This is a genomic window from Microbacterium sp. MEC084, assembly GCF_004514465.2.
Lineage (GTDB): Bacteria > Actinomycetota > Actinomycetes > Actinomycetales > Microbacteriaceae > Microbacterium.
Window position 1 is genome coordinate 283,802 of sequence record NZ_MYFP02000002.1, and the last position, 42,725, is coordinate 326,526.

Here is a 42,725-nt window from a genome sequence, read left to right on the forward strand (position 1 = left end):
CTGGGGCCGGATGTACGCCGGCACGAAGCCCGGGAAGTCGAAGGCCCGCTCGCTGCCGCCGAGCTTCGCCTCGGCGCGCAGCGAGTTGCCGTAGTCGAACACCGCGGCGCCCGCCTCGAGGAACCCGACCATGGCGTCGACGTGCTTGGCCATGGAGCGGCGCGAGCGCTCGGTGAAGCCCTCGGGATCGCGCGCCGCCTCGGTCTTCCAGTCCTCGAACGCGACGTCCTCGGGCAGGTAGGCGAGCGGGTCGTGGGCGCTGGTCTGGTCCGTGACCACGTCGACCGCCACGCCGCGGGCCAGCAGCTCGGGGAACACCGTCGCCGCGTTGCCGACCACGCCGACCGACAGCGCCTCTCCCTCGGTCTTGGCGGCGAGCACGCGCTCGAGCGCGTCGTCGAGCGACGTCGTGTACTCGTCCAGGTAGCCGTGCTCCACGCGGCGCGCCAGCCGGGACTCGTCCACGTCCACGATCAGCACGGCGCCGCCGTTCATCGTGACCGCGAGGGGTTGGGCGCCGCCCATGCCGCCCGCGCCGCCCGTCAGGGTCAGGGTGCCGGCCAGCGACTCCCGTCCGAGCGAGCGGGCGACCGCGGCGAACGTCTCGTACGTGCCCTGCAGGATGCCCTGCGTGCCGATGTAGATCCACGACCCGGCCGTCATCTGGCCGTACATCGTGAGCCCGAGCGCCTCGAGGCGGCGGAACTCAGGCCACGTGGCCCAGTCCCCGACCAGGTTGGAGTTCGCGATCAGGACGCGCGGCGCCCACTCGTGCGTGCGGAACACGCCGACCGGCTTCCCCGACTGCACGAGGAGGGTCTCGTCGGCCTCGAGCGTCTCGAGGGTGCGCACGATCGCGTCGTACGCCTCCCACGAGCGCGCGGCCCGTCCGGTGCCGCCGTACACCACGAGGTCCTCGGGGTGCTCGGCGACCTCGGGGTCGAGGTTGTTCATCAGCATGCGGAGCGCGGCCTCCGTCTGCCAGGTCTTGGCGGTGAGAGTGCTGCCGTGCGCGGCGCGGATCCGACGGGCCATGTGTGTTCCTTCGAGTGTTGCGGGTGGGTCGTTGAGGGCGGGCGAGGCTCAGAGCGAGACGGAGTCCAGCCACTCGCGCGCGATGTCGGTGAGGCTCGTGCCGTCGGCGGCCTTGCCGTTCATCTCGATGAGCGCCTCGGTGGTGAGCTCCGCGGAGACGGCGTCGAGGGTCTCGCGGATCGTGTCGGTCGACTTGGCGGACGACACCACGGGCACCACGTTCTCGGCGGCGAACAGCGACTTGTCGTCCTCGAGCGCGACCAGGTCGTTCTCGGTGAGGGCCGGGTCGGTGCTGAACACGTCCGCGACCTGGATCTGGCCGTTCAGCAGCGCGGTCATGGTGAGCGGGCCGCCCGCGTCCAGGCTCTGGAACTCCTTGAACTCCAGGCCGTACACGTCGCGGAGCCCGACGACGCCGTTGACGCGCGTCGCCCACTCGGCGGGTCCGCCCAGGATGAGCTCGGACGCGTGCGGGGCGAGGTCGGAGATCGTGGTGAGGTCGTACGTCTCGGCGGTCTCGCGCGTCACGGCCAGGATGTCCTTGTCCTGCGCCTCGGAGATCTCGTAGCGCTCGACTCCCTCGGGCAGCACCTCGTCGAGCTCGACCACGACGTCCTCGGAGGTGCTCGCGGTCGACTCGGGGTCGAGGTACTTCAGCAGCGCCCCGGAGTACTCGGGGATCAGGTCGATCGAGCCGTCCTGCAGCGCGGCCATGTAGACCTCGCGGCTGCCGATGTTGAACTGCTCGCGCACCTCGACGCCGGCGCCCTGCAGGGCGAGCGAGTAGATCGTGGCGATGAGCTGGCTCTCGGTGAAGTCGGCCGAGCCGATGACGACGGACTCGCCGGAGGAGCCGGCCGCGCCGCCGTTCGACAGGGCCTGCTCACCGGTGGCGCAGCCGGTGAGGGCGAGGGCTCCGGCCAGTGCGGCGGCGGAGAGGAGGGTGAATCGCGTGGTGCGCATGGGGGATGCCTTTCGGGTGGGTGGGGTGGGGTGGGGGTGGGGTGGCTACCGGGCGGCCGGCAGCGTGCGGAGGACCGAGGTCGCCGTGTCGGTGGGGCGCGGGCGACGACGGCGCTGCGGCGAGCGCCGCAGACCGGGAGAGACGACCGTGCGGCCCAGGAGCGCGAACAGCAGCTCGAGCGCCAGGGCGAGCACGGCCACGACGAGCGCGCCGCCGGCCATCTGGGCGAAGTCGGCCTGCGCGCGTCCGTCGATGATGAAGCGTCCGAGGCCCTGCAGGCCGAGGTAGGCGGCGACCGTCGCGGTCGACACCACCTGGAGGGTGGCGCCCCGCAGGCCGGACAGCAGCAGGGGCAGCGCGCACGGCATCTGCACCCGCCACAGGATCTGCGACCGGGTGTAGCCCATGCCGAGCGCCGCGTCCACGGCCGCGGGGTCGGCGCTCTGGATGCCGGTGTACGTGCCCGTCAGGATGGGCGGCACGGCCAGCAGCACGAGCACCACGATCGTCGGGACCACGAACACGAGCCGGCCGGCGATCACGGGGGCCAGGACCAGGAAGAGCAGCACGAGCAGGCCCAGCGTGGGCAGCGCGCGCAGGGCGTTGGCCGATCCGGCCACGAAGGTCTCGCCGCGGCCCGTGAACCCGATCAGGATGCCGAGCGGGATCGCGATCGCGCACGCGATGCCGAGCGAGATGGCGGTGTACAGCAGGTGGTAGCCGACCTGCGCCGGGATGCCGGTCGCGCCGGTCCAGTTCGCCGGATCCGCGAGCCAGTCGAGGAGCGTCATGCGGGCACCTCCGTGCGGCGCCAGGGGGTCGCGATGCGGCCCGTGCGGATGAGCAGCTGGTCCAGCGCGATGGCCAGCAGGACGCAGAGCAGGATTCCCGTCAGCAGCGGCACCATGAGCCGCAGCTGGAAGCCCTGGGTGAACAGGGTGCCGAGCTGCGGGATCCCGATCAGGGCCGCCATCGTGACGATGCTCACGTTCGAGACGACGGCGACGCGCAGCCCCGCGATGATCACCGGCACGGCGACGGGCAGCTCGACCAGCAGCAGTCGTTGCCAGGCGCGGTACCCCATCGCCTCGGCGGCGGCCACGGTCTCGTGCGGCACGGATCCGAGCCCGTCCACGACCACCCGCACCAGGAGCGCGAGCGTGTAGACGGTGAGGGCGATCACGACGTTGAGCGGATCCAGGATCCGGGTCCCGAGGATCGACGGCAGCAGGATGAACAGCGCCAGCGACGGGATCGTGTAGAGCAGGCCGGCGGTCCCGACGATCAGGGCGCCGCCGCGACCGGAGCGGTGCGCCCACCATCCGAGCGGGATCGAGATGATCAGGCCGATCAGCGTCGGCAGCACCGTGAGCCAGACGTGGTTGAGGAACAGGGTCCCGATCTGGCCGAGGTTCGACCAGATCCAGTCGACGGTCATGCGGCCCGCCTGGCGTTGGCGTCCACGACGTCCGCCGCGCTCAGCGACCCGACGAGCACGCCGGCGTCGTCCACGATCCCGACGCGGCCGGCCGGCGAGGCCAGAGCGCCGTCGAGCAGGTCGCGCAGGGACGCGGTGCGGGGCAGGAACCGCGAGGCCGTGTGGAGCGCGGACGGCTCGGCGGTCGGCGCGGTGCGCGCGTCCGTCCATCCGAGAGGCCGGCCGGCGTCGTCGACCACCACGGTCCAGCCGTCCTCGCCCCGCAGCGGCTCGCCGATGCGCGCCGTCCGCTCGGTCGCGAGGGTCGCGCCGGCCGGGAGGCCCGCGAAGCCCAGCGCACGGTAGCCGCGGGCGCCGCCGATGAAGTCCGCGACGAAGTCGTCGACCGGCGAGGTGAGCAGCTCCATCGGCGTGCCGATCTGGGCGAGCACGCCGCCCGTGCGGAGCACCGCCACGTGGTCGCCCAGCTTGAGAGCCTCGTCGATGTCGTGCGTGACCATCACGATCGTCTTGCCGATCTCCTGCTGCAGCCGCAGGAACTCGTCCTGCAGCTGCGCGCGGACGATCGGGTCGACGGCGCTGAACGGCTCGTCCATGAGCAGGTACGGCGGGTCGGTCGCGAGCGCGCGCGCCACGCCGACGCGCTGCTGCTGCCCGCCCGACAGCTGCCAGGGGTAGCGGTGCGCGAAGCGCTCGTCGAGGCCGACGAGCTCGAGCAGCTCGAGCGCGCGGGCGCGCGTCGAGCGCCGGTCGCCCCCGAGCAGCCGCGGCAGAGCCGCCACGTTGTCGACCACCGTGCGGTGCGGGAACAGGCCCGCGTGCTGGATGACGTACCCGATCTTGCGGCGGAGGGCCACGCGGTCGGTGCTCAGCACGTCGATGTCGTCGAGCGTGATGGATCCGCTGGTCGCGTCGATCAGCCGGTTGATCATGCGCAGCGACGTGGTCTTGCCGCAGCCGGACGGGCCGACCAGCGCCAGGAGGGTGCCCGCGGGCACCTCGAAGCTGAGGTCGTCGACCGCGCGGGTGCCGTCGTCGTAGACCTTCGAGACGTTCTCGAACCGGATCACGGGTGCTCCTTCGGGGGGACGGTGCCGTCGGTGAGGCCGGCGGAGATGCGCCGGGCGGCGGCGGAGAGGAGGCGGCCGAACTGCCGGGTCGCGCGCTCGTCGATGCGGTAGGTCGGCACGAGGATGCTGAGCGAGGCGACCACGCGCCGGCCGGCCATGACGGGGGCGGCGAGCGCGGTCACATCCCGCTCGATGCCCCGCTCCACGACCACGAAGCCGGTCTCGGGCGTCTCGCCGCTGAGGACCAGGCCCGCGGCAGAGCCCTGCATCGGGATCGTGCGGCCCACCCAGTTCGCGTGGCGGATCGAGTGCGAGCCCTCGACGATGCTGATGTAGAGCACGGACTGGCCGTGGCCCTCGACGCTCAGGTAGATCGACTCGCCGGTGGCCTCGGCGAGGCCCACCATCTCCTGGTGGCACAGGTCGATGAGCGACTCGTTGCTGAGCGCCTGCGCGCCGAGCTGCACGAGCCGCGACCCGGGGCGGTAGCTGCCCTCGTCGTCGCGGCGCACGAAGCCGGTCGCCTCGAGCGTGCGCAGCAGCCGCAGCGCGGTGCTCGGCGAGAGATCCACGGCGCGCGCCGAGTTGGCGAGCGACGCGCTGCCCTCCTCGCAGACATGGGCGAGCAGCGACAGCGCGCGCTCGACGGTGCGGGTCGACTGTTCGCGGGTCGACTGTTCAGTCACGGCAGTCCTCCTGTTCGGCGACGTCGACGATAGGAACCCACTGTTTCCGGCGCCGTTGCCGAGTATTTCCACTTCGTAAAATACGCATGCCACTGGTTGAAACGCAAGACCCTCTGCGGGAAGCTGTGTGCATGAGCACTCCGAGCCCCGCCCCGCACGCGCTTCCGCCCGTCCGGATCTCCGCCTCGGCGCCGGTCTCGCTCGGCGAGATCGTCGCGATCGCCGACGGGGCGACCGTGACCCTCGCCCCGGAGGTCGCCGAGGCGCTGGTGCACGGCCAGGAGGCCGCCGAGCGCATCAGCGCGGCCCGGCCGACCTACGGCCGGTCGACCGGGGTCGGCGCCAATCGCACGACCGCCGTGACCGAGGCGGAGGCGCACGGGCGGATGCTCGTGCGCAGCCACGCGACCGATGCCGGGGATCCGCTGCCGCGCCGCGTGGTGCGGGCGACGGCGGCCACCCGGCTCGTCCAGCTCAGGCGCGCGCGATCCGGCATCGACCCCGCCGTCGCGCACGCGCTGCAGCGCATGCTCAACGCGGACGCGCTCCCCGAGGTGGGCAGCGCGGGGTCCATCGGCACGGGCGATCTCGCCGCCCTGTCGGCGATCGCGCTGGCCCTCGCCGGCGAGCGGCCGACGACGCCGCCCCTCGAGGGCGAGCCGATCGCGTGGGGCGCGGACAGCGCCCTGCCCTTCCTCAGCAGCAATGCACTCACGGTCGGGCGGAGCGCACTCGCGGCGGCCGAGCTGCGGCGGCTCGACCGCGCCGGTCGCGTGCTCTACGCCGTGGCCCTGGTCGCGTTCGAGGGCAGCGCCGAGGCGTTCTCCGTCCCCGCGGCGAGCGCGATCGCGGCCCCCGGCGCCGACGTCGTCGCCGGCGAGATCCGCGCGCTGCTCGAGGGGCATGCCGCCGCGCCCGCGCGCATCCAGGACCCCTACGGGCTGCGCGTCTATCCGGTGATCCAGGCCCTCGTGGTCACGGCGCTCGAGCGGCTCGAGTCGCAGCTCTCCCGGCTCGCGAACGCCGCGCAGGAGAACCCCGTCTTCGACGCCGCGGCCGGAACGGTCACGCACCACGGCGGGTTCTACCAGGCCCAGCTCGCGGCCGACCTCGACGCGATGAACCTGGCGATCGCGCAGTCCGCCGCCAGTTCGCACGCCCGGCTGCGGCTCGCGAACGAGCCCGCCTACACGGGCCTGCGCCCCTTCCTGGCCGAGGGACCCGACGGCGCCTCGGGCCTGATGATGCTGGAGTACACCGCCGCCGGGGCGCTGGCCGAGATCCGTGCGTCCGCCGCGCCCGCCTCGCTCGGCACCGTCGTCCTGTCGCGCGGCGCCGAGGAGGACGCGAGCTTCGCGAGCCAGGGCGCCGTGCAGCTCGAGCGGGCGATCGCCGCCCACCGGACAGTGCTCGCGTGCGAGGCGCTCGCGCTCGGTCGTCTGCTGCGCCAGCGGGAGGTGGCCGCACCGCCGCGGCTGCACGACGCCGCCGACCGCCTGCGCGCGCTGCAGCCCTCGCACGAGGACCAGGACCTCCGCCCGCCGCTGACCGCCGCGGCCGCCCTGCTCGACGAGCTCGGGGACGTGATCGCCGCTGGGTGAGTCCGGGGTCGTCCGGCTCGACGACGTCGAACCCGAGCCCTGGCGCAACGGGCGCGGCACGACGCGCGTGCTCGCCAACGGCGACGGCTGGCGCCTGAGCGCCGCGGAGATCGCCGAGGATGCTCCGTTCTCGGCCTTCCCGGGCCTCGACCGCATCCTCGCGGTGACGGGCGATCGCCCCGTGCGCCTCTCGATCGGGGGCGCGCCGGGGACGGTCGGACCCGGTGCGCACGTGCGGTTCCCGGGCGAGGCAGCCGTGCGCGCGGTCGGGGTCATCCGGCCGGTCACGGTGCTCAACCTCATGCTCGACCGGGACCGCGCGCGCTGCGGATTCGACCTGCCGGCCGCGGCGATGACCACCGCGCCCGATGGGCTGTGGCTGCTGCTCGTGCTCTCGTGCACCGCCCGACTGGGGCGCACCCCGCTGCCGCCCGGCTCCGCGGTGATCGGCCGCGACCACTGCGCGCGCGTGGAGCCCGGCGGCGCCCGCGTCGCGTTCGCCCGCATCTCCTCCACGTGATCCCATGTCTCAGTTCGGCGCGGAATCCGGCGTGCATTCCGCGCCGAACTGAGACACGGTCGACGGCCGAGCGCCCCGCGGGCGTGCACGCTTGCGCATCTCCCTAGCGCGGGGCGCGCCGCCGGGTCTAGCGTCGGTCGCGCCGGCACTACCCCGCCTTCGCCGACGAGGCCATCGAACAGGAGAAGCTCCGATGAAGAAGCTCATCAACACCCCGGCCACCGTCCTCAGCGACGCCCTGCGCGGGATCGCGGCCGCGCATCCCGACGTGACGGTGGACTTCGACAACCGGCTGATCATCAGCAAGGCGTCCCGCGAGGGCCAGGTCGCGCTCGTCTCCGGGGGCGGATCCGGGCACGAGCCGATGCACGGCGGATTCGTCGGGCACGGGATGCTCGCGGCCGCGTGCGCCGGTGAGATCTTCACCTCGCCGACCCCCGACCAGATGCTCGCCGCCGCGACGGCCGTCGACTCGGGCGCGGGCGTGCTGTTCATCGTGAAGAACTACACCGGCGACGTCCTGAACTTCGAGATGGCGGCCGAGCTGGCCGGCGAGGAGGGCATCCAGGTCGAGACCGTGCTGGTGGCCGACGACGTGTCGGTCGAGGACTCCACCTGGACGGCCGGACGCCGCGGCGTCGGCACCACGGTGATCGTCGAGAAGGTCGCCGGAGCGGCCGCGGCGGAGGGCCGCCCGCTCGCCGACGTCAAGGCGATCGCCGCGAAGGTCAGCGCGAACGGCCGCTCGATGGGCATCGCCCTCACGAGCTGCACCGTGCCGGCCAACGGCAAGCCGAGCTTCGACCTGCCCGAGGACGAGATGGAGGTGGGCGTCGGCATCCACGGCGAGCCCGGCCGCCGGCGCGAGAAGCTCGCGTCCGCCCACGACATCGCCGAGGAGATCGTCGGCGCGATCGCGGCCGACTTCGACTTCACGGGCGCTCCGGTCATCGCCCTGCTCTCCGGTCTGGGCGGCACTCCCCTGATCGAGCTGTACGGGATGTACGGCGAGATCGCGCAGGCGCTCGAGTCGCGCGGCATCACGGTGGCGCGCACGCTCGTGGGCGACTACATCACGAGCCTCGACATGGCCGGATGCTCGCTCACGCTCGTGAGCGCGGACGACGAGATCCTCCGTCTCTGGGATGCGCCGGTCGAGACCGCCGGCCTGCGGTGGGGACGCTGACATGACGGATGCCGTCACGCTCGCCACGGTGGACGCCTGGCTCCGGCGCTTCGCGGCCGAGACCGCCGAGCAGGCCGCGTGGCTCACCGAGCTGGACTCGGCGATCGGCGACGCCGACCACGGCACGAACCTGGCACGCGGCATGGCCGCCGTGGTCGAGAAGCTCGACGCGGCGCCGCCCGCGGACATCCCGGCGCTGCTGAAGGCGGTCGGGATGACGCTCATCTCCAAGGTCGGCGGGGCCAGCGGATCGCTGTACGGCTCGTTCTTCCTCGAGGCTGGCAAGGCCGCGGCCGGAGCCGACGACCTGGACGGCCGCGCCCTGGAGGCCGCGCTGCGGGCGGGCGTGGGCAGCATCGTCGCGCGAGGCAAGGCGGAGCCGGGCGACAAGACCATGCTCGACGCGCTGCTGCCGGCGGTCGACGCCCTCCAGGCCGCGCTGACGTCAGGATCGGCGCTGGGAGACGCCGTGTCCGCGGCATCGGACGCCGCGGCGGCGGGGCGCGACGCGACCGAGCCCCTCGTGGCCCGCAAGGGCCGCGCGTCGTACCTCGGCGAGCGCAGCGCGGGTCACCTCGACCCGGGTGCGGCCTCCTCCGCGATCCTCGTCAAGACGCTGGCCGACACGGTGACGGCCGCGTGATCGGCCTCGTGATCGTCTCGCACAGCGAGCCGCTCGCCCGGGCGACCGTGGACCTGGCGATGCAGATGGTGCACGGCGATCCGCCGCCGGTGCGGCTCGCGGCGGGCGCGGCCGACGGGTTCGGCACGGATGCCGTCGCGATCGCCGACGCCATCGACGCGCTCGCCGACGCGGACGGCGTCGTGGTGCTGACCGACCTCGGCTCGGCCGTGATCAGCGCGGAGTTCGCCCTGGACCTGCGCTCCAGCGGGCATCCCGTGCGGATCAGCGACGGCCCCCTCGTGGAGGGGACGACGGCCGCGCTCGTGCGGGCGGCCGGCGGCGGCACGCTCGACGAGGTCGCCGCGGAGGCGGACGGCGCGCTGGGCGCCAAGCGGCGCGGCGACGCCGAGCCCGCCGGCTCCGAGCCGGACGACGACGACGGCGGCGACCGGGCGTCCGCCGAGGTGACGATCCGCAACCGCCTCGGCCTGCACTCGCGCCCGGCGGGCACCTTCGCGCGCGCCGCCGCGGGCTTCGCCTCCGACATCCGGGTCACCGACCTCACGGCCGGGAGGGGCCCCGCGAACGCCGCCAGCCTCGTCGCGCTCCTCGCCCTCGGCGCCACCGGCGACCACGTCGTGCGGATCGAGGCGACGGGCCCCGACGCCCGCGAGGCGGTGCAGACCCTGGAGGACCTGATCGAGGGGGGATTCGGGGAGATGCCCGAGGGCTGACGCCGGGCGTCCGGGTGCCTAGCGGCCCTTTTGGGTGCGCAGAAGGGCACATCCGCACCGGATCGCGCGGGACCACCGGGGCACTGTCGGTGCGTCGAGGGATACCCTGGACACCTTGCCCGGAGGAGCACCATGTTCGACAGCCCGCTCTCGAGCTCGGCGTACGAGGTTCTCGGCGTCGAGCCGACGGTCGACGAGGCGGAGCTGCGCCGCGCGTACCGGCTGCGGCTGCGGCAGACGCACCCCGACACCGGCGGCGACGCGACGATGTTCATCCAGGTGCAGCGCGCCTGGGAGCTGATCGGCACGCCCGAGGGCCGTGCGGCGTACGACCGGGGCCACGGCTTCGCGGCCGGGAGCGACACGGGCGCCGTCTGGCGCGGATGGAGCACCCCGACCGCGCGTGCGGACACCCGCCCGCGCGCCCGGTCGTACGGCCACCCCGGGGGCTGGCGTCGCGAGCGGTACCTCGAGCTGATCCGCGAGTGGGCGGGCCGCGGCGTGGAGGTCCCGGATCCCTACGACCCGGCGCTGGTGCGCGGGGCTCCGCGGGAGCTGAAGCGCATGTTGGCCGACGCGCTGGCCGAGGAGGCCACGGCGCGCACGATCGCCGACCTCGGCATGGGGTTCACCGTGTGGCACGACGTCGCGATCGGCGACGACCCGGAGGACAAGCTCGACCACGTCGTCCTCAGCCCGTCGGGCCTGTACGGCGTGATGTCCGAGGACTTCGGGGATGTCGTCCGCTTCCGGCGCGGCGAGATCATCGGCCCCGACGTGGGCCCCCACGCGCCGATCGCCGGCCTGCTGCGTCGGATGCGCGTGGTGTCCCGCGCCGCCCGGGTGCGATTCGGAGGCGCGGTCCTGGTGCTTCCGGACGAGGACCTCGCCCAGGCGATCTCGCCGCTCGGCACCGTGCGCGGCGTGCCCGTGTTGGTCGTGGGACGCAGCGCCCTCCGCACCGTCCTCCGCGGCGGGGTGCCGGGCGCGCGCCCCATCGGCGGCAACGAGCTGTTCGACGTCCGCACGCGCCTGCAGAGCACGATCCGGTTCGTCTGAGCGGGGCCACGCGCGGTGGCGCTCAGTCGGCGGCGTCGGCCCGCTCGAACGTCTCGCGGCGCTCCTCGAGGTCGATCTCCTCGGTCGTCACGGACTTCGTGCCGTTGTAGACGTCGCGGTCGATCTCGTTCGTGTTCTGCGCCACGAGCATGGCCACGAGGGTGTCGCCGTTCACGTTCAGGAACGTGCGCAGCACCCCCGTGAACCAGTCCACCGCGATCAGCAGGCCGACGGCCTCGATCGGAAGGCCCACCGACGTCGCGAGGAACATCGCGACGACCGGGAAGCCGCCCGGGACCGTGATCGTGCCCATGTTGAGCAGGATGGCGAGCGCCATCCCGAGCACGACCTGCCCGATCGTGAGGTCGACGCCGCCCGCCTGCGCGAGGAACAGCACGACGATCGTGTAGTTCAGCACCGCGCCGCACGAGCCCATGGTCATGCCGATCGACAGCGTGAAGTCGGCCACCCGCCGGCTGATGCCGACCTTCTCGACCGCGTTGCGCAGCACGGTCGGGAACGTCACGGATGCGGGTGATCTCACCGCGCGGATGTGACCTCGGCGGGACCGGTGTGATCTCGGCGCGCGACGCGCTATGCGCGCGCGGCGCGGCGGCGGGCGATCGCCATCCAGGCGCGCATCAGCTGCGGCACGACGAGGTAGACCGCGAGCGGCACGACGACGAGCGTGAGGACGAACGCCCGCAGGATGGGCGACCAGTCGGCCGAGAACGGGGCGATCGCGTAGAACCCGAGCGTGACGAGCGGGAAGATCGCGATCCAGGTGATGACTGCGCGGACGTGGACCGAGGGCGGGGCGACGGGGGTCTGGTCGCGCAGGTGCGCCACGCGCTGCCGCAGCTCGACGACCGCGCCGCGGCCGACCTGCTGCTGTCGATCGTCACGCTGGCCGACGGATGGCAGGTCTTCCGCTCGGTCGAGCACCTCTACGCGGGCGATGCCGCCGGCACCCCCGAGCGCGCGGCCCGGCGACGCGAGGTCGTGGTCGCGAGCGTCGCCGCGATCGTGGAGTCGCTCACCACCCCTTGACAGCCGTCCCGAACCGGTCGGCGGCGAACGCGGGGATGGGCTTCGCCTCCGGCTCGGTCACGAAGTCGGCGAGCACGCGGCCGATCGCCGGAGTGAACTTCGCGCCCTGACCCGAGAAGCCGGCGCCGAGGATGAGCGGGCCGCGGCGGTCCAGGACGAACGCCTCGTCGGGCGTGGTGGTGTACGTGCAGCTCACGGCCGCGAACCGGTCCGGGTCCGTGCCGATGAGGTACTCGCGGGCGTATCGCCGCAGGTGCTCCATCATCTTCGGCTCGTACTCGTAGGAGCGGTCGTCCGGGTCGACGTGCGGGCCGACCGCGTGCCATCCGGCCTTGACTCCCTCGCCGGGCGTGAGCATGCCGTAGATGTTGGAGTGCCAGTAGTCGTACTGCGGATCGCCGAGCGCGCGCACGTGGTTGAAGCTCGGCCAGTCGGCCTCGTGGTCGGTCACGGCGAAGTGGGCGGGCTGCTCCTGGGTCACGATCAGGCGCGGGTACGACACGAGGCCGCCGACGAGCTTGTCCGTCCACCCGCCCACCGTGACGATCACCTGCTCGGCGAGGTAGGTCTCGCCCTCCGTCACGACTTCGACCGCGCCGCCGGACGTCTCGCCGATGCGCAGAACGCGTGCCCCATGCCTCACGCGGCCGCCGCGCTCCACGGCGACCGCCTGGAAGGCGGCGATCGCGCGCTCGGGGTTCAGCCGCCCGCCGTCGGGCGTGTACAGCACCTTGGTGTCGAACGCGATGCCGCGCCAGCGCTCGCGCGCCTCGTCGACCGCGAGCCACTCCGCGGCGATGCCGTGCGCTCGCAGGATGTCCGCGTGGTCGTCGGGGACGCCCTTGCCGTGGTTGGTCTGGCCGACCAGATCCAGGATGTCCGCGCCCGACTCGGACTCGAGCTCGCGCCACAGCCGCCCGGCCTCGGTCACGAGCTCGAGGTAATGGGGCTGGGTGTACCCGACGTTGAAGTTGCGGGTGGCCCCGTGCGAGGCGCCGTGGTGGTGAAGCTGCTCGAAGCGCTCGAGCAGCAGGACCTCGCGGCCGCGCCGCGCCAGCTGCCACGCCGCTGCGGACCCCATCAGTCCCCCGCCGATCACGACCGTCTCGATGCGCTCCGTCACGGCCCCAGGATGCCACGGGCGCGGCCCGGGCCCGCCACTGCGGGCCCGGGCCGGCAGTGCGGCTCAGTCGAGGACGGCGTACGCCTCGACCTCGACGAGGACGTCGGGCTCGAAGAGGTAGTCGACGCCGATGGCCGACACCGGCGGGAGCGGGTTCGGGAGCTTCAGCTCCTCGGCGACGAGCTCGAGGCCCGCCGCGAACTCGGGGGACTTCTCCGGCTGCCAGTCCTTCAGGTAGAACCGCAGCCGCACGACGTCCGCGAACGTCGCGCCGGCCGCGGCGAGACCGCGGCCCGTGTTGCGGAGCGCGTGGGCCAGCTGCCCCGCGAGGTCCCCCGTCGCGATCCGGTTCCTAGGTGTCATGCACGAAACCGCCGCCGCCCCCGCCCAGCTCACTCCGGAGCACCGAGAGCTGCTGGCGCAGGTGCTCGACAAGTGGTCCCTGCAGGTGCTCGAGACCTTGTGCGAGCGCCCGCGACGCTTCAGCGAGCTGCGCCGCGAGATCCCCGCCGTGACGCAGAAGTCGCTGACCACGACGCTGCGCCGCCTGGAGCGCAACGGCATGATCGATCGCGTCGTGATCGCCACGCGTCCGGTGGCGGTCGAGTACCGCATCTCGGCGCTCGGCAAGACGCTCCAGGACCTCATCGACGCCCTGTGGGCGTGGACGACGGCCACGCTCCCGCAGGTCGAGCGCGCCCGCGACCACTACGACGCCGAGGTCGGCGCCTGAGGGGCGGCGTCGATACACGGATGGATTCGAGTCCGCGGGTCCGGTCTGACTAAGGTAAGGGTTGCCTAATTAGGCATTCATCCCCCTCACCCGGAGATTCCCACCATGCCCCAGCTCCGTCGCGCCGCAGTCGCCCTGGCGCTCGCCCTCCCCCTGACCCTCGCCGCCTGCTCGTCGCCCGCCGCGACGTCCGCCGCGCCCGCCGAAGCCGACGCCCCCGAGAGCGTGACCGTCGAGCACGCCATGGGCACCACGGATGTCGAGTGCTCCCCGCAGCGCGTCGTGACCCTGGGCCAGGGCGAGACGGACAGCACCCTCGCGCTCGGCGTGACCCCCGTCGGCGTCGTCTCGCCGTGGACCGAGGACTGGTACGACTACCTGCCCGCCGAGGTCGAGGAGGCCGAGGTGGTCGGCACGGAGATCGAGCCCGACCTCGAGGCGATCGCCGCGCTCGAGCCCGACCTGATCCTCGGCTCGAAGCTGCGCCACGAGGCGCTCTACGACCAGCTGTCGCAGATCGCCCCCACCGTGTTCACCGAGACCATCGGCGTGGCCTGGAAGGAGAACGTCGGCCTCTACGCCGAGGCCCTGTGCTTCGAGGACGAGGGCGCCGAGATCGTCGCCGCCTACGAGGCCCGCGCGGCCGAGATCGGCGCCGCGCTCGACGAGGCCGGCCAGGGCGACACCGAGGTGTCGATCATCCGCTTCATGCCCGACCAGGTGCGCATCTACCTGACCGGCTTCCCGGGCTCGGTCGTCCGCGACACGGGCCTGCAGCGCCCCGAGGCGCAGACCGTCGCGGACTGGGAGGCCTCGGAGCAGCTCATCGAGATCTCCGAGGAGCGCATCCCCGAGATGGACGGCGACGTCATCTTCGAGATGGTCTCGGCCGACCACTACGCCCAGCAGGGCACCCAGACCGTCGACGAGCAGATCGAGCGCTGGACCTCGACCGAGCTCTGGCAGGGCCTGTCGGCCGTGAAGGCGGGCAAGGTCGTCGAGGTGGACGAGAGCCACTGGAACCTGGGCGGCGGCATCGGCGCGGCGAACGCGCTGCTCGCCGACCTCGAGGCGTACTTCGCCGAGGCGGAGTGACCGCTCTCGACGCCGCGACGGGCGCGCCCGGGGTCTCCCGGGCGCGCCCCGACGCGTCCCGCCGGGTGCGCGCGGTCGTCGTCCCCGTGGCGCTGGTCGCGGTGCTCGCCGTCGCGGTGTGGTGCAGCGTCGCCATCGGCTCGGTGTTCGTGCCGCTCGGCGCGGTGGTCGAGGCGGTCCTGGGCGCGCGCAGCAGCGAGGCGCACCTGATCGTCCAGGATCTGCGGTTCCCGCGCACCGTGTCGGGGCTGGTCGCCGGCGTCTGCCTCGCGGTGTCCGGCGTGCTGCTGCAGGGATCCACCCGCAACCCGCTCGCCTCCCCCACCCTGCTCGGGATCACCGCGGGAGCCGGCTTCGCCGTGGTGGTCTTCATCGCCCTCCTCGACATGCCCTCGACGTGGGCCGTGTGGGTCGCGTTCGCCGGCGGTGGCGCCGCCGCCGGCCTGGCCTTGGCCCTCGCCGGCACGGGCCGCGACGGCCTGTCGCCCCTGCGGCTGACGCTGTCGGGCGCCCTGGTCTCGCTGCTGCTCTCGGCCTGGACGCAGGCGATCCTGGCGCTGAACGAGGCGAACGCCGACGAGGTGCGCCACTGGCTCGCCGGCTCCCTGGCCGGCGGCGACTCCGCCGCCTTGCCGCCGCTCCTGCCGCTCCTGGCCGTGGGGCTTCTCGCCGCCGCGCTCCTCGCCCGGCCCCTCGACGCGCTCTCGCTCGGCGATGAGGCCGCGATCGGCCTCGGCCAGCGCCCCGGACGCGTGCGCGTGCTCGCCGGCATCACGGCCGTGGCGCTCGCAGCGATCGCGGTCGCGGTCGCCGGCCCCATCGCCTTCCTCGGGCTGATCGCCCCGCACCTGGCGCGCTTCCTGATCGGCGGGCGCCACATCCACGTGCTCGTCACGTCGGCGCTGCTCGGCCCGGTCATCCTGCTGGTCGCCGACATCGTCGGCCGCGTCGTCGCTCCCCCATCAGAGGTGCAAGCCGGCGTGCTCACCGCCATGCTCGGCGCGCCCTTCCTGATCCGCATCGCCGCGCGCGCCCGGGGGATGTCGTGAGCGCGCCCGCGGCCGCGCGGCGCCGCGCCCGCGTCGCCGCGCCCGCCGTGCTGGCGGTCGCGATCGCGGCCCTCGTCGTCTTCGGCCTGGTCGACGGGTCCAAGCCCATCCCGGTGCTCGACGCGCTGCGCGCCGCGATCGGCCTCGGCGACGGCGGCAGCGCGTTCATCGTGCAGGAGCTGCGGATGCCGCGCGTGGTCGTCGCCGCGCTCGCCGGCGCGTGCCTGGGCGGCGCCGGGGCCCTCATGCAGGGCCTGATGCGCAATCCGCTCGCGTCGCCCGACATCCTGGGCGTCACGGGCGGGGCCGCCCTGGCCGCGGTCGCCGCCATCGGCGCCGGACTGCCGCCCGCGTCACTGCCCCTCGCCGCCGGCGTGGGAGCGGCCGCCGCCGTGACCGTCATCCAGCTGCTGACGCGGCACACGAGCGGCAGCAGCACGCGGCTGGTGCTGGTCGGCATCGGCGTCCACGCGATCGCCGGCGCCGCGACCACGCTCGTGGTGGCGCGCATCGACCCGCGCCGCCTCGGCGCCGCCGAGGTGTGGCTGTCGGGCAGCCTCCACGCACGCGACTCCCTGCACGTCGCGATCGTGGCTCTCGGGGCGATCCTGCTGCTTCCCGTGGCCTTCGGGATGCTGCGCGCGCTCGCGGTGGTCGAGCTGGGCGACGACATCGCGATCGGCGCCGGGGTCCCGGTGCGGCGCACGCGCGCGGCGGTGCTGTTGGTCTCGGCGCTGCTGGCCGGCGTCGCGGTCGCGGTCACGGGCCCGCTCGGGTTCGTGGCACTCGGCGCTCCGCACATCGCGCGACGCCTCGCGGGGCCGATGTCGGCGGCCACGTTCTCGGTCTCGCTGCTGGTCGGCGCCGCCCTCGTGCTCGGCGCGGACGCGCTCGGCCAGCGCCTGCTCGAGGACGCGGACCTGCCGGCCGGCGTGATCACGGCCGCGCTCGGCGCGCCCTACCTCCTCTGGCTCCTTCACCGAACGGGACGACGATGACGACCGATCAGCTCACCCCCACCCGCCGACCCGCGCCGCCCGCCGACGTCCGCGTGGAGTCGCTCCGCGTCGGGTACGGCGCGGCGCCGATCGTCGACGGCATCGACCTCGCGGTGCCGACCGGCGCCGTCAGCGCGATCGTCGGCCCCAACGGGTGCGGCAAGTCGACGCTGCTCAAGACCATGGCCCGCGTGCTCTCGCCCGACGCGGGGCGCGTGCTGCTCGACGGCGAGTCGGTGCACCGGATGTCCACGCGCCGCGTGGCGCGCCTGCTCGGCCTGCTGCCCCAGAGCAGCGCGGTCCCCGAGCAGCTCACCGTGCGCGACCTGGTGGAGCGCGGCCGGTTCCCGCACCGCGGGATGTTCACGGCGTGGACGGCCGACGATCGCACGGCGGTGTCGGACGCGCTCGAGGCGACCGGCATGACCGAGCTCGCGGACCGCCCGGTCGACGAGCTCTCGGGCGGCCAGCGGCAGCGCGCGTGGATCGCGATGGTGCTCGCCCAGCAGACCCCGATCCTGCTGCTCGACGAGCCCACCACCTACCTCGACCTGGCGCACCGGCTCGAGATCCTGCGCCTGCTGCGCACCCTCAACCGCGAGCGGGGCGTGACGGTCGTGATGGTGCTGCACGACCTGGTCGAGGCGTGCCGCTACAGCGACCACCTGATCGCGATCCGCGACGGGGCGATCTACGCCTCGGGATCCCCCGCCGAGGTCATCACGCCCGAGACCGTCTCCGCCGTGTTCGGCGTCGACTGCGTCACGATCCCGGACCCCGTGTCGGGGATGCCGATCGTGGTGCCGACCGAGCCGGAGCTCGCCGAGAGCGACACGAGCTCGTAGCTCGCGGGCGCGCCGATCGTGCCGCCATGGGCGCAGGACGTCCGCCGCGGTGCGTTCCCGACGCGACGCACGCGCACGAGGTGCTCGGGCCGGCCGTCCACCGCGATGCGGACGACGCGCTCCTCTCCGGGCGCGTCCGCGGCTCCGAGCACCCGGACAGCGTCGATGCGCGCCTCGGCGAGCTCGCGCCGGAGGAAGTACGCGGCGGCCTGCTGCGCGGCCGGGACCCCGCACTCGCCGCGCCAGCGCTCGAGGTCGAGCTCCCCGGCCGTGATCGCGGCCGCCACGCGCTCGACGTCGGCGGCCGTCAGACCGCCGTGATACTGCCCGCCCGGCAGCGTCACCACGTTGGCTGCGAACCGGTCGCCGCCCACGTGCGTCGTCTCCCACACCCGACCCGGCATCGCGGCGCTCAGCGCCACGGCCACCGGTCGCCCGAGCCGCGCGCAGCACACGTCGCGCCGACCGTGCGTGCACACCAGCACGACGGGCTCGGAGGGATCGACCGCCGCACCGAAGCCCGGCGCGACGCCGTCGGCGAGCGTTGCCAGATCCAGCTCGGCCAGCTCGTCCAGGTCGGCCGCGTCGCGCGTCTCGGCCCAGCCGCGCGCGCCGCCGCGGCCCGCGACGACGATCGTCCGCCCCGCGCGCCGCCGGTCGCGCACGCGCCGGATGAACTGCACGCGCACGCCCCGCTCCTCGGCCGCCTCGAGGACGCCGCGCGCGAGGTTGGACAGGTCGCCCGGGAATCCGCGCGACGGCCACGGGCCGGGATGCTCTACGAGCAGCCACGTCGAGATGACCTCGGGCGCGGACGCGAAGATCGGCTCCTGCTGCTCGGCCCGGATCGCCGCGCACCACGACGACGGATCCGTGCGGTCCGGCGCGGTCACCACGATCGCCCGGAGTCGCCTGACATCCGCGAACGGGGCGGCGCGGTGGACGCACGCGGGATGAGCGTCGGCAGCGCGCGGCGGATCGTTCCCGGTGGCGTCGACGGGTCCAGGAGATCGAACGCGGTCGTGGCGATCTGATCGAATGGAGTCGCAACCGACGTGAGCGGCGTCGGGAGCCGCGCCGCGAGCGGGATGTCGTTGTACCCGACGATCGAGAGCTCCCTGCCGGGAAGCAGCCCCAGGTTGCGTCCGGCGCCGATGATTCCGACCGCGAGGTTGTCGTTTGCCGCGAAGATCGCCGTAGGCGGGTCGGGACGGTCCAGCAGCGCCCGCCCCGCATCGATCCCGTCATCGACGCCGAAGCCCGTCGTCAGGATGCGATCGTCGCGGATCTCGATCCCCGCCTCTGCGAGTGCACGCTCGGCTCCTCGGCGACGATCGCGGCCGCTCGACGTGAACCACGGGCCCGTCACGATGGCGATGTCGGTGTGCCCGAGGTCGATCAGGTGGCGGACAGCGAGGTACCCGCCCGTCTCATCGTCGCCGAGCGAGGAGGGGCTGACACCGTCGGTGCGCAGCACGAGGACGTGCGCGATGCCCCGCTCGCGAAGGGCGGCGGGGAGTGCGTCGTCGATGCGCGCCGTCGCGAGGATGAGGCCGTCGACGTTGCGATCGAGCAGAATCTCGGTCGCGCGCCGCTCCTCGTCGGGGTCGTCTCCGCACGTGGCCACGACCGCGAAGGAGCCGTGCCGGCGCGCGGTGCGCTCGATCGCCTCGAACATGAGGGCCATCACGGCGTCCGTCAGACGCGGGACCAGCACACCGATCGTCCCAGTGGCGCCACGGCGCAGGCTGGAGGCGAAGACGTTGCGTCGGTACCCGAGCTGCTCGGCCGCGGCGCGGACCCGCTGTGCGGTGGCGGACGCCGAGGGAGGGGTGCGCTCGTCGAGGATGCGGCTCACGGTCGAGATGCTGACGCCGGATGCCTCGGCGACATCACGCAACGTCACCACGCGTCGCGCACCGCTCGCCTCGATACCCATGCGCCGCCTCCCCTCCCGAGTGTATCCATGCCGGTCAGAAACCTTTGCAGGAACGATTTCAGGTCACCCCTTGACAGCGAAGGCCGTGCCACGGGATGCTTGCAATCGTTCCTGCAAACGTTCCCGCTAACGATTGCACACGGTCGAGGACCGGCTGCCGATCATCGCCGGGATCACGAAGGAGGGCAACAAGACCGCCGCCCTCGAGGCGAAGGATGCCGCCGACGCCGGCGCCAAGGGCGCCCTGGTCTATCCGTCGCACGGATGGCTGCGCTTCGGCTTCCAGCCGGGCGCCCCGCAGACGCGCTACCGCGCGATCTGGGAGGAATCGGGTCTCGAGGAGATCCTGTTCCAGTACCCCGACAACACGAAGGCGTCGTACGACCTCGACACCCAGCTCGAGATCGCCGCGCAGCCCGGCGTGAACCACACCAAGAACGGCGTGCGGAACATGCGCCGCTGGTACACCGAGATCCCCGCCCTGCGCGCGGCCCACCCGGACCTCCAGGTGCTCTCGTGCCACGACGAGTACCTGCTCCCGACGATGTTCGACGTCGACGGCCTGCTGGTCGGCTACGGCAACATCGCACCCGAGCTGCTCGTCGAGCTGATCGCGGCGGGCAAGGCCCAGGACTACGCCGCCGCGCACGCGATCCACGAGCGCCTGCTCCCGGCCACCAAGAACGTGTACCACCGGGGCTCTCACATGGAGGGCACGGTCGCGCTCAAGTGGGGCCTCGTCAACCGTGGCATCCTCGATCACGCGACGGTCCGCGAGCCGCTGCTCCCCCTCGGTCCCGGCGCCGACGCCGAGATCGCGGCCGCCTTCGCCGAGGCGGGTCTCGGCAAGGTCGCCGTCCCCGCCTGATCCACACCCGGGGCGACGGTTCCCCCGTCGCCCCGGCCCGAGCCGAGCGCATCGGCCCGACGCCGCGGGAAAGCGGCACCCGAGTCACCGAAGACCGCGCGGCCCCCGCCGCGACTCCGATGGAGGAGCCCCCATGACCGCTCACACCCGACACACATCGACCACCCCCGGCACCGGCTACGGACGCCTCTCGACGCAGACGATGAGGACCATCGTGGAATCGAGCAGGCGCCGCCGCACGTTCTGGCAGCAGCTCGCGCTGATCGGCCCTGCGTTCGTCGCCGGCGCCTGGCAGTTCGGGCCCGGCAATCTCACGACCGCGGTCCAGGCGGGCGGTGCCTACCAGTACACCCTCATCTGGGTCATCGTCGTGTCGACCATCCTGATGATCTTCCTCACCGACATGAGCGTGCGTCTCGGCATCAAGTCGCCCGTGTCGCTCATCACGTCGATCAAGGAGCACCTCGGCGGCTGGGTCGGCGTGCTCGCAGGCGTCGGCGTGTTCCTCATCACGCTGTGCTTCTCGGTGGGCAACGCCGTAGGGTCCGGGCTCGGCCTGTCGATGCTCTTCGGCGGCAACCCCGTGATGTGGACCGTCTTCTGCACGATCGGCGTGGCCGCGCTGCTGGTCCTGCGCAATGTGTACCGCGTGATCGAGAAGGTGCTGATCGTCATCGTCGCGCTCATGGCGATCGCGTTCGTCGCCAGCGCGTTCGTCTCGCAGCCCGACTGGGCGGCGGCGGGATCCGGCCTCGTGCCGGTCGTGCCGGATGGCGCGTGGCTGCTGCTGATCGCCCTCGTGGGCACGAACTTCTCGATCAACGCGGCCTTCTACACGTCGTACGGGACGAAGGAGCGAGAGCGCACAGAGGACGACTACCGCGACATCACGATCGTCGACACGATCCCCGGGATCATCGCGCCCGGAGTGATGACCGCCCTCGTGATCGTGGTCGCCTCCGCAGTGCTCGGCCGCACCGGCGAGCAGGCGGCCACGATCGTGGCCCTCGCGGGCGTCTTCGAGCCGCTCGCCGGCCCGGTCGGCTCCACCGTGTTCGCCCTCGGATTCTTCGGCGCCGCGTTCTCCTCGATGATCGCGAACGCGACGGCCGGCGGCACGATGCTCTCGGACGCCCTGGGGCGCGGTGCGTCGTCGAGCTCGCGCACAGCCAAGCTCGTGAGCGGCGCCATCCTCGCGTTCGGCGTCGCGGTCGCGCTGATCTTCCAGGCCGCGCCGATTCAGCTGATCGTGATCGCGCAGGCCCTGACCATCCTCGTCGCCCCGGTGCTCGCCGTGCTCATCGTCGTGATGGCGAACCGGCGGAGCCTCATGGCCGAGATGCGCAACACCTGGTGGCAGAACCTGTTCGGCGTCGTCGGTCTGATCGCCGTGCTGGCGCTCTCGATCCGGCTGATCTCGAGCTTCGTCGGAGGCTGATCGGCCGCGCCTCGCCTGAGCCCGCGCCCACGGAGGGGCAGCGGGCTCAGGCGACGCCGACCGCGCTCGCTGCCGCCGCAGCGCGGTCGCCCGTCACCTCGATCCATGCCTCGGACCGAGCGGAGGCGATCACGGCGTCCGTGAGGACGGCGGCACGCGCACCGTCGGCGAAGGTCGGCAGTCCATCCACCTGCTCCCCCGCGATGGCGCGATGCACGTCGCGCATGAAGAGTCCGAAGCAGTCCTGGTACCCCTGGGGATGACCCGACGGGACCGTGACGTACGACGACGCGACGTCCGCGGTCAGCGTCTCGTGCCCCTTCGCGAGCAGGAGCACCGCGTCGGCGGAGCCGACCCACAGATCGCCCGGATTCTCCTGGTCGAACGCGTAGCTGCGCTCGGCGCCGTCCAGCGAGAGCCAGAGACGGTTCTTGCGCCCGGGGCTCGCCTGGGAGATCACGACCGTGCCGCTCGCGCCGCGATCGGTCTGGAACATCATGGTCGTGCCGTCCTCCGTGGCGACCGACACCTCGCGTCCGCCCGAGATGCGGGTGTCATGCAGGCGCGATTGCTGCGCGAGCAGGCGGACGATGCGATGGCCTGTCGCGAACTCGAACAGGTCGCACCAGTGGACGCCGATATCGGCGAAGGCCCGGGATCCCGCGTCATCCACCCGCCAGTTGTACGTGGATCGATCCGACAACCAGTCCTGGAGGTAGTGCCCGTGCGCGAGCCAGATGCGTTCACCCGACGCCGCGATGCGCGCCCTCGCCTCCCGCACGGTCGGGTAGAACCTGTACACGAAGGGCACGGCATGGACCACGCCGGCGGCGGCGGCCGCCGCGCGCAGCCGCACCGCGTCTGCCCCCGTCGTGGCCAGCGGCTTCTCGCACACCACGTGCTTGCCCGCTGCGACGGCGGCGAGTGCAAGTTCCAGATGCTGCGAGTTGGGCGTGCAGATGTGCACGATGTCGACGTCGGGATGACGCACGAGCTCGTGGGGATCGAGGGCGAGGGCGACGTTCGCCGCTTCCGCCGCCGCGCGGGTGCGTTCCGGATCCCGGCCGGCGAAGGCGACCACCTCACCGCCCGCCCAGCGCACCGCGCGGGTGTGGACCCCGCCCATGAATCCCGTCCCGACGATGCCGCTTCTCGGCATCCGGCGCGTCATCACTTCTTCCGGGACAGGGCGACGGCCGCGATGATGATGGCTCCGCGCACGACCTGCTGCTGCGCCACGTCGAGACCCGCCAGGATGAGCCCGTTGTTGACCAGGCCCATGAACAGGGAGCCGAACAGGGTGCCGATGATGGCACCGCGTCCGCCGAAGAGGCTGGTTCCGCCGAGGATGACGGCGGCGATGACCGTGAGCTCATCGCCCTGCCCCCACTGGAACCGCCCGGATTCCAGCCGGCCGGCGTAGAGCATGCCCGCAAGCGCGGCCGCCACTCCCGAGGTGAGCAGCACGGTGAACTTGATGCGGGCCGTGTTGATCCCGGTGTACGCCGCCGCCGTGGGGTTGCCGCCCGTGGCGAGCACCCTCCGGCCGTATCCGGTGCGGTTCATCACCAGCCATCCGACGGCGACCGCGACGACCGTCCACACCAGCAGACCAGGGACCGGGCCGAAGTCGCCGCCGCCGAAGATCAGCACATACAGGCGATCGCTGATCGGCTGAGGTGCTGACGCAGTGATCCACTGGGACACCCCCGCAGCGAGGCCGAGCATGCCGAGGGTGACGAGGAACGACGGGATCTTCAGAAGCGCGACGAGGCCCCCGTTGACGGCCCCGATCACGGCTCCGGCGAGCAGCCCGGCGAGGATGCCGGGCACCAGGCCGAACTGGGCTGTCGCCATGGCGGTGACCACCGAGGCCAGGCCAGCCACGGAGCCGACGCTCAGATCGATCTCCGCGGTGGCGATCACGAAGGTCATCGCGACCGCCATGATCGAGATCGTCGCGGTCTGGCGCACGATGTTGAGCATGTTGTTCGGCGACAGGAACCCGTCGTTGCCCAGGAAGATCGCGAACAGGATGAACACCACCACGAAGGCGATGTAGATGATGTTGCTCCGCCAGTCCAGGTGCGCGAGGGCACGCGAGACGAGGGATGGCCGTGTGGCCGTTGCTGGGCTGCTCATGCCGCCTCTCCTTGGATGATGAGTTGAAGCTGTTCTTCGCTCTCGATGTCGGCGCGGACCAGGTCACGGAAGGACCGTCCCTCACGGAGCACGACGATGCGGTCCGCGACCGCGAGAAGTTCGGGCAGTTCGGACGAGATGAACAGCACCGCGTTGCCCCGGGAGGCGAAGTCCCGCACGATGTCGAGGATCTCGGTCTTGGTTCCGATGTCGACACCCGCGGTGGGCTCGTCCATCAGCAGGATGCGCGGGTCGGTGTTGACCCACTTGGCGACGACCACCTTCTGCTGGTTGCCGCCCGAGAGCCGGTTGACGGGGGCGTAGGGGTCGGCGACCTTCACCGCGAAGCGCGACACGAGCTCGCCGGTGAGCTCGCGCAGCTTCCGCGGTGACAGGAGCGGTCCCGTCTTCACCCGGTCGAGGACGGGCAGGGTGAGATTGTCGGACACGGAGTGCTCGAGGACGAGCCCCTGCTCGCGTCGATCCTCCGGGATCAGGGCGACGCCGGCCGCCTGGGCGGCGAGCGGGCCGTTGAACCGGACGGGCCTCCCCTCGACGCTCAGCGTGCCCCGGGTCGGCCGATCCAATCCCGCGACCACGCGCGCGAATTCGGTGCGTCCGCTGCCCATGAGGCCGGCGAGACCGACGATCTCCCCCGCGCGGATCGCCAGGCTCACCGACTCGAGGACGCTGGTGCTGGCGATCTCCTCGGCTTCGAGCAGCACGGGAGCTTCGGGGTCCAGGCCTCGATCCCGGTACACGAGCTCGGACGCGAGACGGCGGCCGATGATGGCCTCGATGATCTCCGCGGCGGTCAGCTCCGCCACCGGAGAGGCGAGTACGACACCGCCGTCGCGGAGGACGGTGATCCGATCCGCGACTCGGCGGATCTCGTCCATCCGATGGGAGATGTACACGATGGCGATTCCGCGGCTCTTCAAGGTGTGGATCAGCTCGAAGAGGTTCTCCACCTCGTGCTTGGCGAGGCTGGCGGTCGGCTCGTCCATCACGAGGACGCGGGCGTTCTTCGCCAGGGCCTTCGCGATCTCCACCAGCTGCCAGTACGCCGTGCCGAGCTCCTCCACACGGGCACCCGGGTCGATGCGGACGTCGAGCTCGTCGAAGAGCTCCTTCGCTGCGCGCTCGGCCGCACCGTCGTCGATCAGGCCTCCCGCACCCCTCGGCTCACGGTTGAGGAAGATGTTCTGAGCCACTGTCATCGTGGGGATCAGGCTGAACTCCTGGAAGACCATGCCGATGCCCGCTCGCTCGGCGTCCGCGGTGCTGCGGATGTCGACGGGCTCGCCGTCGATCTCGATCGTGCCCGACGTGATGGGATGCACGCCCTGCAGCACCTTCATGAGCGTCGACTTCCCGGCGCCGTTCTCACCGGCGAGCGCATGCACCTCCCCCGCCACGATGTCCATGTCGACGGACTTCAGAACCTCGACCGAACCGAAGTTCTTGACGATCTGACGCATGCGGACCGCCGGACCGACGGGGATCGTGTCAGCCATCGGAGGAGCTCTCTGCGACGGCATCCGGAACCTTCACCCACTGACCCGTGCGACCCGACTCGAGGATGGCCTCGTCGACGAGCGCGGCCTGGTAGCCGTCGGCGAAGTTCGGCTCGACCGTGCCACCCTCGACGACCGCCTTGAGGAAGTCGTGAGCCTCGATGATCTTCGTCTCTCCGTACCCGATGCCCAGGGCCGGGATGGGCCAGAGCGACTCGCCGTAAGGAGTGTTCGGGCCCGAGTAGACGGTGCGGAACCCGCGGCGGTCGGCGGGGTCGTTCTTGAACGCGACCTGCAGCTCGTCGCGATTCTCGTAATTGAAGAAGACCGAGCCCTCGGTGCCGTGGATCTCGAAGGTGATGAAGTTGTTCCGCCCCCAGGCGTTCCGCGTGGCCTCGATCGACCCCACTGCACCGTTGCGGAAGCGGATCAGGGACATCGCCTCGTCGTCGACGTCGACAGCGCCGCGGGGCCCGTCGGACTTCGTCGCTCCCCCGAGTGCGTCGAACCCGCCCGCCTGCAGCGGCCGATCGGTGATGAACGTGGAGACCAGCGAACTGACCTCGGCAATCTCGCCGACCAGGTAGCGCGCGAGGTCCACGACGTGGGAGCCGATGTCTCCGACGGCGCCCGAGCCGGCGATGTGCTTCTGGAACCGCCAGCTCAGCGGGGAGTTCGGGTCGGCGCTCCAGTCCTGCAGGTAGGTGCCGCGGAAGTTGAGGATCTCGCCGAGGGCGCCCTCCTCGATGTACTTCTTGGCGAGCGCGACCGCCGGAGTCCGACGGTAGTTGAAGGCGACCGCCGTGACAACACCGGCGTCCTTCGCCGCCTGATACATGCGACCGGCCTCCTCGGCGGTCGGCGCGAGCGGCTTCTCGCAGATGATGTGCTTGCCCGCCTCCGCCGCCGCGATCGCGATCTCGGCGTGCAGGTTGTTCGGGGTGGCGATGTCGATCACGTCGATGGACGGATCCTCGACGACATCCCGCCACGACGAGGAGGACGACTCCCACGCGTAGCGTTCTGCGGCCGTGCGCGCGAGCTCGTCTGTGACATCGACGACGACCTTCTTCACGGGACGGGCCGGCGCCGGCCAGAAGAACATCGGCATCGCCGCGTAGGCGAGAGAGTGTGCCTTGCCCATGAAGCCGCCGCCGATCATGGCGATGTTGAGGTCCTGCATGATTTCCTTTCGAGCGCGGTGTCCCGCGCGATGACGGAGATGGTCTGCCGGTGGGGCCGACGTCCCGGCCCCACCGGAGGGTCGGCGCTCAGTCGACGTACGCGTCGGTCACCGATGCCGGCGGATCGCTGCGGTAGACGGTCTTCCACGCCTCGAGCACGTTCTCGTGGTCGACGGGCAGCGAGCTGAGGGCCACGTATGCGGGCACGTCCTCGCCGAGGATGCTCAGCGCTGCCAGGTCGGCCTCGGCGACGCCCTGGTCATAGGGCAGCTGTGCGCCCAGCCCGACGATCATCTGATCCTTCGCCAGGGCGATGGCGACGTTCAGCCCCAGGTCCTCGGTCGCGATCTTGATGTCGGTGCGGCCCGTCTCCCGAGCGGCGGCCATGACGCCCTCGGCCGGGACGTCCCACACGGCCCAGATGCCATCCAGGTCGGCGTTCTTGGTGAGCATCGCGTTGGCTACGCCTTGGGCGTCACCGGCGAAGTCCGGCCCGGCGATCCCCTGCTCCTGGACGATCTCGATACCGGGGAACTCCGCCGTGATGGTGTCCTTGAACCCCTCGTAGCGCTGCTTCGTCACGAAGAAGTCGGCCTCGTGGTAGATGATCCCGATCTGTCCCTCGCCGCCCAGCGCACGGGCGAGCAGGTAAGCCGAGGTGACCCCGTTGCCGTAGTTGTCCGCCGACACCATGGAGACGTAATCCCTGCCGGCCTGGAAGCCGTCGGGGACATTGTCCATGAAGACCAGCTTCACGCCCTGTTCGGCGGCCCTCTTGTAGGCGGCGGCGGTGGCGACCGGGTCCGTGGGAATGGAGACGATGATGTCCGGGTCCTGCGTCAGGACGGTCTCGATCTGCGAGACCTGCGTGGCGGGGTCGAAGTCGGCGTCTGTGGTGGCGATCACGTCGATGCCGAGCCGTTCGAACTCCGCATTCAGACCGTCGATCTGGGCGTTGGCCCAGTCGTTGCCGCCGTAGTGCATGACGATCGCCGCCGTCAGCCCGAGTTCGGCGACCTGCGCCGCCTGCTCGTCGGTGACCTCGGTGACGTCGACGGCCTCCGGCTCCTCGCCGTTCGGGCCGGTGCTGAGCACCTGGCCGGTGATCTCCGCCAGCGCGGCGTCGATCTCGGCCGCGATCTCCGGATCGACCTCGGACGAGGCCTGCTCACCGGCCGGGGTGCAGCCGGCGAGTGCCGCGACAAGACCGACTGCTGCGGTCACCGCGAGTGCTGCTCGAAACTTCATCGCTCATACTCCTTTGGATGGGATGGGGTGGTGTGTACTGCTGCCCGGACCGGGATCACCCGGGCTGGTGGCCGGTGAGGAACCGCAGGCTCCGCTCCGCGGCCGAGGCCGGATCTCCCGGATAGCCGTCCAGCTCGACGGTGATCCAGTCGTCGTATCGGGCGAGCACGACGGCGTCGATGATGCTGCCGAGGTCGAGGTCGCCCTCTCCGAGCGGCAGGAACGCGCTGCTCGACAGGTCGACATCCTTCAGGTGGACGTACTTCAGGCGAGCCGCATAGCGGTTGATGACGTCGACGGGGTCCCCACCGCCGGCGGCGATATGGGCCACGTCGGCGCACATCCCGACAGAGGTCGCCGCGAAGAGGGCGTCGATCTGCTCGGGCGACTGCGCCAGGCTCCCGAGGTGCGGGTGGTAGCTGACGACGAGCCCCGCGGCCTCCGCGCGTTCAGCGACCCGGTCGAGGAAGGCCCCGGCCACCTCGAAGTCCGCATCGCGTCGGCCGCTGGAGCGCACGGCGCCCCCGCCCAGCACGTAGTGGCGCGCACCCGCGGCCGCAGCCAGGCGGATCGACCGATCGAATCGGGCCAGCTCGTCCTCGTGCGCGTCGGGGTAGATCAGATGCCCCCCGCTGTACACCCCGGCGACCTCGAGCCCGGCGGCCTCTACGGCCCTCGCGAACTCGTCCACCGAGTGCTCGAAGGGCAGCAGATTGCCGTCGAAGAGCTCCACCCCGGTGTAGCCGGCCGAGGCGATGGCTCCGAGCGTCTCCACGACATCTCCCGGCGTCTCGTAGAACCCGGAGCCGATGTCCGTCACGGCGCCCGGGGTTCCGACGACTCCTCCCCAGGCATTCGCCTCGTACGCGAGCTTCACCATTCTTACCTCTCTGTAAGTCCCGGTTGCGATCGTCGCCCGCGGGTTCCGTGACCGGTCACGAATGGGCGTGACGACCATCGTGACCGGTCACGGAAGCTTTGTCAAGAAGCGGCGGATCGGCTGCCGCGCGGATCCGGGGTCAGGCCTTGTGGGCGCGCGCCGCGCTCTGCCGCCGCACCAGCAGCGGCATGCTCGGTGCGCGATCCACCTCGCGCCCCTCGATGGCCCCGAGCAGCACCTCGATGCTCGCGTGAGCGAGAGCCGTGAAGTCCTGCCGCACCGTGGTGAGCGGCGGGAGGAAGAACTCCGAGCCCTCCACGTCGTCGAATCCGACGACGCTCACGTCCTCCGGGACGCGGATTCCGGACTCCGACAGAGCACGGATGAGCCCCAGCGCGGTGTGGTCACTGGCGGCGAACACGGCCCGCGGGACGGCTCCCTCCTCCACCAGCTGGAGGCCGGTTCGATACGCCCAGCCGGGGCTCCAGTCACCCTCGACGCACAGCCCCGGCTCGAGGCCGGCGTCCCGCATGGCGCCCTCCCAACCGCGCTTGCGGACGCGGCCGTCGAACCAGTCGGTGGAGCCGGCGAAGTGCGCGATGTCGGTGTGACCGAGCTCGATCAGGTGCTGGGTGGCCATCCGCGCGCCCAGCTCCTGATCCTCCGAATAGGTGAACAGGCTCGGAGTCGACGAGACCCCTGCGGCGATCATCTCGACGGGGACATGGATCGCCGCACTGCGCACCTCTGCGGCCATCGACAGGAGCGGCGCGATGACGATGATGCCGTCGACGCCGACCTCGTCGAGAGTGTCCAATGCCTTCGGAACCGACGTCATGTAGGGCTCCTCGACGGTGACCACCGTCGTGAAGTAGCCCTTCTGCCTGGCGACTTTCTCCAGCGCCATGAGCGTTCCCACAGGCCCGAATCGGGGCGACCCGTCCGTGAGGATGCCGATGGTGGTGGAGCGGCTCGTCGAGAGGGCCGTAGCGGTCCGGCTGCGGCGATAGCCGAGATCCTTGATGATCTGCTGGATCCGCTCGCGCGTGGCGGCGCTGACGTCGGGCGCGTTGTTCAGCACTCGCGAGACGGTCTGGTAGGAGACACCGGCAACCTGAGCGACGTCGCTGATATTGGGCTTGCGCGGCCTGGACGACGACACAGGTGCCATCTTCGATTCCTCTCGTCTCGCTGACCCGGCCACGGCACGTCCATTCTCACGCCACTCGCCCCGGCGAAGGCTGCGCCGGCTCGCGGGGCCCGTCCATGCCAACGTATGGCATGGACCGAGACCTCCCGCCCCGGAGCCGTGGACGGCCGATGCGGTTCAGCCCCGCTACCCAACCTCCCGGCCGCGCTCCCCGACGCGGCCCGTCCCCATCCCCGTCGGATAGCCTGCGACCATGGCACGGGACGGCGCCGGGGCGACGAGCGGCATCACCCTGCAGCAGCTGCGGTACTTCGTCGAGGTCGCCGCCGAGGGGTCCATCAGCGCGGCCGCCGACCTGCTGTACGTGTCGCAGCCCACGATGTCCGCCGCCATGAAGGACCTCGAACGCCGCGTCGGGCACAGCCTCTTCACCCGCTCAGCCCGCGGCGTGACCCTCACCGAGGACGGCACCGAGTTCCTCCGCTACGCCCGCCAGGTCGTCGAGCAGGCGGAGCTCCTCGAGCAGCGCTACCTCGGGCGCCCTCCCTCGCGCCGCCTGCTCGCCGTCTCGGCCCAGCACTACTCGTTCGTCGTCGACGCGTTCGTCCGGATGGTGAAGGCCTCGGGCGCGGCGGAGTACGCGTTCACGCTCCGCGAGACCCGCACGTGGGACATCATCGAGGACGTCCGCACGCTCCGCAGCGAGCTCGGCGTGCTGTACCGGAACGACTTCAACCGGAACGTCATCGACAAGCTGCTGCGCGAGTCCGGCCTCGCCTTCACGCCTCTGTTCCTCGCCACGCCGCACATCTTCGTCGCGCGGACGAATCCGCTCGCCGCCCGCGCGAGCGTCACGCTCGACGACCTGGAGGACCTGCCGCGCCTCACGTTCGACCAGGGGACGAACAACTCCTTCTACTTCGCCGAGGAGATCCTCTCCACCCGGTCGTCGAAGCAGGACATCCGGGTGAGCGACCGGGCCACGATCTTCAACCTCATGATCGGCCTCGGCGGCTACACGATCTCGACCGGCATCATCTCCGACGACCTGGACCCGTCGATCGTCGCCGTCCCGCTCGACGTCGACGAGCGCATCGAGATCGGATGGATCGGTCACAGCTCGATCCCCCTCACGGGTCAGGCGGAGCGCTTCGTCGCCGAGATGCGCGCCGTCGTCGCGGAGTTCGGCGTCGAACTTTACGCATAGTGTCCGACTATGTCTCTTTCTTAAGCATCCGAATGGGGCTATAGCCGGGCGCCGTGCCTAGGCTGACGACCGCGCGGGCATCCTGCCCGCCGTTCATCGTCAGGAATCGAGGCGGCCACATGGGCACCGAGTTCACCTTCGACATCAGCACGACCCGCTTCGACGAGGACTACGCGCCGTCGGCCGGCTCCCGCGCGACCACGAACTTCGCGAACCTCGCCCGGGGCGAGGGCCGCCGGCAGAATCTCCAGGGCGCGCTGAAGATGATCGACGACCGCTTCAACGACCTCGCGGATCAGGGCAACCCGAACCGGGACCGCTACGGCGTGGAGCTCGACATCGTCTCGGTGGACCTGCACGTGGAGGCCGACGACTCCGGCGTGGGCGTGCCGCTGATCGAGATGCTCGACGTCCAGATCGTGGACCGGGCGACCGGCGATCGGATCCCGGGCATCACCGGGAACAACTTCTCCTCGTACGTGCGGGACTACGACTTCAGCGTGCTGCTCCCGGCCCACAGCGCGAGCCAGTCCGGCCTTCCGCACGGCTTCGGAGAGCTGCACGGGAAGCTCTTCCGGCACTTCGTCGAGTCGGCCGCGTATCGCGAGCGATTCGCGCAGCCGCCGGTGGTCTGCATCAGCGTCTCGACCAGCAAGACGTACCGCCGCATCGGCGAGCGGCATCCGGTGCTCGGCGTCGAGTACGAGCAGAGCGACTACTCGCTGACCGATCGCTACTTCGCGAAGATGGGGCTCCAGGTCCGGCACTTCATGCCGCGCGGCTCGGTCGCGCCGCTCGCCTTCTACTTCGAGGGCGACCTGCTCGAGGACCATTCCGACCTGGCGCTGATCGGCACCATCAGCACGATGGAGGCGTTCCAGAAGATCTACCGCCCGGAGATCTACAACGCCCACTCCCCCGCGGGCGAGGTGTACCAGCCGAGCCTGGAGAACCCGCACTACTCGCCGACGGACATCGCCTACGACCGCGAGGAGCGCAGCCGTCTGGCGCTCACGCAGGGGAAGTTCATCGCGGAGCACTTCCTGAAGCCCCACCAGACGCTGCTCGAGCAGTGGGCGGCCGCCCCGGCGCTCGCCCTCTGACCGGACGAACCCCGGAGGACCACCGATGAACCCGCTTCTGCCCACCTCGATCGTCGGCAGCCTGCCCAAGCCCGCCTGGCTCGCGGAGCCCGAGAAGCTCTGGTCGCCCTGGCGTCTCGAGGGCGCGGAGCTGGCCGAGGGCAAGCGCGACGCGCTGAGCCTCGCAGCCGACGAGCAGCTCCGCTCCGGGCTCGACATCGTCAGCGACGGTGAGCAGACCCGCCAGCACTTCGTCACCACGTTCATCGAGCACCTCAGCGGTGTCGACTTCGCGCAGCGCGAGACGGTGCGGATCCGCAACCGCTACGACGCGAGCGTGCCGACGGTCGTCGGCGCGGTGAGCCGCGAGCGGCCGGTGTTCGTCGAGGACGCCAAGGCCCTCCGGGCGCAGACCGACCGGCCCATCAAGTGGGCCCTCCCCGGGCCCATGACGATGATCGACACCCTCTACGACCGGCACTACGGCAGCCGCGAGGAGCTCGCGTGGGAGTTCGCGGGCATCCTCAACCAGGAGGCCAGGGAGCTCGAGGCGGCGGGCGTCGACATCATCCAGTTCGACGAGCCGGCCTTCAACGTCTTCTTCGACGACGTGCGGGACTGGGGTGTGGCGGCCCTCGAGCGCGCCGCCGAGGGGCTGCGCAGCGAGACCGTGGTGCACATCTGCTACGGGTACGGCATCAAGGCCAACAACGACTGGAAGGCGACGCTCGGGTCCGAGTGGCGCCAGTACGAGGAGTCGTTCCCGCTGCTGCAGCAGTCGGCGATCGACATGGTGTCGCTGGAGTGTCACGGCTCGCATGTGCCGGTCGAGCTGATCGAGCTCCTGCGCGGCAAGAAGGTGATGGTCGGCGCCGTCGACGTCGCGGGCGACGCGATCGAGACCCCCGAGGAGGTGGCGGCCACGCTCCGCAGCGTGCTCCCGTTCGTCGACGCGGACAAGCTGTACCCGAGCACGAACTGCGGCATGGCGCCCCTGTCCCGGCACGTGGCGCGCGGCAAGATGGCGGCGCTCGCGGCGGGTGCCGAGATCGTCCGGGCGGAGCTCTCCGGGAGCTGACACGGCGGGACATGACGGATCATGACCTCGGCAGGGGCCCGGTCGCATCCTGCTCCGTAGGCTCACCCTCGTGACCCGATGTCCGCACCCCTTCGACTCCCGCACCCGGCTGCGCCTGGACCGGCCGGAGAGCCGCAAGTGGAGCCTGCACCCCGGGCGGATCGGCGCGTGGGTGGCGGAGATGGACTTCGGCATCGCGCCTCCCGTCGCCGAGGCGCTGCATCGGGCGGTCGAGGAGGAGAACCTCGGCTACCTCTCGCCGCCCCTCGCGGCTGAGCTCGGCGAGGCAACGTCCGAGTGGATGGCCGCCGAGTACGGATGGGCGGTGGATCCCGAGCGGGTGCATCCGGTCTCCGACGTGATGGCCGCGCTCGGCGTCGCGGTGTCCGAGTACGCGCCCGCCGGCTCGCCCGTGATCGTGCCGACCCCGGCGTACATGCCGTTCCTGACCTACCTGCCCGCGATCGGGCATCCGGTCGTGGAGGTGCCCGGCATCTGGACGGACGGCCGCTGGGGCCACGACCTGCAGCGGATCGACGAGGCGTTCGCCGCCGGCGCGCGCACGCTCATCCTGTGCAACCCGCACAACCCCACGGGAGCGGTGATCGACCGGGAGGAGCTCGAGGCGATCGCCGCGATCGTGGACCGGCACGGCGGGCGGGTGTTCGCCGACGAGATCCACGCGCCGTTGCGCTACGACGGCATCCCGTTCACGCCGTACGCGTCGCTGTCCGACGTCACCGCCGCGCACACCATCACCGGCACCAGCGCGTCGAAGGCCTGGAACATCCCGGGACTGAAGACCGCGCAGCTGATCACGTCCAATGACGCGGACCAGGCCGTCTACCGCCGGTTCGGATTCGCCGTGCAGCACGGCGCCGCCTCGCTCGGCGTCGTCGCCTCCACCGCCGCGTACCGGCACGGCAAGCCGTGGCTCGACGACGTGCTGACCTACCTCGACGGCAACCGGCAGGCCCTCAGCGACCTGGTGGCCGACCACCTGCCCGGCGCCGTGTACCGGGCGCCGGAGGCGACCTACATCGGCTGGATCGACGTGAGCGAGCTGGAGCTCCCCGGCGCCCCCGCCGAGTTCTTCCGCGAGCAGGCCGGCGTCGTCCTCACCGAGGGGCGGCTCCTCGGCCGCGGATACGAGGACTTCGTCCGCATCGTCTTCGCCACGCCGCGCCCCATCCTCACCGAAGCCCTGCAGGCGATGGGCGACGCGGCGCTCGGCCGGAACGGAGAGACAGCATGACAGGCACCACGACCACCGGAGCGCAGGATGGCTACGCGTTCGAGACCCGGCAGATCCACGCCGGCGAGCTGATCGACGCCGAGGCGTTCGCGCGGATCACCCCCGTGTACCAGACGGCGGGCTACCTGTTCGAGAGCTTCGACGACGGCGTCGAGCGGTTCGCGGGGCGCAGCACGCGCCGCGCGTACTCCCGCAGCGACAACCCCACCAACCTCGTCGCGGCCCGGCGGATCGCCGACCTGGAGGGCGGGGTCGATGCGATCCTCGTGGCGAGCGGCCAGGCGGCGATCGCCGCGGCCCTGTTCGCCCTCGCGTCGGCGGGCGACCACATCCTCACCACCAAGAACCTGTACGAGGGCACGCGCGAGATGTTCCGCGGCGCGCTGCGCCGCCAGGGGCTCGAGTTCGAGGCGGTCGAGGCCACCGCGTCCGTGGACGAGTGGCTCGCGCGGGTGCGGCCGAACACCAAGGCGATATACACCGAGTCCATCCCGAACCCGCTGGGCGAGGTGACCGACCTCGCCAGGCTCGCCGAGGTGGCCGACCGCGCCGGCGTTCCCCTCGTCGTCGACAACACCGTGGCGACCCCGTACCTGAACCGCCCGTTCGAGTGGGGCGCGCACATCGTGATCCACTCGACATCGAAGTGGCTCGCGGGCCACGGATCCGTTATCGGCGGCGCCGTTGTCGACGGCGGCCGGTTCGACTGGGCGGCGCACGCCGACCGGTTCCCGCAGCTCGCCCGGGGAGGCTCGTACGGGGAGCGGTCGTTCGTGGAGCGCTTCGGCGCCGGTGCCTACGGCGCCTACCTGCGCTCGGTGATCGTCCTCGAGTACGGCCCCACCGTTCCGCCGACGAGCACCTTCCTGCTCCTGCACGGCATCGAGACGCTCTCGCTGCGCATGGAGCGCCACGTGCACAACGCGCGCTTGGTCGCGGAGGCGCTGCAGGGCCACCCGGCGGTCGCCGCCGTGCACTACCCGGGGCTCCCCGACAGCCCGCACCACGCCCTCGCCCAGAAGTACCTGCCGGACGGCGCCGGATCCATCGTGTCGATCGATCTGGCGGGCGGCCGCGACGCGGCCCGCACGTTCCTCGACAGCCTCACGCTCGTGAGCCAGATGACCCACATCGGCGACGTCCGCAGCCTCGCGATCCACACGGGCAGCACCATCCACGCGAAGCTCACCGAGGCCGAGCGGCTCGACCTCGGCATCACCCCCGGGCTCGTCCGCCTCTCGATCGGCCTCGAGAAGGCCGGCGACATCATCCGCGACCTGCGCCGGGCGCTCGACGCCGTCGGGTAGCCCTACGCGAAGTCGTTCGCGGGCGCCATGTCGGCGAAGCGCGAGAAGTGGCCCTGGAAGGCGACCTCGATGGTCGCGGTGGGGCCGTTGCGGTGCTTGGCGACGATCAGGTCGGCCTCGCCGGGGCGGGTGTCCTTGTCGTAGACCGAGTCGCGGTGCAGCAGGATCACCATGTCGGCGTCCTGCTCGATCGAGCCCGACTCACGGAGGTCGCTGACCTGGGGGCGCTTGTCGGTACGCTGCTCGGGGCCACGGTTCAGCTGCGAGAGCGCGATGACCGGCACCTGCAGCTCCTTCGCGAGCAGCTTGAGCGCACGCGAGAACTCCGAGACCTCCTGCTGACGCGACTCGACGCGCTTGCCGCTCGTCATCAGCTGCAGGTAGTCGATGATGACCATCTTCAGGCCCACGCGCTGCTTGAGCCGGCGGCACTTGGCGCGGATCTCGACCAGCGTCATGTTGGGGCTGTCGTCGATGTACAGCGGCGCCTCGTGGATGCGCCCGCGCGTCTGCGCGACCGTCGTCCAGTCGCGCGAGTCGAGCGTGCCCTTGCGCAGGTTCTGGAGCGGGATGGCGCCCTCGGCGCTGAGCAGGCGCATGGCGATCTCGGCCTTGCCCATCTCGAGCGAGAAGAACACGGCGGGCTGGTTGTGCTTGATCGCCGCCGCGCGGGCGAAGTCGAGCGCGAGCGTCGACTTTCCCATCGCGGGACGCGCGGCGACCACGATCATCTGACCGCCGTGGAGGCCGTTGGTCAGCTCGTCCAGCTCGCTGAAGCCGGTCGGCACGCCGGTCATGCTGCCGTCGCGCCCGCTCGCGGCGTCGATCTCCTCCATCGCCGCGTCGACCGCGATCGACAGCGGCACGTAGTCCTCGGTCTTCTCCGCGCCCGTGACGTTGTAGATCTCCGCCTGCGCGCTGTTGACGAGCTCGACGGCCTCGCCCTCGCCCGCGTACCCCATCTGGACGATGCGCGTGCCGGCGTCCACCAGGCGGCGCAGCAGGGCGCGCTCGGCGACGATGCCGGCGTAGTACCCCGCGTTCGCCGCGGTGGGCACGATGGACGTGAGCGAGTGCAGGTAGTCCGCGCCGCCCGCGCGCTGCAGGTCGCCCGACTTGATGAGCTCGTCGGTGACCGCGACCACGTCGGTGGGCTCGCCGTGCGAGTACAGGGACAGGATCGCCTCGAAGATCACCTCGTGCTTGGGGACGTAGAAGTCGGCCCCCCGCAGCGACTCGATGACGTCGGCGACCGCGTCCTTCGACAGGAGCATGCCGCCCAGCGCGCTCTGCTCGGCCAGCAGGTCGTGCGGAGGGGTGCGCTCCGACTCGCGTCGGCCCCCGAGGCGGTCGTCGGCGATATCGGCGATCGACATGGGGGTGTCCTCTCGAGTGTCGGGTGGTGGCTGCGTCCGTACGGGAGGACAGCAAAGCAGAGACCCCCGACATCCGCCCGTTCACCGTAGGTGCGCCGTTTTCCCCACGCAAACCCCCCTGTGGATAACTCTGTGGAGGACTTGCGGAAACCGCCGACGCGTGTGTGGAAACCTCCTGTGGAGAATTGCGACGCGCCCGGACGTCTTTACATTTTTTCAGGCTGCTGATCAGGGCTTTCGAGAACCCACACCCTGTGGATAGCGTTGTGGTTAAACGTCGGCTTGAAGGTTGTGGCGATATCCCGGGCTTGTGTACAACCGCGCCGGATCTCGGGGGTCGCCGTGGCGATATGTCAAGGGCAGGTGAACGATCGGTGACCACAGAGATTCGGCCGCGACCGCTGTGCGCCACCCACAGACCCGGGCACCCCCGGACACACGGAAGCGGCGCGGGATCCGAAGACCCCGCGCCGTTTCAGCGGTCCGTGACGGACTTACTTCTTGAGCGCGACCACCTGAAGGGTGATGACCGCGGTGACGTCGTCGTGCAGGCGCACGACGGCCTCGTGGTCGCCCACCGACTTGATCGCCGACGGGATGGTGATCTTGCGCTTGTCCAGCTGGCCCAGACCGGCCTCCGCCACCGCGTCCGCGATGTCGGCGGTCTTGACCGAGCCGAAGAGGCGACCCTCGGCGCCCGCCTTGACGGCGAGCTTGACCTTGGTGCCCTCGATCGTGTTCTTCAGGGCCACGGCCTCGTCGTGCGTCGCGATGGCGCGAGCCTCGCGAGCGGCACGGATCGACGCGACCTGCTTCTCGCCGCCGCGCGTCCACGCGGTGGCGAAGCCCTGGGGGATGAGGTAGTTGCGGGCGTACCCGTCCTTGACCTCGACGACGTCGCCGGCAGAGCCCAGGCCGTCGACCTCAGAAGTGAGAATCAGCTTTGCCATGAGTGCTCCTTAGCGGCCCGCGCCGGCGTAGGGCAGGAGCGCCATCTCGCGCGCGTTCTTGATCGCCTTGGCGATCAGACGCTGCTCCTGCACCGAGACACCGGTGATACGACGGGCACGGATCTTGCCGCGCTCCGAGATGAACTTGCGAAGGGTGGCGACATCCTTGTAATCGATGAGGCCGACCCGGATCGACTTCGCGGGGGCGGCGTTCTTCGCGCCCTTCCGCGGCTTGCGGCGGTCGCCGCTCGACTTTCCAGCCATTGGTTTTCCTTAGGTGTGCTGCGTTTCGACTCGCTTCGCTCGCTCAACGAGCAAGGGGCGATCCGACCCGCGAGAATTCAGAACGGGGTGTCGTCTCCGAACGACCCCGGGGTGCTCCATGCGTCGGCGCCCGTCTGCGAGCCGGGCGTGGCCCAGGGCTCCTCCGAGACCTGCGCGCGCGGCTGTCCGCCGCCGAACTGGCCTCCACCGGCGCCGCCCGAGCCGCCCGCGGCGCGGGTGACCTGAGCGGTGGCGTAGCGCAGCGACGGCCCGATCTCATCGATCTCGAGCTCGATCGTGGTGCGCTTCTCGCCCTCGCGCGTCTCGTAGGAGCGCTGACGCAGACGGCCCTGCGCGATCACGCGCATGCCCTTCGTCAGCGAGCCTGCGACGTGCTCGGCGAACTCGCGCCACACGCTGGCACGCAGGAAGAGAGCCTCGCCGTCCTTCCACTCGCCCGACGCGCGATCGAAGTTGCGCGGCGTCGAGGCGATCGTGAAGTTCGCCACAGGCAGGCCGTTCTGCGTGTAACGCAGCTCCGGGTCGGCCGTGAGGTTCCCCACGACGGTGATGACGGTTTCGCCGGCCATGGGACTTAGGCCTTCGCCGCCGTCTTGCGAGCGGCCCGCTCCTCGGCGCGCTTGGCCTCGGAGGCGATCATCGCGATCGCGTCCTCGGCACGCAGCACCTTGGTGCGCATGATCTGCTCGTTGAGGCCGAGCTGGCGGTCCAGCTCCTGGGTGGCCTCGCTCGTCGCGGTGAAGTTCACGACGGCGTAGATGCCCTCGTTCTTCTTCTGGATCTCGTAGGCCAGACGGCGCTTGCCCCAGATGTCGATGTTGTCGATGGTGCCACCGGACTCGGTGATCACCGTCAGGAACTTGTCGACGATCGTGGGAACCTGGCGCTCGTCGATCTCCGGCTGCAGGATGGCCATGAGCTCGTACTGGTGCGTCACTTACCCACCTCCTTCGGACTTGATCGGCTGCCGGGCATTTCCCGACAGCAGGAGGGTGTGTTGCACGTCATGCGGGCGAGCGCGAGCGCGCGCGGATCCGCACAACCTCGTCAGTCTATCGGATCGGTGCGTGCCGGGCGACGCAGGGCTCCCAGGTTCCGGCAGGGACCCGGGCACTGCCCTTCTTGCCGAGAGGGCGACGTGCTGGGAGGATGAGTCTGCCATTCCCCCCGGTGGCCGATGCCATTCCCCCCGGTGGCCGATGCCATTCCCCCGTGGCAGAACCTGGAATGTCATGCGCCCACTCGTCCGCACGCCACAACCCCGTCTCGCCGATCTCGCGTTCGAGCGGATCGCCGGGGAGATCATCGCCGGACGCCTGGCGCCGGGCGAGACCATCCGCGATTCGGAGCTCGCCGACAGCATGGGCGTCTCGCGGATGCCCGTGCGCGAGGCGCTGCAGCGCCTGGAGCGCGTCGCGATCATCCGCAACCTGAGCGGCGCGGGCCTGAGGATCGACCACCCCGAGTCGCTCGTGGCCTGCCTCGAACGGCTGCGGGACGCCATCCTGGCCGACGACGCCGATGCCGCCGTGGCGGCCGGACTGGGGCTCCCGCAGCCCGTCGGAGACGCCGTGGCGGACGCCCAGAGCGCCGCCGCCGAAGCGCGTCCCGCCTGACCGGGCACCCCGCGACGCACCTGCCCGGACCCTCTGCCACCCCATTGACACCGCCTCCGCACCCGGAGTAGTCAAGGGCACGCGACGCCCGTCGTGGACCGCCCCGACGGGTCGCGACATGGAGGGGAGAGAACCATGGACTGGTCCGGAATCGCTGCCGGCATCGGCGGCATGCTCGCCGGCGTCGGGAGGTTCGTCCTGCAGCTGATCGTCTTCGCGGTCATCCTGCTGATCGGCTGGCTCATCGCCAAGAGCATCGCGAAGGGCCTCGAGTTCCTGCTGCGCAAGATCGGGTTCCAGAAGGTGCTCGACAAGGCGGGCATCTCGAGACTGCTCGCGCCCACGGGCATCGACCCGCTGGGACTCGTCGTCAAGCTCGTCTACTACTTCGTGCTGCTGATCGCCCTGCTGCTCGCGCTCGGCGCGTTCGGGCAGGACAACCCGGTGTCGCAGGTCGTCACCTCGATCATCGAGTGGCTGCCGCGCGTGTTCGTCGCGATCGTGATCGTGATCGTCGTGTCGGCGATCGCGAACTTCGTGGGCGATCTGATGGGCCCGGCCCTCTCGCGTTTCCGGTTCGGTCGCATCCTCACCAGGATCGTGGTGTTCGCGATCATCGCCCTCGGCGTCATCGCGGCGCTCAACCAGATCGGCGTCGCCCTGACCGTGACCACGCCCGTGCTGGTCGCCGTGCTCGCGACGATCGCCGGCGTCGTGATCGTCGGCGTCGGCGGCGGGCTCATCGGCCCGATGCGCGAGCGCTGGGAGAAGTGGCTGGGGGCGCTCGAGAGCGAGATCTCGACGACGAGCGCGACCACGCCGCCCGTCACCCGCCGCGCGGCCGAGGCGGGCACCACCGCCACCGCGCCGACCGCCACGGCCACCACGCCGCCCGGCACCACGCCGACGGGCACGACCGGCGCCGCGACCCGGCCCCCGGAGCCGCCCGCTCCGCCGGTCGCGTGAGCCGGACCCGTGGGGGCGCGTCCCTGAGCGCGCCCCCACGGGTGTCTCACCGCCGAGCCGGCGTCAGGCCGACCCCGCCGCCATCCCGCGCCACACGACATCGAAGGCGGCGCGGCAGCGCGCGAGCGCATCCGCGTCGGTCATCGGAACGCCGCGGACCACGAGCTGGTAGTAGAAGACGCCGCCGAGCAGGTCGACGCACGCCTCGACATCCAGGTCGTCGCGGAGCACGCCCCGGTGGGCAGGGTGGCGAAGCGGATGACGTCGTCATCGCCGACCGCGGCCTCGCCCGAAGCGGACGAGCAGCCGGTGAGGACCAGAGCGGAGCCGACGGCCAGGGCGCCGAGGGCCAGCGGGGTGCGCAGACGCATGTTCATGCCTTTCGGGAAGCGTGAAGCGGGGGATGTGGAGGCGGCCGTTCGCCGCGTCCGGGGTACCCCAACGATTGCGCGCCGAGGTGACCGGGAATTACGAGAACGGCGTACCCCTAACCGAACGCCGGGTGAACAGTCGGTGCGGGCCCCTCCGTGCGCTTTGAGCGAGCGCAGCGAGTCGAAACGCCCCGAGCCTCGCCTCACGGACGCGGACGCTGCTGGCGCCGGGCACCTCCGTGCTCGTTGAGCGAGCGCAGCGAGTCGAAACGCCCCGAGCCTCGCCTCACGGACGCACCCCTCGTCCACAGGACGTCGGTCCGCGGGGTTATCCACAGATTTGGTCGTTTCCCGCGGTGACCTGGGTTTCCGAGGCCGGAATGTCGGTGACCCCGAGGATGATCGGGGCATGACCTTCCTCAGCGACTTCCGGGAGCGGTGCGACGCGGCGGCGTCGATCGTGCCCACGGACGTCGCGGTCGTGCGCGCACTGGATGACGAAGAGGTCGTGGCGATGCTGCACCAGGCGAACCGGCTGGCGAAGGCGGCCGAGCGGGCCATGGCCCTCGCGTCCGGGGTGATCGCGGAGCGGTCCGCGCGCGACGCAGGGCACGGCGGGTTGGCGCAGGCGCGCGGGCACCGCAACGCCGTCGCGTTCGTCCAGGAGGTGGCGGGGACCTCGCGCGGGGAGGCCGCCAGGCAGGTGCGGCTGGGACAGTCGCTCGTGGAGACTGCGCAGTCCGAGGAGGTTCCCGCGGAGCCGGATGCGGACGTTCCGCCGATGGAGGCGCCGTGGCATGCGCCGTTGGATCGGGCGCTGCTGGACGGGGTGCTGACGTCGGCGCAGATGGATGCGATCAGCCGCGGGCTCGGGCGGCCACCGGAGGGTGCGGAGGAGGCGTGGCGGGTCGCGTGCGAGCAGCTCGCCGGCGTGGCGGGCGAGTACACCGTGGAGGACCTGGGCTCGGCGGCGCGGGCGGTGCGGGATCAGCTCGACGTAGAGGGGGCGGAGGCCCGGTACCTGGCGCGGCATGAGAAGCGGAGCCTGCGGATGT

The 42,725-nt window shown here is 71.4% G+C and carries 45 protein-coding genes and 2 pseudogenes (1 of these 47 cut by a window edge); 22 read left to right on the forward strand and 25 right to left on the reverse strand.

Going from position 1 to position 42,725, the window contains the following annotated elements:
• The 6 genes in view from hutU to B5M43_RS15265 are tightly spaced (at most 48 nt apart) and all read right to left on the reverse strand, a layout consistent with a single transcriptional unit that may run on beyond the window.
• Nucleotides 1-1,035, reverse strand: the 5' portion of a protein-coding gene (gene hutU / locus B5M43_RS03990) for a urocanate hydratase (RefSeq protein WP_134745993.1). The gene continues 618 nt to the left of window position 1, outside the view; the window shows 1,035 of its 1,653 coding nt (coding positions 1-1,035); the start codon lies at nt 1,033-1,035; its stop codon lies off the left edge, out of view.
• 48 nt (nt 1,036-1,083) lie between these two features.
• Entirely contained in the window at nt 1,084-1,998 is a 915-nt protein-coding gene (locus tag B5M43_RS03995) for an ABC transporter substrate-binding protein (protein WP_134745992.1), read from the reverse strand.
• Between the two features lie 45 nt (nt 1,999-2,043).
• On the reverse strand, nt 2,044-2,790 hold the full coding sequence (locus B5M43_RS04000) for an ABC transporter permease (RefSeq protein ID WP_134745991.1): 747 nt from the start codon (nt 2,788-2,790) through the stop codon (nt 2,044-2,046).
• Entirely contained in the window at nt 2,787-3,437 is a 651-nt protein-coding gene (locus tag B5M43_RS04005) for an ABC transporter permease (RefSeq protein ID WP_055987831.1), read from the reverse strand. The genes B5M43_RS04000 and B5M43_RS04005 overlap by 4 nt, the downstream gene beginning before the upstream one ends.
• A complete protein-coding gene (locus B5M43_RS04010; RefSeq protein WP_134745990.1) occupies nt 3,434-4,507 on the reverse strand; it encodes an ABC transporter ATP-binding protein in 1,074 nt (357 codons plus the stop codon). The genes B5M43_RS04005 and B5M43_RS04010 overlap by 4 nt, the downstream gene beginning before the upstream one ends.
• Entirely contained in the window at nt 4,504-5,193 is a 690-nt protein-coding gene (locus B5M43_RS15265; protein ID WP_134745989.1) for an IclR family transcriptional regulator, read from the reverse strand. Before B5M43_RS15265 ends, B5M43_RS04010 begins: the two co-directional genes overlap by 4 nt.
• A 131-nt stretch (nt 5,194-5,324) precedes the next feature.
• On the opposite strand from B5M43_RS15265, the gene B5M43_RS04020 reads away from it, so the two are divergent.
• The 6 genes from B5M43_RS04020 to B5M43_RS04045 all read left to right on the forward strand — a co-directional run bounded on the left by B5M43_RS04020 (nt 5,325) and on the right by B5M43_RS04045 (nt 10,918).
• Complete coding sequence (locus B5M43_RS04020; RefSeq protein WP_134745988.1) at nt 5,325-6,794, forward strand: aromatic amino acid ammonia-lyase; 1,470 nt, start codon at nt 5,325-5,327, stop codon at nt 6,792-6,794.
• A complete protein-coding gene (locus tag B5M43_RS04025) occupies nt 6,787-7,314 on the forward strand; it encodes a HutD family protein (protein WP_134745987.1) in 528 nt (175 codons plus the stop codon). The genes B5M43_RS04020 and B5M43_RS04025 overlap by 8 nt, the downstream gene beginning before the upstream one ends.
• 193 nt (nt 7,315-7,507) lie before the next feature.
• On the forward strand, nt 7,508-8,500 hold the full coding sequence (dhaK, locus tag B5M43_RS04030) for a dihydroxyacetone kinase subunit DhaK (RefSeq protein ID WP_134745986.1): 993 nt from the start codon (nt 7,508-7,510) through the stop codon (nt 8,498-8,500).
• Nucleotide 8,501: 1 nt separating this feature from the next.
• Complete coding sequence (gene dhaL / locus B5M43_RS04035; protein WP_055987821.1) at nt 8,502-9,143, forward strand: dihydroxyacetone kinase subunit DhaL; 642 nt, start codon at nt 8,502-8,504, stop codon at nt 9,141-9,143.
• On the forward strand, nt 9,140-9,859 hold the full coding sequence (locus B5M43_RS15270) for an HPr family phosphocarrier protein (RefSeq protein WP_134745985.1): 720 nt from the start codon (nt 9,140-9,142) through the stop codon (nt 9,857-9,859). The genes dhaL and B5M43_RS15270 overlap by 4 nt, the downstream gene beginning before the upstream one ends.
• Nucleotides 9,860-9,991: 132 nt before the next feature.
• The gene (locus B5M43_RS04045; RefSeq protein WP_134745984.1) at nt 9,992-10,918 is read left to right on the forward strand and encodes a nuclease-related domain-containing protein; all 927 of its coding nucleotides are present in this window, start codon (nt 9,992-9,994) and stop codon (nt 10,916-10,918) included.
• A gap of 22 nt (nt 10,919-10,940) precedes the next feature.
• Here the strand turns inward: B5M43_RS04045 and B5M43_RS04050 are convergent, their stop codons facing one another.
• Nucleotides 10,941-11,462, reverse strand: coding sequence for a dicarboxylate/amino acid:cation symporter (locus B5M43_RS04050; protein WP_230667631.1), 522 nt, complete (start codon nt 11,460-11,462; stop codon nt 10,941-10,943).
• Between the two features lie 50 nt (nt 11,463-11,512).
• Entirely contained in the window at nt 11,513-11,767 is a 255-nt protein-coding gene (locus B5M43_RS04055; RefSeq protein WP_230667633.1) for a hypothetical protein, read from the reverse strand.
• On the opposite strand from B5M43_RS04055, the gene B5M43_RS04060 reads away from it, so the two are divergent.
• Nucleotides 11,759-11,968, forward strand: coding sequence for a hypothetical protein (locus B5M43_RS04060; protein ID WP_134745983.1), 210 nt, complete (start codon nt 11,759-11,761; stop codon nt 11,966-11,968). The two genes, B5M43_RS04055 and B5M43_RS04060, sit on opposite strands and share 9 nt — an antisense overlap.
• On the opposite strand, the gene B5M43_RS04065 is transcribed toward B5M43_RS04060, so the two are convergent.
• Nucleotides 11,955-13,091, reverse strand: a complete 1,137-nt coding sequence (locus B5M43_RS04065) for an FAD-dependent oxidoreductase (RefSeq protein ID WP_134745982.1) — start codon at nt 13,089-13,091, stop codon at nt 11,955-11,957. The two genes, B5M43_RS04060 and B5M43_RS04065, sit on opposite strands and share 14 nt — an antisense overlap.
• 63 nt (nt 13,092-13,154) lie before the next feature.
• A complete protein-coding gene (locus B5M43_RS04070) occupies nt 13,155-13,454 on the reverse strand; it encodes a Rid family hydrolase (RefSeq protein ID WP_230667635.1) in 300 nt (99 codons plus the stop codon).
• Here B5M43_RS04070 and B5M43_RS04075 point away from each other — a divergent pair.
• From B5M43_RS04075 to B5M43_RS04095, 5 genes are all read left to right on the forward strand, one after another.
• Nucleotides 13,453-13,824 carry a helix-turn-helix domain-containing protein gene (locus tag B5M43_RS04075; RefSeq protein WP_134747338.1) on the forward strand — a complete coding sequence of 124 codons (372 nt, stop codon included), beginning with the start codon at nt 13,453-13,455 and terminating at the stop codon, nt 13,822-13,824. The genes B5M43_RS04070 and B5M43_RS04075 overlap by 2 nt on opposite strands.
• Before the next feature lie 105 nt (nt 13,825-13,929).
• Complete coding sequence (locus tag B5M43_RS04080; protein ID WP_134747335.1) at nt 13,930-14,919, forward strand: ABC transporter substrate-binding protein; 990 nt, start codon at nt 13,930-13,932, stop codon at nt 14,917-14,919.
• Entirely contained in the window at nt 14,916-15,968 is a 1,053-nt protein-coding gene (locus tag B5M43_RS04085) for an iron ABC transporter permease (protein WP_205829568.1), read from the forward strand. The genes B5M43_RS04080 and B5M43_RS04085 overlap by 4 nt, the downstream gene beginning before the upstream one ends.
• A complete protein-coding gene (locus tag B5M43_RS04090) occupies nt 15,965-16,966 on the forward strand; it encodes an iron chelate uptake ABC transporter family permease subunit (RefSeq protein WP_230667637.1) in 1,002 nt (333 codons plus the stop codon). The genes B5M43_RS04085 and B5M43_RS04090 overlap by 4 nt, the downstream gene beginning before the upstream one ends.
• Nucleotides 16,963-17,811: an ABC transporter ATP-binding protein gene (locus B5M43_RS04095; protein WP_134746498.1), complete on the forward strand. Its 849-nt coding sequence runs from the start codon at nt 16,963-16,965 to the stop codon at nt 17,809-17,811. The genes B5M43_RS04090 and B5M43_RS04095 overlap by 4 nt, the downstream gene beginning before the upstream one ends.
• A 272-nt stretch (nt 17,812-18,083) precedes the next feature.
• Here the strand turns inward: B5M43_RS04095 and B5M43_RS15275 are convergent.
• Nucleotides 18,084-18,707, reverse strand: a pseudogene (locus tag B5M43_RS15275) (sucrase ferredoxin); the annotation flags it as partial.
• Entirely contained in the window at nt 18,701-19,750 is a 1,050-nt protein-coding gene (locus tag B5M43_RS04105) for a LacI family DNA-binding transcriptional regulator (RefSeq protein WP_134746502.1), read from the reverse strand. The gene B5M43_RS04105 and the pseudogene B5M43_RS15275, both read right to left, overlap by 7 nt.
• A gap of 133 nt (nt 19,751-19,883) precedes the next feature.
• Here B5M43_RS04105 and B5M43_RS04110 point away from each other — a divergent pair, with 133 nt between their 5' ends.
• Both B5M43_RS04110 and B5M43_RS04115 read left to right on the forward strand, forming a co-directional pair.
• Nucleotides 19,884-20,618 carry a dihydrodipicolinate synthase family protein gene (locus B5M43_RS04110; protein WP_230667639.1) on the forward strand — a complete coding sequence of 245 codons (735 nt, stop codon included), beginning with the start codon at nt 19,884-19,886 and terminating at the stop codon, nt 20,616-20,618.
• 133 nt (nt 20,619-20,751) lie between these two features.
• Nucleotides 20,752-22,056, forward strand: coding sequence for an Nramp family divalent metal transporter (locus B5M43_RS04115; RefSeq protein WP_082542878.1), 1,305 nt, complete (start codon nt 20,752-20,754; stop codon nt 22,054-22,056).
• Between the two features lie 46 nt (nt 22,057-22,102).
• On the opposite strand, the gene B5M43_RS04120 is transcribed toward B5M43_RS04115, so the two are convergent.
• The 7 genes from B5M43_RS04120 to B5M43_RS04150 form a co-directional block, all read right to left on the reverse strand.
• Nucleotides 22,103-23,227, reverse strand: a complete 1,125-nt coding sequence (locus B5M43_RS04120) for a Gfo/Idh/MocA family protein (RefSeq protein WP_055987796.1) — start codon at nt 23,225-23,227, stop codon at nt 22,103-22,105.
• Nucleotides 23,227-24,198 (reverse strand): ABC transporter permease, encoded by a 972-nt coding sequence (locus B5M43_RS04125; RefSeq protein ID WP_134746504.1) that lies wholly within the window; start codon nt 24,196-24,198, stop codon nt 23,227-23,229. The genes B5M43_RS04120 and B5M43_RS04125 overlap by 1 nt, the downstream gene beginning before the upstream one ends.
• The gene (locus B5M43_RS04130; RefSeq protein ID WP_055987792.1) at nt 24,195-25,715 is read right to left on the reverse strand and encodes a sugar ABC transporter ATP-binding protein; all 1,521 of its coding nucleotides are present in this window, start codon (nt 25,713-25,715) and stop codon (nt 24,195-24,197) included. Before B5M43_RS04130 ends, B5M43_RS04125 begins: the two co-directional genes overlap by 4 nt.
• Complete coding sequence (locus B5M43_RS04135; RefSeq protein WP_055987789.1) at nt 25,708-26,898, reverse strand: Gfo/Idh/MocA family protein; 1,191 nt, start codon at nt 26,896-26,898, stop codon at nt 25,708-25,710. Before B5M43_RS04135 ends, B5M43_RS04130 begins: the two co-directional genes overlap by 8 nt.
• An 88-nt stretch (nt 26,899-26,986) precedes the next feature.
• Nucleotides 26,987-28,123, reverse strand: coding sequence for a substrate-binding domain-containing protein (locus tag B5M43_RS04140; RefSeq protein WP_230667641.1), 1,137 nt, complete (start codon nt 28,121-28,123; stop codon nt 26,987-26,989).
• A 79-nt stretch (nt 28,124-28,202) separates the two neighbouring features.
• Nucleotides 28,203-29,027, reverse strand: coding sequence for a sugar phosphate isomerase/epimerase (locus B5M43_RS04145; RefSeq protein WP_167626802.1), 825 nt, complete (start codon nt 29,025-29,027; stop codon nt 28,203-28,205).
• A 139-nt stretch (nt 29,028-29,166) separates the two neighbouring features.
• Nucleotides 29,167-30,198 carry a LacI family DNA-binding transcriptional regulator gene (locus B5M43_RS04150; RefSeq protein WP_134746509.1) on the reverse strand — a complete coding sequence of 344 codons (1,032 nt, stop codon included), beginning with the start codon at nt 30,196-30,198 and terminating at the stop codon, nt 29,167-29,169.
• A 232-nt stretch (nt 30,199-30,430) separates the two neighbouring features.
• On the opposite strand from B5M43_RS04150, the gene B5M43_RS04155 reads away from it, so the two are divergent.
• From B5M43_RS04155 to B5M43_RS04175, 5 genes are all read left to right on the forward strand, one after another.
• Nucleotides 30,431-31,384, forward strand: a complete 954-nt coding sequence (locus B5M43_RS04155; protein ID WP_134746511.1) for a LysR family transcriptional regulator — start codon at nt 30,431-30,433, stop codon at nt 31,382-31,384.
• 119 nt (nt 31,385-31,503) lie between these two features.
• Complete coding sequence (locus tag B5M43_RS04160) at nt 31,504-32,487, forward strand: putative oxygenase MesX (protein WP_134746513.1); 984 nt, start codon at nt 31,504-31,506, stop codon at nt 32,485-32,487.
• A 25-nt stretch (nt 32,488-32,512) separates the two neighbouring features.
• Entirely contained in the window at nt 32,513-33,544 is a 1,032-nt protein-coding gene (locus tag B5M43_RS04165; RefSeq protein WP_134746515.1) for a methionine synthase, read from the forward strand.
• A 70-nt stretch (nt 33,545-33,614) separates the two neighbouring features.
• Nucleotides 33,615-34,799 (forward strand): MalY/PatB family protein, encoded by a 1,185-nt coding sequence (locus tag B5M43_RS04170; RefSeq protein ID WP_230667644.1) that lies wholly within the window; start codon nt 33,615-33,617, stop codon nt 34,797-34,799.
• Entirely contained in the window at nt 34,796-36,106 is a 1,311-nt protein-coding gene (locus B5M43_RS04175) for an O-acetylhomoserine aminocarboxypropyltransferase/cysteine synthase family protein (protein ID WP_134746519.1), read from the forward strand. The genes B5M43_RS04170 and B5M43_RS04175 overlap by 4 nt, the downstream gene beginning before the upstream one ends.
• Before the next feature lie 2 nt (nt 36,107-36,108).
• On the opposite strand, the gene dnaB is transcribed toward B5M43_RS04175, so the two are convergent.
• The 5 genes from dnaB to rpsF form a co-directional block, all read right to left on the reverse strand.
• Nucleotides 36,109-37,482 carry a replicative DNA helicase gene (gene dnaB, locus B5M43_RS04180; RefSeq protein WP_134746521.1) on the reverse strand — a complete coding sequence of 458 codons (1,374 nt, stop codon included), beginning with the start codon at nt 37,480-37,482 and terminating at the stop codon, nt 36,109-36,111.
• Between the two features lie 494 nt (nt 37,483-37,976).
• Nucleotides 37,977-38,432, reverse strand: a complete 456-nt coding sequence (gene rplI, locus B5M43_RS04185; protein ID WP_055987766.1) for a 50S ribosomal protein L9 — start codon at nt 38,430-38,432, stop codon at nt 37,977-37,979.
• Between the two features lie 9 nt (nt 38,433-38,441).
• The gene (gene rpsR / locus B5M43_RS04190) at nt 38,442-38,696 is read right to left on the reverse strand and encodes a 30S ribosomal protein S18 (protein WP_055987764.1); all 255 of its coding nucleotides are present in this window, start codon (nt 38,694-38,696) and stop codon (nt 38,442-38,444) included.
• A 77-nt stretch (nt 38,697-38,773) separates the two neighbouring features.
• Entirely contained in the window at nt 38,774-39,286 is a 513-nt protein-coding gene (locus tag B5M43_RS04195) for a single-stranded DNA-binding protein (RefSeq protein WP_134746523.1), read from the reverse strand.
• 5 nt (nt 39,287-39,291) lie between these two features.
• Complete coding sequence (gene rpsF, locus B5M43_RS04200; RefSeq protein ID WP_055987760.1) at nt 39,292-39,654, reverse strand: 30S ribosomal protein S6; 363 nt, start codon at nt 39,652-39,654, stop codon at nt 39,292-39,294.
• Nucleotides 39,655-39,949: 295 nt separating this feature from the next.
• On the opposite strand from rpsF, the gene B5M43_RS04205 reads away from it, so the two are divergent.
• Together B5M43_RS04205 and B5M43_RS04210 are read left to right on the forward strand one after the other, a co-directional pair.
• On the forward strand, nt 39,950-40,333 hold the full coding sequence (locus B5M43_RS04205; protein ID WP_134746526.1) for a GntR family transcriptional regulator: 384 nt from the start codon (nt 39,950-39,952) through the stop codon (nt 40,331-40,333).
• A gap of 135 nt (nt 40,334-40,468) precedes the next feature.
• Nucleotides 40,469-41,299, forward strand: coding sequence for a hypothetical protein (locus B5M43_RS04210; protein WP_055987758.1), 831 nt, complete (start codon nt 40,469-40,471; stop codon nt 41,297-41,299).
• Between the two features lie 63 nt (nt 41,300-41,362).
• Here the strand turns inward: B5M43_RS04210 and B5M43_RS04215 are convergent, their stop codons facing one another.
• The gene (locus B5M43_RS04215) at nt 41,363-41,530 is read right to left on the reverse strand and encodes a hypothetical protein (RefSeq protein WP_167626803.1); all 168 of its coding nucleotides are present in this window, start codon (nt 41,528-41,530) and stop codon (nt 41,363-41,365) included.
• 549 nt (nt 41,531-42,079) lie between these two features.
• Between B5M43_RS04215 and B5M43_RS04220 the strand changes: the two are divergent.
• Nucleotides 42,080-42,725: pseudogene (locus tag B5M43_RS04220) on the forward strand (HNH endonuclease); the annotation flags it as partial.

Excerpts from the sequence above, each read along its gene's own strand:
- B5M43_RS03995 (WP_134745992.1), bottom strand. The coding sequence starts at position 1,998 with ATGCGCACCACGCGATTCACCCTCCTCTCCGCCGCCGCACTGGCCGGA.
- B5M43_RS04000 (WP_134745991.1), bottom strand. The coding sequence starts at position 2,790 with ATGACGCTCCTCGACTGGCTCGCGGATCCGGCGAACTGGACCGGCGCG.
- B5M43_RS04005 (WP_055987831.1), bottom strand. The coding sequence starts at position 3,437 with ATGACCGTCGACTGGATCTGGTCGAACCTCGGCCAGATCGGGACCCTG.
- B5M43_RS04020 (WP_134745988.1), top strand. The coding sequence starts at position 5,325 with ATGAGCACTCCGAGCCCCGCCCCGCACGCGCTTCCGCCCGTCCGGATC.
- dhaK (WP_134745986.1), top strand. The coding sequence starts at position 7,508 with ATGAAGAAGCTCATCAACACCCCGGCCACCGTCCTCAGCGACGCCCTG.
- dhaL (WP_055987821.1), top strand. The coding sequence starts at position 8,502 with ATGACGGATGCCGTCACGCTCGCCACGGTGGACGCCTGGCTCCGGCGC.
- B5M43_RS04045 (WP_134745984.1), top strand. The coding sequence starts at position 9,992 with ATGTTCGACAGCCCGCTCTCGAGCTCGGCGTACGAGGTTCTCGGCGTC.
- B5M43_RS04075 (WP_134747338.1), top strand. The coding sequence starts at position 13,453 with ATGCACGAAACCGCCGCCGCCCCCGCCCAGCTCACTCCGGAGCACCGA.
- B5M43_RS04070 (WP_230667635.1), bottom strand. The coding sequence starts at position 13,454 with ATGACACCTAGGAACCGGATCGCGACGGGGGACCTCGCGGGGCAGCTG.
- B5M43_RS04080 (WP_134747335.1), top strand. The coding sequence starts at position 13,930 with ATGCCCCAGCTCCGTCGCGCCGCAGTCGCCCTGGCGCTCGCCCTCCCC.
- B5M43_RS04095 (WP_134746498.1), top strand. The coding sequence starts at position 16,963 with ATGACGACCGATCAGCTCACCCCCACCCGCCGACCCGCGCCGCCCGCC.
- B5M43_RS04105 (WP_134746502.1), bottom strand. The coding sequence starts at position 19,750 with ATGGGTATCGAGGCGAGCGGTGCGCGACGCGTGGTGACGTTGCGTGAT.
- B5M43_RS04115 (WP_082542878.1), top strand. The coding sequence starts at position 20,752 with ATGACCGCTCACACCCGACACACATCGACCACCCCCGGCACCGGCTAC.
- B5M43_RS04120 (WP_055987796.1), bottom strand. The coding sequence starts at position 23,227 with ATGACGCGCCGGATGCCGAGAAGCGGCATCGTCGGGACGGGATTCATG.
- B5M43_RS04125 (WP_134746504.1), bottom strand. The coding sequence starts at position 24,198 with ATGAGCAGCCCAGCAACGGCCACACGGCCATCCCTCGTCTCGCGTGCC.
- B5M43_RS04130 (WP_055987792.1), bottom strand. The coding sequence starts at position 25,715 with ATGGCTGACACGATCCCCGTCGGTCCGGCGGTCCGCATGCGTCAGATC.
- B5M43_RS04135 (WP_055987789.1), bottom strand. The coding sequence starts at position 26,898 with ATGCAGGACCTCAACATCGCCATGATCGGCGGCGGCTTCATGGGCAAG.
- B5M43_RS04145 (WP_167626802.1), bottom strand. The coding sequence starts at position 29,027 with ATGGTGAAGCTCGCGTACGAGGCGAATGCCTGGGGAGGAGTCGTCGGA.
- B5M43_RS04150 (WP_134746509.1), bottom strand. The coding sequence starts at position 30,198 with ATGGCACCTGTGTCGTCGTCCAGGCCGCGCAAGCCCAATATCAGCGAC.
- B5M43_RS04155 (WP_134746511.1), top strand. The coding sequence starts at position 30,431 with ATGGCACGGGACGGCGCCGGGGCGACGAGCGGCATCACCCTGCAGCAG.
- B5M43_RS04160 (WP_134746513.1), top strand. The coding sequence starts at position 31,504 with ATGGGCACCGAGTTCACCTTCGACATCAGCACGACCCGCTTCGACGAG.
- B5M43_RS04165 (WP_134746515.1), top strand. The coding sequence starts at position 32,513 with ATGAACCCGCTTCTGCCCACCTCGATCGTCGGCAGCCTGCCCAAGCCC.
- B5M43_RS04175 (WP_134746519.1), top strand. The coding sequence starts at position 34,796 with ATGACAGGCACCACGACCACCGGAGCGCAGGATGGCTACGCGTTCGAG.
- dnaB (WP_134746521.1), bottom strand. The coding sequence starts at position 37,482 with ATGTCGATCGCCGATATCGCCGACGACCGCCTCGGGGGCCGACGCGAG.
- rplI (WP_055987766.1), bottom strand. The coding sequence starts at position 38,432 with ATGGCAAAGCTGATTCTCACTTCTGAGGTCGACGGCCTGGGCTCTGCC.
- rpsR (WP_055987764.1), bottom strand. The coding sequence starts at position 38,696 with ATGGCTGGAAAGTCGAGCGGCGACCGCCGCAAGCCGCGGAAGGGCGCG.
- B5M43_RS04195 (WP_134746523.1), bottom strand. The coding sequence starts at position 39,286 with ATGGCCGGCGAAACCGTCATCACCGTCGTGGGGAACCTCACGGCCGAC.
- B5M43_RS04205 (WP_134746526.1), top strand. The coding sequence starts at position 39,950 with ATGCGCCCACTCGTCCGCACGCCACAACCCCGTCTCGCCGATCTCGCG.
- B5M43_RS04210 (WP_055987758.1), top strand. The coding sequence starts at position 40,469 with ATGGACTGGTCCGGAATCGCTGCCGGCATCGGCGGCATGCTCGCCGGC.